46 protein-coding genes, 1 pseudogene and 1 riboswitch (2 of these 48 running past the window's edge) are annotated in these 57,671 nt (G+C 69.7%); of the genes and pseudogenes, 28 read left to right on the forward strand and 19 right to left on the reverse strand.

Annotated elements, in window-relative coordinates:
- On the reverse strand, window positions 1-1,765 hold the start of the coding sequence (locus tag ACIHCL_RS17255; RefSeq protein WP_399862491.1) for a hypothetical protein. It extends 1,796 nt beyond the left edge of the window; the window shows 1,765 of its 3,561 coding nt (coding positions 1-1,765); it begins with the start codon at window positions 1,763-1,765; its stop codon lies beyond the left edge, outside the window.
- Window positions 1,766-2,385: 620 nt separating this feature from the next.
- Here ACIHCL_RS17255 and ACIHCL_RS17260 point away from each other — a divergent pair.
- The gene (locus ACIHCL_RS17260; RefSeq protein ID WP_399862493.1) at window positions 2,386-3,309 is read left to right on the forward strand and encodes a class I SAM-dependent methyltransferase; all 924 of its coding nucleotides are present in this window, start codon (window positions 2,386-2,388) and stop codon (window positions 3,307-3,309) included.
- A gap of 12 nt (window positions 3,310-3,321) precedes the next feature.
- Window positions 3,322-3,756 (forward strand): NUDIX domain-containing protein, encoded by a 435-nt coding sequence (locus tag ACIHCL_RS17265; protein WP_399862780.1) that lies wholly within the window; start codon window positions 3,322-3,324, stop codon window positions 3,754-3,756.
- Between the two features lie 8 nt (window positions 3,757-3,764).
- Here the strand turns inward: ACIHCL_RS17265 and ACIHCL_RS17270 are convergent, their stop codons facing one another.
- On the reverse strand, window positions 3,765-4,634 hold the full coding sequence (locus tag ACIHCL_RS17270) for a recombinase family protein (RefSeq protein ID WP_399862495.1): 870 nt from the start codon (window positions 4,632-4,634) through the stop codon (window positions 3,765-3,767).
- Between the two features lie 257 nt (window positions 4,635-4,891).
- Window positions 4,892-5,890, reverse strand: coding sequence for a DUF5937 family protein (locus ACIHCL_RS17275; protein ID WP_399862497.1), 999 nt, complete (start codon window positions 5,888-5,890; stop codon window positions 4,892-4,894).
- Between the two features lie 59 nt (window positions 5,891-5,949).
- Here ACIHCL_RS17275 and ACIHCL_RS17280 point away from each other — a divergent pair, with 59 nt between their 5' ends.
- Complete coding sequence (locus tag ACIHCL_RS17280; protein ID WP_399862499.1) at window positions 5,950-7,155, forward strand: MFS transporter; 1,206 nt, start codon at window positions 5,950-5,952, stop codon at window positions 7,153-7,155.
- Window positions 7,156-7,165: 10 nt separating this feature from the next.
- Here ACIHCL_RS17280 and ACIHCL_RS17285 read toward each other — a convergent pair whose 3' ends face one another.
- The 8 genes from ACIHCL_RS17285 to ACIHCL_RS17320 all read right to left on the reverse strand — a co-directional run bounded on the left by ACIHCL_RS17285 (window position 7,166) and on the right by ACIHCL_RS17320 (window position 20,548).
- On the reverse strand, window positions 7,166-9,265 hold the full coding sequence (locus ACIHCL_RS17285; RefSeq protein ID WP_399862501.1) for a Tn3 family transposase: 2,100 nt from the start codon (window positions 9,263-9,265) through the stop codon (window positions 7,166-7,168).
- Complete coding sequence (locus ACIHCL_RS17290) at window positions 9,238-9,531, reverse strand: DUF4158 domain-containing protein (protein WP_399862502.1); 294 nt, start codon at window positions 9,529-9,531, stop codon at window positions 9,238-9,240. The genes ACIHCL_RS17285 and ACIHCL_RS17290 overlap by 28 nt, the downstream gene beginning before the upstream one ends.
- A 399-nt stretch (window positions 9,532-9,930) precedes the next feature.
- Window positions 9,931-10,473 (reverse strand): class I SAM-dependent DNA methyltransferase, encoded by a 543-nt coding sequence (locus ACIHCL_RS17295; protein ID WP_399862504.1) that lies wholly within the window; start codon window positions 10,471-10,473, stop codon window positions 9,931-9,933.
- Between the two features lie 141 nt (window positions 10,474-10,614).
- Window positions 10,615-12,366, reverse strand: a complete 1,752-nt coding sequence (locus ACIHCL_RS17300) for a hypothetical protein (protein WP_399862506.1) — start codon at window positions 12,364-12,366, stop codon at window positions 10,615-10,617.
- Window positions 12,367-12,459: 93 nt separating this feature from the next.
- The gene (locus tag ACIHCL_RS17305; protein ID WP_399862508.1) at window positions 12,460-14,427 is read right to left on the reverse strand and encodes a hypothetical protein; all 1,968 of its coding nucleotides are present in this window, start codon (window positions 14,425-14,427) and stop codon (window positions 12,460-12,462) included.
- Window positions 14,424-17,435 carry an ATP-binding protein gene (locus tag ACIHCL_RS17310; RefSeq protein WP_399862510.1) on the reverse strand — a complete coding sequence of 1,004 codons (3,012 nt, stop codon included), beginning with the start codon at window positions 17,433-17,435 and terminating at the stop codon, window positions 14,424-14,426. Before ACIHCL_RS17310 ends, ACIHCL_RS17305 begins: the two co-directional genes overlap by 4 nt.
- Entirely contained in the window at window positions 17,432-19,282 is a 1,851-nt protein-coding gene (locus tag ACIHCL_RS17315) for a hypothetical protein (protein ID WP_399862512.1), read from the reverse strand. The genes ACIHCL_RS17310 and ACIHCL_RS17315 overlap by 4 nt, the downstream gene beginning before the upstream one ends.
- A 390-nt stretch (window positions 19,283-19,672) precedes the next feature.
- Window positions 19,673-20,548, reverse strand: coding sequence for a LysR substrate-binding domain-containing protein (locus ACIHCL_RS17320; protein ID WP_399862514.1), 876 nt, complete (start codon window positions 20,546-20,548; stop codon window positions 19,673-19,675).
- A 70-nt stretch (window positions 20,549-20,618) separates the two neighbouring features.
- Here ACIHCL_RS17320 and ACIHCL_RS17325 point away from each other — a divergent pair, with 70 nt between their 5' ends.
- The 4 genes from ACIHCL_RS17325 to ACIHCL_RS17340 all read left to right on the forward strand — a co-directional run bounded on the left by ACIHCL_RS17325 (window position 20,619) and on the right by ACIHCL_RS17340 (window position 23,450).
- Complete coding sequence (locus ACIHCL_RS17325; protein ID WP_399862516.1) at window positions 20,619-21,800, forward strand: thiolase family protein; 1,182 nt, start codon at window positions 20,619-20,621, stop codon at window positions 21,798-21,800.
- Window positions 21,797-22,465, forward strand: a complete 669-nt coding sequence (locus tag ACIHCL_RS17330; RefSeq protein WP_399862518.1) for a 3-oxoacid CoA-transferase subunit A — start codon at window positions 21,797-21,799, stop codon at window positions 22,463-22,465. Before ACIHCL_RS17325 ends, ACIHCL_RS17330 begins: the two co-directional genes overlap by 4 nt.
- Window positions 22,462-23,130: a 3-oxoacid CoA-transferase subunit B gene (locus tag ACIHCL_RS17335; RefSeq protein WP_399862520.1), complete on the forward strand. Its 669-nt coding sequence runs from the start codon at window positions 22,462-22,464 to the stop codon at window positions 23,128-23,130. The genes ACIHCL_RS17330 and ACIHCL_RS17335 overlap by 4 nt, the downstream gene beginning before the upstream one ends.
- 113 nt (window positions 23,131-23,243) lie before the next feature.
- On the forward strand, window positions 23,244-23,450 hold the full coding sequence (locus tag ACIHCL_RS17340) for a hypothetical protein (RefSeq protein WP_399862522.1): 207 nt from the start codon (window positions 23,244-23,246) through the stop codon (window positions 23,448-23,450).
- 336 nt (window positions 23,451-23,786) lie between these two features.
- Here the strand turns inward: ACIHCL_RS17340 and ACIHCL_RS17345 are convergent, their stop codons facing one another.
- The 3 genes from ACIHCL_RS17345 to ACIHCL_RS17355 form a co-directional block, all read right to left on the reverse strand.
- Complete coding sequence (locus ACIHCL_RS17345) at window positions 23,787-24,101, reverse strand: hypothetical protein (RefSeq protein WP_399862523.1); 315 nt, start codon at window positions 24,099-24,101, stop codon at window positions 23,787-23,789.
- Between the two features lie 105 nt (window positions 24,102-24,206).
- Window positions 24,207-24,755 (reverse strand): HIT family protein, encoded by a 549-nt coding sequence (locus ACIHCL_RS17350; protein ID WP_399862525.1) that lies wholly within the window; start codon window positions 24,753-24,755, stop codon window positions 24,207-24,209.
- A gap of 251 nt (window positions 24,756-25,006) precedes the next feature.
- Window positions 25,007-26,413 carry an MFS transporter gene (locus ACIHCL_RS17355; protein WP_399862527.1) on the reverse strand — a complete coding sequence of 469 codons (1,407 nt, stop codon included), beginning with the start codon at window positions 26,411-26,413 and terminating at the stop codon, window positions 25,007-25,009.
- A 57-nt stretch (window positions 26,414-26,470) separates the two neighbouring features.
- Between ACIHCL_RS17355 and ACIHCL_RS17360 the strand changes: the two genes are divergently transcribed.
- The 8 genes from ACIHCL_RS17360 to ACIHCL_RS17395 all read left to right on the forward strand — a co-directional run bounded on the left by ACIHCL_RS17360 (window position 26,471) and on the right by ACIHCL_RS17395 (window position 34,286).
- Window positions 26,471-26,947 (forward strand): winged helix-turn-helix transcriptional regulator, encoded by a 477-nt coding sequence (locus ACIHCL_RS17360; protein ID WP_399862529.1) that lies wholly within the window; start codon window positions 26,471-26,473, stop codon window positions 26,945-26,947.
- Window positions 26,948-27,275: 328 nt separating this feature from the next.
- Window positions 27,276-28,967: an ABC-F family ATP-binding cassette domain-containing protein gene (locus tag ACIHCL_RS17365; RefSeq protein ID WP_399862531.1), complete on the forward strand. Its 1,692-nt coding sequence runs from the start codon at window positions 27,276-27,278 to the stop codon at window positions 28,965-28,967.
- 192 nt (window positions 28,968-29,159) lie between these two features.
- Entirely contained in the window at window positions 29,160-30,428 is a 1,269-nt protein-coding gene (locus tag ACIHCL_RS17370) for an MFS transporter (protein WP_399862533.1), read from the forward strand.
- 294 nt (window positions 30,429-30,722) lie between these two features.
- Window positions 30,723-31,115 carry a hypothetical protein gene (locus tag ACIHCL_RS17375; protein ID WP_399862535.1) on the forward strand — a complete coding sequence of 131 codons (393 nt, stop codon included), beginning with the start codon at window positions 30,723-30,725 and terminating at the stop codon, window positions 31,113-31,115.
- A gap of 57 nt (window positions 31,116-31,172) precedes the next feature.
- Window positions 31,173-31,664, forward strand: a complete 492-nt coding sequence (locus ACIHCL_RS17380; protein WP_399862537.1) for a hypothetical protein — start codon at window positions 31,173-31,175, stop codon at window positions 31,662-31,664.
- Window positions 31,665-31,708: 44 nt separating this feature from the next.
- Entirely contained in the window at window positions 31,709-32,455 is a 747-nt protein-coding gene (locus ACIHCL_RS17385; RefSeq protein ID WP_399862539.1) for a DsbA family protein, read from the forward strand.
- On the forward strand, window positions 32,452-33,312 hold the full coding sequence (locus ACIHCL_RS17390; RefSeq protein ID WP_399862541.1) for a cytochrome c biogenesis CcdA family protein: 861 nt from the start codon (window positions 32,452-32,454) through the stop codon (window positions 33,310-33,312). The genes ACIHCL_RS17385 and ACIHCL_RS17390 overlap by 4 nt, the downstream gene beginning before the upstream one ends.
- A 185-nt stretch (window positions 33,313-33,497) precedes the next feature.
- Window positions 33,498-34,286 carry an IclR family transcriptional regulator gene (locus ACIHCL_RS17395; RefSeq protein ID WP_399862542.1) on the forward strand — a complete coding sequence of 263 codons (789 nt, stop codon included), beginning with the start codon at window positions 33,498-33,500 and terminating at the stop codon, window positions 34,284-34,286.
- Window positions 34,287-34,357: 71 nt separating this feature from the next.
- On the opposite strand, the gene ACIHCL_RS17400 is transcribed toward ACIHCL_RS17395, so the two are convergent.
- Window positions 34,358-36,658 (reverse strand): FAD-dependent oxidoreductase, encoded by a 2,301-nt coding sequence (locus ACIHCL_RS17400; protein WP_399862544.1) that lies wholly within the window; start codon window positions 36,656-36,658, stop codon window positions 34,358-34,360.
- A 434-nt stretch (window positions 36,659-37,092) separates the two neighbouring features.
- Between ACIHCL_RS17400 and ACIHCL_RS17405 the strand changes: the two genes are divergently transcribed.
- The 5 genes from ACIHCL_RS17405 to ACIHCL_RS17425 all read left to right on the forward strand — a co-directional run bounded on the left by ACIHCL_RS17405 (window position 37,093) and on the right by ACIHCL_RS17425 (window position 43,051).
- Window positions 37,093-38,019: a carbohydrate ABC transporter permease gene (locus tag ACIHCL_RS17405; RefSeq protein WP_399862546.1), complete on the forward strand. Its 927-nt coding sequence runs from the start codon at window positions 37,093-37,095 to the stop codon at window positions 38,017-38,019.
- Entirely contained in the window at window positions 38,019-38,939 is a 921-nt protein-coding gene (locus ACIHCL_RS17410; RefSeq protein ID WP_399862548.1) for a carbohydrate ABC transporter permease, read from the forward strand. The genes ACIHCL_RS17405 and ACIHCL_RS17410 overlap by 1 nt, the downstream gene beginning before the upstream one ends.
- 68 nt (window positions 38,940-39,007) lie before the next feature.
- A complete protein-coding gene (locus ACIHCL_RS17415; RefSeq protein WP_399862550.1) occupies window positions 39,008-40,309 on the forward strand; it encodes an extracellular solute-binding protein in 1,302 nt (433 codons plus the stop codon).
- A gap of 222 nt (window positions 40,310-40,531) precedes the next feature.
- Complete coding sequence (locus ACIHCL_RS17420) at window positions 40,532-41,833, forward strand: BNR-4 repeat-containing protein (RefSeq protein ID WP_399862552.1); 1,302 nt, start codon at window positions 40,532-40,534, stop codon at window positions 41,831-41,833.
- A gap of 246 nt (window positions 41,834-42,079) precedes the next feature.
- Complete coding sequence (locus ACIHCL_RS17425; RefSeq protein WP_399862782.1) at window positions 42,080-43,051, forward strand: bile acid:sodium symporter; 972 nt, start codon at window positions 42,080-42,082, stop codon at window positions 43,049-43,051.
- A gap of 375 nt (window positions 43,052-43,426) precedes the next feature.
- Here the strand turns inward: ACIHCL_RS17425 and ACIHCL_RS17430 are convergent, their stop codons facing one another.
- Window positions 43,427-43,798 carry an ArsR/SmtB family transcription factor gene (locus ACIHCL_RS17430; protein WP_399862554.1) on the reverse strand — a complete coding sequence of 124 codons (372 nt, stop codon included), beginning with the start codon at window positions 43,796-43,798 and terminating at the stop codon, window positions 43,427-43,429.
- A gap of 104 nt (window positions 43,799-43,902) precedes the next feature.
- Window positions 43,903-44,077, forward strand: a riboswitch (M-box (ykoK) riboswitch).
- 302 nt (window positions 44,078-44,379) lie between these two features.
- Between ACIHCL_RS17430 and mgtA the strand changes: the two genes are divergently transcribed.
- The 6 genes from mgtA to ACIHCL_RS17460 all read left to right on the forward strand — a co-directional run bounded on the left by mgtA (window position 44,380) and on the right by ACIHCL_RS17460 (window position 50,170).
- Window positions 44,380-47,097, forward strand: a complete 2,718-nt coding sequence (mgtA, locus tag ACIHCL_RS17435) for a magnesium-translocating P-type ATPase (RefSeq protein ID WP_399862556.1) — start codon at window positions 44,380-44,382, stop codon at window positions 47,095-47,097.
- A gap of 91 nt (window positions 47,098-47,188) precedes the next feature.
- Entirely contained in the window at window positions 47,189-47,470 is a 282-nt protein-coding gene (locus ACIHCL_RS17440) for a hypothetical protein (protein WP_399862558.1), read from the forward strand.
- A gap of 29 nt (window positions 47,471-47,499) precedes the next feature.
- Window positions 47,500-47,688 carry a hypothetical protein gene (locus ACIHCL_RS17445; protein ID WP_399862559.1) on the forward strand — a complete coding sequence of 63 codons (189 nt, stop codon included), beginning with the start codon at window positions 47,500-47,502 and terminating at the stop codon, window positions 47,686-47,688.
- Window positions 47,689-47,864: 176 nt separating this feature from the next.
- Window positions 47,865-48,272, forward strand: a complete 408-nt coding sequence (locus ACIHCL_RS17450; protein WP_399862561.1) for a YciI family protein — start codon at window positions 47,865-47,867, stop codon at window positions 48,270-48,272.
- A gap of 8 nt (window positions 48,273-48,280) precedes the next feature.
- Window positions 48,281-49,456, forward strand: a complete 1,176-nt coding sequence (locus ACIHCL_RS17455; protein WP_399862784.1) for an RNA polymerase sigma factor — start codon at window positions 48,281-48,283, stop codon at window positions 49,454-49,456.
- Between the two features lie 252 nt (window positions 49,457-49,708).
- The gene (locus tag ACIHCL_RS17460; RefSeq protein ID WP_399862563.1) at window positions 49,709-50,170 is read left to right on the forward strand and encodes an SUKH-4 family immunity protein; all 462 of its coding nucleotides are present in this window, start codon (window positions 49,709-49,711) and stop codon (window positions 50,168-50,170) included.
- Window positions 50,171-50,393: 223 nt separating this feature from the next.
- On the opposite strand, the gene ACIHCL_RS17465 is transcribed toward ACIHCL_RS17460, so the two are convergent.
- Together ACIHCL_RS17465 and dnaE are read right to left on the reverse strand one after the other, a co-directional pair.
- Complete coding sequence (locus ACIHCL_RS17465) at window positions 50,394-50,753, reverse strand: DUF6300 family protein (protein WP_399862565.1); 360 nt, start codon at window positions 50,751-50,753, stop codon at window positions 50,394-50,396.
- Window positions 50,750-54,346, reverse strand: coding sequence for a DNA polymerase III subunit alpha (gene dnaE, locus ACIHCL_RS17470; protein ID WP_399862567.1), 3,597 nt, complete (start codon window positions 54,344-54,346; stop codon window positions 50,750-50,752). Before dnaE ends, ACIHCL_RS17465 begins: the two co-directional genes overlap by 4 nt.
- Before the next feature lie 394 nt (window positions 54,347-54,740).
- On the opposite strand from dnaE, the gene ACIHCL_RS17475 reads away from it, so the two are divergent.
- The gene (locus ACIHCL_RS17475; RefSeq protein ID WP_399862569.1) at window positions 54,741-55,697 is read left to right on the forward strand and encodes a LysR family transcriptional regulator; all 957 of its coding nucleotides are present in this window, start codon (window positions 54,741-54,743) and stop codon (window positions 55,695-55,697) included.
- A pseudogene (locus ACIHCL_RS17480) lies at window positions 55,667-55,963 on the forward strand (Tn3 family transposase); the annotation flags it as partial. The gene ACIHCL_RS17475 and the pseudogene ACIHCL_RS17480, both read left to right, overlap by 31 nt.
- Window positions 55,964-56,184: 221 nt before the next feature.
- Here ACIHCL_RS17480 and ACIHCL_RS17485 read toward each other — a convergent pair.
- Window positions 56,185-57,671, reverse strand: the 3' portion of a protein-coding gene (locus ACIHCL_RS17485; protein WP_399862786.1) for a transketolase family protein. It continues 523 nt past the right edge of the window; only the last 1,487 of its 2,010 coding nucleotides appear in the window; its start codon lies off the right edge, out of view; the stop codon is at window positions 56,185-56,187.

The following is a 57,671-nucleotide window of genomic DNA, read 5'->3' on the forward strand; positions in this document are numbered from 1 at the left end:
GGAGTTCGAGACCGGCCTTGACCGCAATGCCCAGCAGCCAGGACACCACACCGGTTTTGAGATGCTCGGCAACGTTGGCGACGAACAGATGCAGGCCCGCGCCGACGGCCTTGACGAGATTGCCGAGGAACCCGATCGGGTCCTTGATGATCTTCATGATCACCGAGGCGGCCTTCGTCAGGATGCCGAGGAGGAGGTTCTTCAGTTCGTTGATGGTCTTGATGACACCGACGATCGCGTCCTTCGCCTTGTCGATCAGCCCCTTGTTCGCCTCCTGGAGCTTCTTGATCTCCTCGTCGATCTTGATCAACGCCGCCGTGTACTTGGTCGCGAGATCCTGGACCAGTTGCTCCGACTTCTCGTTCACGGACGCTTCCAGGTCCTCGAACCTCCCCGCGACGTCCTTCTCCGCCTCCTGACCGAACTGCCTCAGATCGGCCGGGAGTTTGTCGACCTCCGCCCTCAGTTCGATGCGGCCCTTCGCGATCCTCGCCTTCGCCCTGCCCAGCTCCCCACCAATCAGATCCGCCACCGAGGAGATGACCGTCCGCATCCGCGCGACATACAGCTTGCGGGACTCCTGGTAGAGCTGGTTCGCCTCCTCCGGCAGGCCCGCGAATTTGTCCTTCAACCAGCGTGCCTTGCCCGTCCACCCCGAGTACCGCTTGTCCTTGTACTTCTTCATGCGGGCCTTCTGGTCCGCCATGAACGCATCCCGCGCCGACTTCTCCCCCGCCGTGAACGCGTCGTCGACTTTCTTGTCCAACCCGGACAAGATCCCTTCGGTGTCCTTCTTCGTCGCGTCGAACACCTTCCGCAGCTTCGCCGTGGCCTCAGCCCGCCGCTTCTCATCCCGCGACTTGGTCTCGCCCTTGCCGCCGTCAACCTGCTTGCCGGCCGAAGCACGAGTCGCGGTCAGCGCGTTCATCGCCTGCGCACCGGACGCCGCCGCACCCGCCTTCGCTGCCGCCAACTGCCGCGACTCCCCGGAACGGGCCGCGACCGGAGCCTTCACCGAATCCGACTCAGCGGTCTTCTTCGCCTTCAACGCCTGGTCGAACTCGGGCTCGTTGCCCTTCGCGAGCTGGTCCTCCGTGACCTCCGCAGCCGCCAACGCCTTGTCGTTCGCGGCCGGTCCCTGCGAGAAGTCCGTGACAGCAGCCGGCTGCTTGTCCGGGATCACGTCGGAGGCGTTCGGGGCCCCCGGATTGCCCGGCGGACGGTCCGGGGACATCGGCGTGACCGGCTTCTCCTTCGCCACCGACGTGTCCGGCGGAGCCTGCGTGGTGGTCTCGATGTCCTTGGCCGAGGAATCCTTACCGGCCGAGACCTTCCCGTCGACCTCACCCTTGATCTTGTCCGCTTTCCCCGACCTGGAGAACTTGTCCGCGTCATCAAGATTCTTCGGCGCCTGCGCCTCGATCGCCTTGTCCACCGCCGCGATGAACGCCGCCTTGTCGAACTCACCCGGCTTCGCCGCATTCATCTTCTCGGCATTCGCGACCTTTCCCTGCGCCTCCTTGTCGTCCGCAGGCGCCACCGCCGCATCCTGCGCAGACCTCGCCTCCGCCCCGGCCGGCACATGCGCGGCCAGACGAGACCGCTTCGCCGCCACATCAGACTTCACCCTGCGGAACCCAGGAGCCTGAGCCACGCCAGGCTTCACCGGCGCCACATAGCGCTGAGCGACAAGTCGCGCCACCGCCGCATTGCCCACCGCGCCCTGAAGCCGCTGAAGACTCCGCGCGGCGCCGGGCGCGGGCACGGGCCGGTCACCCGGAAGACGCTGCACCGCGGCGTCCGTATGCGCGGGCCTGGCACGGGAGGCACCGGGATCGCTCTCCGGACCCGCCTTCATCCGCCCTCCCCGCCTACCACTCTCCCCGGCATCGCACGCACAAGGGGCCGATACCCGGGGAGATCCGGGAGACAGCAGAAAACAAGTGCAGAGCCTGTTGCGCTTAAGGGCAACAGGCTCTGCACTCAGTGGTCGTCGGCCGACGGGCGGGGACGGCGACGACGACTACTTCCGGTCCTCCGTCAGCTGCCTGCTGATCACCAGGCACCAGGCGCTGGACCTGGTTCGTCCCCTCGAAGATCTGGCTTGATCTCAGCCTCGCGCAGGGAGTACTCCGCATCTCCTGTTCGTCCGTGCATCCCTCGGACGTGCGATGCAGCAACCTGAATCCACGAGGCAGAGACCGGTGTAGCCGAACGTCGTCGTCCACCTCGTGCACTCCATATGGTGACGGTGCCCGGCATGGCCCCGAGCTGCGAGTCCCCCTTCGGCAGTTCGAACACGACTGGAGTCGCTGTGGAACTGAAGTGCATCAGCCCCTCCGCCCGCGTGGGTGTACTGCGGAGCATCAGCCAGTCCTGGGGGCGGTGCCCACGCACGGCGACTTCCAGCCGCGCAATCTGCGCTGGGACGACACCGCCGACGCGCGGTATGCGATCGATTTTGAGCAGTCGGCAGAAGGCCCGGCAGCGCGGGGCTCCATGCGGCTGTCCGTCCTGGATGCCGTCTCCGGCATCTCCTACAGTGCCGCCCAAGGCGATCCCGAGCTGGGGGGAGCGCGGCCGGCGCACCGCGGCCGGGCTCCGCGCCGCGCAACGCCCCTGAACACCACCCCGCCACACACGAGGAGCAGCACGTTGACGTACACCGCCCGCGATCAGTGGGAGCAGCACTACGGCGACGGCAAGGGATTCCGGCAGCTCGGTGAGCGCGAGCAGGCACTGCTCGCCGAGCACACCCCCGCCCCCGACGGCGGTGGCCGGGCGCTCGATCTGGGCTGCGGTACCGGTGACCTCTCGGTCTACCTCACATCCCTCGGCTACACCGTGGACGCGTGCGACTTCGCCGACAGCGCCCTCGCCCGCGCCCAGGAGCAGTATCCGGGTGCCCTGGGAGTGCGCTGGATCTGCATGGACATCGAGCGCGACGACCCGGCGGAGCTGAACGGGGACGGCTACGACCTGGTCGTGCTCCGACTGGTGTATCCCTTCTTCTCGGACCGCATGCGGGTCCTGCACGGGCTCGGCGAGCGGCTACGACCCGGCGGCGCGCTCGTCGTCATCACCCCGGTGGTCGAGCACACGCCTGCGCAGCGGCGGGGCGTCGCGCTCGACGAGGACGAGATCGGCCTGCTGACCGGGGGCTGGGAGCGGGCGGAACGGTTCGACGCCGACCGGCTCGCGGTACTGGTCCTGCGCGGCCCTCGCCATGCCGACACGCGGTCGGTGGAGCGGCGCCGACCGCCATCGGGTCCGGCGGCGACCGCCGCCCTCGCGGTCGTCACCGACTAGGCCGGCCGGGTCCTGCTCCGGCGCTCACGCCAGGGCATGTGGGAACTTCCTGGCGGCAAGACCACCGGCCCGGAGGCGTTCGAGGCGGCGGCAGTGCGCGGACTTGCCGAGGAGACCAGCCTCCCCGCCGACTGCGGCAGAGGCTGCCGACCAGAGCGCCGCCGATGCGCCACGCCGAGCCGCGCGAGGACAGGAGTGGCCACACCCCGTCGTCACCGGCCCCACCGGCTCCCTCGCCTTCGCCTTCGCCCTTCCCTTCGCTCTTGCCTTCACCCTTGCCCTCGCCTTCACTCAAATGCCGTCGCAGGCAGTCGAGTTCGGTGGCGGGAAGGGACTCCGGCAGATCGAGGGCGAGAGGCAATTCGTAGACATCACTCATGCGGTCAGGCTATGGCGGGGCTCCGACAGGGCCCTGGAGTCCTAGCTCAGACACCAGCCGCAAACTAGCCGGATGATCACGCGCTCGCCGCCGTGGCGGCCTGTTCGTCGTACTCCCGCAGCATCCGCATGATGGTGGCGGGTGAGGGGTGCTGGCCCCTCTTCGTACCGGTGGTGATGACGAGGCGCCTGGCGATGTCGCGCAGGCTCATCTCCTGGTCGCGTAGGTGGAGTGCCATGGACAACATGTCGTCGTCGGTGACCCCGGCGCCGCCGATGGTCTTGCCGCGCTTGCGGGCGGACTCGTGGCCTTCCAGGGTGCGGTCGCTGATGTACTCGCGCTCCATGCCGGACATGGCCGCGAGCACGGTGAACACGATCCCGGACGGATCGTGCGAGCCCTTCAGCTCTCCGGTGAGAAACTCCAGGCCAACGTCGCTCGCTTTCAGTTCCTCGGCGAGCATGGCGAGTTCGATGCCGCGGCCGAGGCGCTTGTGCTCGTGCACGACGAGGGTGACGGCGACGCCGGAGGAGCGGATCTCACCGGCGAGCTTCACAGCAGCCTCCAGCTCGGGGCGCGTGGTGGCGCGGGTGGAGATCTTCTCCGAGAAGACCCGGGTGACCCCGGCCTCGCCGAGCGAGTCGAGTTGTGCGTCGAGGGACTGTCGGGCGGTCGATGCGCGGGCGTAGCCGAGGCGGACGTGTCCGACCGGTTCGGCGCTGGCGCGCACGGGCCGGGGCAGCTCGGTCCACGCCGAGCCCGGCTTGCGTACGGCGGGGGTCGGCACACTCAGGGCCTTGGTGAGTTGGGGTACCAGGCGGAAGCGGGCGGTGTGGTACTGGATCGCCACCTTGCCCTTGCCGGTCCGGCACGGGGACCCCGCGGGGGCGGCGCAGGTGGACATCGGGCAGTCGTGCGATTCCACGCGCTTGAAGTCGTCGCTCACGACCCCGGACTGTTTCATGAGGGTGTTTCAGGCGTCCCGTCATTTGCAACAACTCATGAAACATGATCGCCGCAGGTGGACGACCGTGCGGCCGGGTGTTTCACGAGCGACCACCTATGAAACACCGACCGCAGCTCTGCCCACAGTCCGCCGCGCGCTCCAACCACCAGAGCGTCACGCGCGGCTACCTGTCGATTGGATCACCATTCGTCAATGGCACCCCGCTTCGGACAGCCAGGTGGGCCAGCCGGCGGCGTTCAGCCGGCCGCCAGGGCTGCGCCCAGCGGCGTGTGCTCGTAGCGGACGGCCCGGCCGTCGCGGGTGCGGGTGACCAGGCCGGCATCGCGCAGCACCGCCAGGTGGCTGCCGACGGTGCCTAGGCTCAGGCCGAGCTGGGCGACCAGCTGCGTCGTCGTTGCAGGCACGGTCAGCGCGCGCAGCACGTCCGCACGGTGCGGGCCGACCAGTCGGCTCAGGGCCTCGCCACCCGGTGTACGTGCCACTGGGCCGAGCAGGTCCGCGATGCCCCGGGCGGGGTAGACCAAGGCGTAGGGCCATGGCGGCTCGACGTAGCTGATCAGAGTGCCGAACACCGTCGGCATCAGCAGCAGGCCCTTGCCGGCCAGCCGGTGCCGGTCCCACTCGGTACGCGAGCCCGTGCGCACCTCGATGGTCCCGGCCTGCCCCTCGGAGCGCCAGCTCACCCGCGGGTCGAGATCGGACAGCGCTGCCGCCCAGCCGTACATCGCCAGGTACCCGGCGCGGCGGACCAGGTCACGCTCCAGCACCGCCCGAAGCCGCGGCCAGTCCGGCTCGACCAGCGCCTGCCAGCTCGCCTCGAGCGCATCGGCGAGCCGGGTGACCACGTCCGGCGCGTCGAGGATGCGCTGCACGTAGCGTGGCGGCGTCCGCAGTCCCTCCAGGTTGCGGGCCAGTTCCAGGCTTGCACGGCGCAGCGGCGTGGCGCGCACGACGGCCAGCTCAGCGGCGAAGTCGCCACCGGAGCCCGACGGCGGCGGATGGATGAAGTCGGCGTTGTAGCCGCCGCGGCGGAACAGCGCCGTCAGCGCCCCGACCGCGGGCACCTGCCGACGTAGCTGCTCGTACCGGGGCGCGATGCGCTCGGCCCACGGCCGGAGCGGGCCGGCGGCCTGCACGCCGGCTGCGACGCGCAGCGCCTGCATCGCCTCACCCAGTGGCGAGATCGCGTAGCGGGTACGCGCCACGTCTACGGGTCCCACCTCGATGGCCAGCATGTTTTGCCTCCATGCGAAAGCATAGCCACCATGGCCGGGCTGCCGTGATGCTGTCGGCCATGACCACCACGCCCGTCGCAGCACGCCCGGCCACCTACCGCGAGGTGTTCGCCGTAGGCCAATTCCGCGTGCTGTTCGGCAGCTACACACTCTTCCTGATCGGTGAGACGGTGCGGATGCTCGCCCTGTCTGTGACCGTCTACGCGGCAACCGGGTCGCCGCTGATGTCGGCGCTGGCGTACGCGGCAGGTTTCCTGCCCTATGCCCTGGGCGGCACGCTGCTGCTGGCTTTCGCCGACCGCTGGCCCCCGCGCACCGTCATGATCGGCTACGAGGTGCTGCGCGCCGCGGTCAGCGCCGTGCTCGCCGCCGGTCTACTGCCGGTACCGGCCATGCTGGCACTGGTGTTCGTCACGGGTGTGCCCAGCGCCGTCGCCTCTGCTTCGCGCACCGCCCTTCTGCCCGACCTGTTGGACGGCGACCGCTACGTGCTCGGCCGTGCCGTCTTCTCCATGACAGCCGGCGGCACCCAAGTGCTCGGCTTCGCCGCCGGCGGCATGTTGATCGCCGTTGTCGGCACGTCAGGCGCGCTCTGGAGCACCGCCGCAACCTGCCTGGCTTCGGCAGGCCTGCTGCAACTGCGCCTGGCCGACCACCCACGCCGCCGCACCAGCGCCTCGGCCGGCATCAGCGAGACCTGGCAGGTGAACCGGGCGCTGCTGCGCCGGCCTACGGTCCGGGCGCTGCTGCTGGCGCAATGGCTGGCACCGGCGCTGATGGTCGGCGCCGAGGGCGTGCTGGTCCCGTACGCCGCACAGGTCGGCGCGCCTGACGCGGCCGGTCTGTTGTTCGCAGCAGTCGCCGCCGGGATGCTCGCCGGCAACCTGATCGTCGGCCGCCTGGTACGCCCTGCGAGTCGGGAGCGGCTGGCCCGCCCCCTCGCACTTGCCCTCGGATTGCCGCTGCTGGGATTCGCGCTGCACCCCGCACCGGCATACGCCGCCATCCTGCTGGCAGTGTCCGGTTTCGGCGTCGCGTACCAGCTCGCACTGGCCCGCAGGTTTGTCGACGCGGTGCCCGAGACGCAGCGCGGTCAGGCGTTCGGCCTGCTGCTGACCGGAACGATGACGCTGCAGGGCCTGGCCGCCGCGGCCGGAGGCGCGCTGGGCGAAGTCGCGGCCCCGGCGCTGGTCGTCACACTGGCTGGCGCGGCCTCGGCCATCGCTGCCCTGATGTCCTGGCGAACGCTGTCGCCCACACCCTGAAAGCCCTTCATCACGTCGTCGTGGTCGACCGGCCAGCGGCATCCGCCGGGCTGCGGGGGCGGGGCATGGCAGCGGCCGGTCCGAGGTCGAGACGCTTGCTCATGTCCAGTCGGAAGGTGCCGTACGGGTTGACGTTGGACCAGAACAGCGCGGTCAGGCCGCGCCGATCCTCGTCGCTCAGCTTCATTGCCCACGCCGGTTCTGCCAGGACCTGCTGCACCAGCAGGGTGTTGACGTGCACGAGTGCGGACTGGAGCAGGTGCAGGGCGAGCATCGAGGTCTCGGCGTGCTCCTTGTCCGGGCCGGTCAGGGCGCCGTCCTTGCCGTAGTGCAGCACGGTGTTCGCGCTGTTCCAGTTCGCGACGACCTGGAGGCCTCCGTGGATCTCTCGACGCAGGCCGGGGCTGGCCAGGTAGTCGCAGGCGAAGATGGTGCGGACCGCGCGGCCGAGTTCTTCGAGGGCTTGGTAGGTGGGGTGTTTGGGGCCGCCGCGGGTAAAGCGCCGCAGGACCTGCTCCGCCTCGGCGGTGCCGAGGCGGAGCGCGGTGGCGTACTTGACCACCTGGTCGTACTGCTGCTCGATCAGTTCCCAGCGGATTGGCCGGGTCAGCGAGGCGCCGAGCGTGGGCCAGCCGGGCGGGGTGTCGTCCGGGCGGTACAGGCGGATGCTGCCGATGTTCTTCAGCCTCGGCAGCAGGCGGAAGTTGAGCAGTTCGGTGAAGGCGAACCCGACGACGCTCGCGCCGTGCGTGTCGACGTAGTTCGACTCGATCTCGGCGTACGTGCAGTGCCGCAGCAGGCCCTCGATCATCGCCGCGACCTCGGAGGAGGAACAGCTCTTGAGCTGAGAGTAGATGCAGACGTTCTTCCGCTCGACGTGCCAGTAGATCATCACGCCATTACCGCCGTAGCGGGCGTGGTACTCGGTCATGAAGTTCGAGGACCAGGACCCGAACTTCTTCGAGTCCGACGCGCAGGCGGTACCGTGGCCCCACCATGCGGTGTCGCGGGCGGCGAAGGTGGCGTTCACCAGCCTGGTGACGGCGGCCCGCAGGTTGTCGACGGTGATGAAGTGCCGGCGCACGTGCCGCAGCGCCGCCTCGCTCTCGCCGTGCTCGCCGGTCGCGACGATCGCCCGGATGCTTATGTTCGTGCCCAATGCGAACAGCGCGAGCAGCAGGCGGCGCTGGAGGACGTCACGCTCGATGCGCTTGTAGGCGGCCACCGAGGAGAACTCGTCGGTGAAGCCGGTGAGGAAGTCGGCGTTCTTCAGCACGTCCAGGAGGTCGAGGATGCCCCAGCGGCGTGCAACCTCGTCCTTGAGGGCCGCCAGGCCGGTGGGCTCGGCCAGCGGCTCCAGCTTCGGCACAGTGATCCAGGGCTCGCCCTTGCGAGTGGTGACCTTCACCCCGCCCGCCGAGCCGTCCGCGAGTGAGGCGGAGAGCCGGTCCAGGCCCGCGGTCATGCGCTTCTTCAGGTCTGCGATGAACGCCCTCGGGTTCAGCGGCTGGCGGATCGCGGCGTAGTGCACGGCGCGGGTAGCCTCGAAGTCGCCGGGCAGGTCGTCTTCCGGGTTTCGCCAGCGGGCGGCGCCCTCGACGTAGATCTCGCGGCGCCGTACGGCGTCTCGCAGGGCGACCAGGACGCACAGTTCGTAGGGGATGCGCTCGACCTTGCCCTTGTCGTCGACGACCGCCTCGCGCCAGTCCTTGCGCACCACGCCGTCCATCGGCACTTCGTCGCCAGCGTCGTAGAAGCGGGTCTTGCCGTCGATGTCGGCGTACTTCTTCAGCAGCTTCATCGCGTCCATCACCGGCCGGTAGGCGGTGTTGTTGCACTTGAAGCCCAACGTGTTCAGCAGCGGAGGCAGCATCTGCCGGTAGTACGAGCTGTACGACGACCGTAGCGTGGTGCGGACCTTGGCCTTGAAGACCTTCTCGTTCGCATTCGCCTCGGCCACCAGTTCGCGCAGCGTCTTCTCCCCGCCCACTGGGAACAGGGCCCGGCGTACGACCTCGTCGGGTTTGTCGACGGCGGCCGTCGCCAGCTTGAAGAGGATGCCCTCCTTGCCGCCGACCTTCTTTAACTCGGCGGTGAGCTGCTTCTCCACCCGCCGCTCGGCGCGGGCGCAAAGTCCGTTGCCGGGACCTTCACCAGATCGGCGACGTACTCCACCGCGGCCAGCGGGACCTCTTCCAGCACATCAGGGAACCGGCCTTCCAGCTCGAAGAACTTCAGCAACAGGCTGAAGCCGAGCCGGGTCGTCCTGCTCTTGTTCGCCACCAAGTCCCAGTCGCCGTCTACCAGCGTCCAGTTCGCCAACAGCTCTTCTGGCGACCGCTCTTGCCGCACGCCCGCCCCTTTGGCCTCGATCACTCGATCAGACCAACGACGACGCCCAGGACGGGGAAACGGGGCTCGTCCGGCTACCCGCGACCTACTTTGCGGCTGGTGTCTGAGCTAGGACTCCAGGGCCGACAGGAACGGTTCGGCGTGGGGGCGCCGCCAAGCGCGGGCGCGTCCGGAAGCGGACGTGCTGCCGCGCGCCGGTCCAGCACGTCCAGTCGGTCCTCCGCCATCCAGTACCCGTTGGGGCGCGGGCCCCTGGTACTCCTCAGGGGTGCAGGCCGGCACCGGCACGTTGGTGCGCCCGTTCGCGCTGTCCAGTGCCAGGCCGCCTCGACTCCCTGGGGCGGCGCGGAGTGCGCACCCATCGACCCCTGGTTCCGGGACGACGCGTCCGCGGCGCGAGGGGCGAGTTCCGGACGCGGACGGTCAGGGCTTGCGGTGCACGGAAACGGCATACTCCCCGCCGGTGTAAGGGTCGCGGGACCAAGTCGCGTATCTGGCTTCAAGGATGAGCCCCGCCGCACGACAGTGAGCGTCGTAGTCGTCCAGCGTGTATCCGCGGTCCAGGGAGAACCCCGCAACAAGGCGGCCGGACGGACGCACGTGGCCCGCCACGCCGGCCACCAGGGCCGGTTCCGTTCCCGGCGGAGTGAACAGCGGGACGTTGCCCGCCATCACCACGACATCGAACGACGTCCCCAGGTCGAGGCCGACCAGGTCGTGCTGGTGCCAGCGGATCTCCGGCGCCAGGCGCCGGGCGGTGGCGATCATCGACTCGTCGATGTCCACGCCGACCACGGCGATCCCGTGGCGGGCCAACTCAATGGCCACCCGGCCAGTGCCGCAGCCCGCGTCGAGGACGGTGGCAGGCTCGAAGGAGCGGACCAGCGCGGCTTCGCCGTGAACGTCTTCGCCTTCGGCGGCGATGCGGTCGAACCGGGCCTGGTACTCGTCACCGTTCCACTTCATGTGTACACCGTGGCACACGCGCTGCCCCGACCGCAGCTCATGCTGACCGGGCGGCCGTGGAGCCCACTGTGGAAGCCGGTGTCTCCGCAGGTGACGGCAACATCTGCGGAGGCGCTCGGAGCCGTCAAGGACGTTCGGGCCTCACTCCCCGACCCGGTGGATGAATATCGGCGTGGTCAATTCAATGGATTTGTTATCCGGATCATCGGCTCGTCTCAGCAGCTCCGCGGCCCTATGGTTTCCTTGCCCTATCACGCCCGGCCGGTCAACGTGTGTCGCGATGTACTGACCGTCACGAGGAGCAAAAACGGAATTGATCAGGTCGACGTCCGACCTGATCTTCGCGTTGACATCCTTGTATCCGATTGTGGGGTTTCCGCGTACCAGGTCACGCAGGTCGTCGACTGTTGCATTTGGTTCGGGGTGTGCTCCTTTCTGGCTCCGATACAAGTCGCGATTGCTTGACCAGGGCTCCATGAGCCTTCCTGCCAACCGGCGTCCGAGATACGTGTCGTTCGCCCAGTTCCTCATGGCTCCGATCGCCTGACGTGCTCTGTCTCGGATGCTCAGAGGTGGACGTCCGGGATCGTTCTCAGGTTTCGCGTCTCCTTGCCCAACGGCGAGGCCGTCTCGGCCGACCGATTCCGGTACGGCGGCGCTTTCGGCTTCTTGGTCGTGCTTGACGTCTTCCGTTGTGTCGTTCGCCCCCTCGAAGTCGGATCCGCTGTAACGCGCGTCAGCGGTTTCGGCCTCCGGCGACGCGTCTTCGGTGCCTTCGGCGGTGCGCGCTTCCGCCCGTTCCGCCCGTTCCGCCGCATTCGCCCGTTCCGCAGCTTCCGCCTGTTCCACGGCTTCCGCTTGTTCCGCCGATTCCGCCTGCTCCCCGACGAGATCCTTCGTATCCCCGTCGCCGGGCGCAGCATCGGCCTGACCGTCCCGTTCGGATGGTTCGGGCTTTGCGGGCGGAGCGTCTGTCGTCGGGCCGTGGCCTTCGGCGAGGTCCTGGTCGAGGGGATCGGCACGGGAGTCGAAGGATGCGCCGTGGGCACCCTCGCCCATGACGTCCGCGGCTTGCTCGCCCCCGTCCGAGGCGGCCTCGACCTCGCCGGATTCGTCGGTCGGAAGCGCCTGGTCGCCCGTTCTCCCGGCCTCGGATCCGCCGTCGGTTTCCGCCAACGCCGGACGGTATGGATCCGTGTCCGTGCTCGTCGCTCTGTCCGGGTCGGCCGTAGCTGTATCCGGAAGGTCGGCCTGTTCGAGGGGGCTTGGCTTCGCTTTGGGCCCGCCCGGCTGCTCGGGCCGAGCAGACTCGGCGGACGCGTGGCCCGAACCGTCCCCCGCCTCGTCCGCCGCTCCGACCTCCGCCTCGTTCGCCGCCCCGACCTGTTCCGGGCGCTCCGTCGCGTGCGGCCCCTGGGACGGGCCCTCCACCGGGGCGACCGGCTGAATGCTGTCCGGCAAGGGCTCTGGGGCCGGGTTCCGCTCCGGGGCCGGGCTCGGTTCTGGAGCCGGGCTCGGGGAGTCCAGTGCCGTCAGCCGGTCCTGGATCAACACCTGGCCGGACGGCTCGGGGGAGCCCAGGGAGGCACGGCCCTCCGACACCGAGGCGTCCGCGGGCTGTTCCACCTGCGCGTCATGCGCGTCATGCGCGTCATGCATGTCGAGGTCGCCGTCCGTCAGCTCCTCGGGGGCAGACCTGGACCGCTCGCCTGCTTCAGCCGGGACGTCACCGTCGTTGTCGTGCTCCTCGGCTGCCGCCCCCATCTGGCTGACGTCCTGCACACGCGTGTTCTCCTCGCCCTCCTCCGGCACGTCTCCGTCCCAGGGCGTCTCCGCATCGACCGGAGGTGGCGGAGACGGAGGCGCGTCGGACCTGCCGCCGAGTTCGCTCATGGGCACATCTCCTTTTCCCACGCGCGCACCTGTACCACCCGCATCACCGTCGTCCCGAACCGCACGCCTCCGCCGTTCATGTGTGCCCCTCCCCTAACTCGGACCCAGGTCCTTCCGGAGGCCCAGCCCTTGGCGTTGTTCCAAGCTCTTTCGCAGGGCTTGTGTGGTCGCGGGGGTCATGTCGGGCACATTCCCTACGTGGTTCACAGCGGCCCGACCCACGTCGCGGACACTCGAAAGTCCCAGTGCGGCACTCTTCAACGCAGACGCTGCTTCGGCACCTCGCACGCGCGGTTCCCGCCGCTCGTCGCGCTCCTGACTCTGCCTCTCCTGGTCCTGCCGCTGCCGGTCTTGAGCCTCCTGGCCTTGAGCCTCCTGCGGGGCCTCGTACGCCTGTTGGGCCTCAACGGCTCTGGCCATGTCGGCTTCGCGCATGCGCTCGGCATCGGGTTCGAGCTTGAGCTCCTTCTTGAGTTCTCTTGCGTGACTGTCGGGCCGGTCCTCGTCCTTCCTGTCACTGTCGTCCCTCGGTGGGGCACCGGGGTCGGAAGGGGTGTCGGCCGTGTCGGCGTCGGCCGTGTCGGCGTCGGCCGTGTCGGCGTCGGCGGGCCGGGGATGGAAGAACCGGCGCCACGGGTTCTCACCGGGTTCCCCTCCATCGTCGGGGTCATCCGCACCCGGGTCCTCGGGATCACCAGGGTCATCCGCGGCAGCACCCGGTCCCGCGGGATCGTCCGGGCCGTCCGGCGGCACCCCGGCACCCGCGCTGACCGTTTCCCCGTCCGCCGACTGCTTTCCGAGGTTGAGCCACGGATTGGCGGGCCGGCCCTCGACCGTCCCCGTCCGCCCGCGTTCCGCGTACTCCGCCGGAGGGTCACCTTCCTCCCACTGCGCCTCGTTGGGAGACGGTGGGGGATCCGACCGCCCATCCGGGATCCGGTCTCCGACTGCTCCGGTACGAACGGCATTGGCGCCGGCGTCGAAGGATGTGTCGGCGGCCGCGTCCATGTCATTCACGGCTTCCTCAATGACGCCTGAAGCGGATTCGGCCACGTCGATGGCGGTCTCTGCCATGCTTTCGCCCATCGCGACCATCGCTTCGCCGACTTGGTCGAGTTCGGCGGCTGCGGCGGGCTCGGCGGCTCCGGCGCCCGGGGGCATGTGGTCGCCTGTTCCCTCGCGTCCAGGTCCGTCGTCGGCTTCCGCCGGCGTCGGCCGGTCCGGGGCCGTGTCCGGATCCGGGCTCGGTGTTCCCGCGTCCGGTGTACCGCGTTCGGCCACGGAGGCGGGGACCGTCCCGTCGCTCGGGGCACCGGGTTCCGACTGCTGCGCGTCGGCCTGTTCGGAGGGCCTCGGTTCCTCTTCGGACATGCCCGGCCGCTCGGGCGGACCAGGCTCGACGGACGCGCGGTCCGAACCCTCCTGTGCCTCGTCCGCAGCCCCGGCCTGCCCCGGACGCTCGGCCGTGTCCGACGCCGCGGACGGGCCGTCCGCAGGGTCGAGCGGCTGGGCGCCGTCCGGCCCGCCTTTCGCTGCCGCCTGGCCCTCAGATTCAAGTTCCTGCTCAGGATCCTTCTCAGCCTGCGGTTCGGGGTCGGGTTCCGGCTCGGGCTCGGGCTCGGGGGAGTCGGGCTCTGCCGGTGGGTCTTCGATCACATCCGGCTCCGGTTCCGGCTCCCGTTCCGGTTCCGGCTCCGGTTCCGGTTCCGGCTCCGGTTCCGGTTCCGACTCCTGCTCCTGCTCCTGCTCCTGCTCCGGGGAGTCCGGCTCCATCGGCGGGTCCTCGTTCGCAGGCTGCTCCGCCTTCGTCTCCTGCATGCCGATGTCGTCGTCCGACGTTTCCTCGGAGGCAGGCGTGAGCTGATCGTCCGTTCCGTCCTCAGGCTCGGGGACGTCGCCGTCGGCCCGGTCGTCCGCCCCCTCCTGGCCGCCGTCCGCCGTCCCGGAGTCCTCGTCGGTCTCCTCGGGTACGTCTCCGTCCCCGGGTTCCTTCGCGTCGACCGGAGGGGGCGGGGGTGGCGGAGGGGGTGGTGCGTCGGACATGCCGCCGAGTTCGCTCATGAGCGGATCTCCTTCCTTCGGGCGCACTGCTGCGCTGTCCGCGCCGCCGTCTCCGCCACCACCGCGCGCAGTCGCGGCCCCTCCGCACAGGCCAGCGCGAAGGCCCGCCTGACGTGCTCTTCTGTCGTGCCGCCCGTGAGCGCCGTCACCGCGTCGCGCAGGCCGCTGCGGTCCACGTCGCCGAGCCGGGCATGGGCCTTCTCCGGCCCGTACCCCGGCAGGGCGCGGACCTGAAGGCGGTGGTCGGCTCCGGAGGTCCCGGTCAGGACCAGGCCGCGGGACGCCCATTGGGCCGTCTCGTGGTCCGGGTAGCCGTGGGGCCCGTCCGGATCGGCCTTCCGGGCCCGCTGGATGGCTTCCAGTACGTCCCGGAAGCGGTAGTTGGCGTACGTGTAGCGACGCCGGTCCCCGGCCGGCGGGTCCCCTCCGCGCAGCGCGGAGGACAGGACGGTGTACAGGCGTTCCGCGAAGTCCGCCGGGTCGATCTCGTCCCGCATCAGGGCGTCGCGCGCGGAGACGGCGCGTTCCACCGCGTACACGAGCGTGCACTCCAGGTCCCGTTCGGGGAGGGCCCGCAGCGCGGCGCGGACCACCTCGGCGGGGCCGGGGGCGACCATGCCCATCGCCTGGGCCGAAGCGGTCGCTTCCACCCAGATCAGGTGGAGCGGCTCGACAGAACGGTGGTGGGAGTCGTTCATCGTACGGAGGGTGCACGGTTCACTCCGGCAGTTCGTCCCGCAGAGCGGGCTGCGGCTGGCGCGCAGTGGGGGTTCCCCGGACGCGTCCTTGGCACTCTCGTCGTGCTCACCGTGCGGGATCGCCGTCAGGAGGGGCCGGTCCATGCCGTCGGCGGCCACGGCGGCGCGTCCCGGGGGCAGGGCGACGGCGTTCTCGCTCTGTTCCTGCTGGAGGTTCATTGTGGCGCCCACCGACCGGCGGTCGTCCTCTGCCGGAAGCCTGTGCATGATCTTCAGCGCGCTGTTCTTGATCACGTCGGGCAGGATCTTGCTGGGGATCTGCTCCACGATGACGACGCCTTCGCCGTACGCCCGGATCTCGGCAAGGAGCGAGGCGAAGAGTTCGACGGCCGCTGCCGCGGGGCCGTCCTCGACGTTCTTGAGCAGCCGGTGCGCCTCCTCCACCACCAGCACGTGGCGCAGTGGCACACCTCCCGCACTGTGGTGGACCCGCAGGTGTTCGACGAGCCGAATGAGCACGGCCCCGATGAGGAAGGCCTTGTCCTGGTCGTTGGTGATCGTTTCCAGTTCGAGGACCACGTTCCCGGCCAGCAGGCCGGCGATGTCCAGAGGATGCCCGCCCTCGAAGAACCGGCCCGGCGTGCCCTCCCGCAGTGAGCCCATGCGGACATCGACGAAGCCCCGCACGTCCGCGGTGACTTCCTTCCCGTAACCGATCATCTCCACGACCTGCCGCGCGGTCGCCTGGAGTTCGCCGAGGGTGGGATAGACCGCCGTTCGGGGCACGTCCGGCTCGGTCAGCAGGTACTTCGGTTTGTGGGCCGGTCGCGGCTCGCCGGTGACCAGGTCCCACCCGGCGGCCGTGTAGCACTGGGAGAGTGCCCGGGCCAGCACCTGCGGGAAGGGCTCGTTCCCCTCGAACGCCGCCAGGAACAGGGCCCGTACGAGGTCCACGTGGCTCTGCAGGGGGAATCCGGGCTCCGGCTCCAGCGGGTTGAGCGACGCGGGCGGGACGTCCACGTCCCCGGGCCGGATCACGGTGACCCCTCGCACGCTCTCCGGTCCGCCCGCCGAGGCGAGGCGCCCGGCCATGCGCGCGTACTCGGCCTTCGCCGGCTCGACCGCCAGCCAGGGGATCGGCCGTTCGTGCGTGGACAGGGCTGTGAGCAGGCTCCGCACCGTCTGGGACTTGCCCGACCCGGTGGCCCCGCAGACGAAGGCGTGTCGGTTGAGGGTCGAGCGCGACACATGGAGCCGGCCCGCGGCGGACAGCGACTCGTCCAGGATGTCGCCGATCAGGAAACCGTCGTCGGCCGCATCCTCCCCCGTGTCGTCGGCGGTGACGTCGAAGCGGTTCGGGGCCACCGTACGAATACCGGGCAGTTCCCGCTCCGGCGGCCGGGCCAGCGCCGCGACCAGTTCCGCGGGGGCGATGAAGGGAGTGGTTCCCGGCGGTCCGGACCCGGCGGTGGCCGGTTGCGGGGTGACCGCGGTCAGTGCCTCGGCCAGGGGCAGGGGACGCCGCGCCGGTACGAGCACGTACGGCAGGTCGTCCAGGTCGCCCGAGCCGCACAGCAGCGCCGCCGAGGCGAGCGCCGACTGGGGCCGCTCTGCCCCGACGAGCACGCGTACGCTCCACACCCCGGTGGCGAGCGCCCTGGTCAGCTCTCGGTAGCGGGCCTCGGCCCGTTCCGCCGCCATCCGGTCGGCCGCGGAGTTCTCCCGCTGGCGCAGCCGGGGCAGTTGGACGGCGAGCGCCGCGCGCTCCCGCTCCAGCCGCTCGTACGGGACGGGCTCGGCCAGGACCAGCCAGGCGAAGGCGTCCGGCAGGTGGGCGACGGCGTCGTCGAACGAGCCGCGCCGCTCAGCCGGCAGGGCACGCTCGTCGTCGCCCATCCGCAGCGCTTCGTGGAATCCGGCGCAGGGCAGCCAGAAGGGCATCCGCTGGAGCAGCTCGGCGGCCACGCCGGGCGGGACGTCCCGTCCCGTGGCGCCGGGCGGGTAGCGCAGCGGGCGTTCCGTCTCCCCGTGCGGCTCTTCCCCGGCCGGGGGGAAGAAGGGGGCACCGCCTGCGAGGAAGTGCAGGGGCTGGTGTCGGCCCGGGCGTATCCACGCCGCGGCGAGCCCCGCCGGGCCCCCTTGGCCGCTGTGGGTGAGTACGGCGTGGGCGGCCGTCACCGCCGCGGCCAGCTGCGCGGCCGTACGGTCCTCGTCGCGAGGGTCCGCCGGTCGCCGGGGCACGGTGAGCAGGCGGTGGAAGCGGTAGTCGGCGAGCCCGGGGGGCGGCACCGGGCCGGGGCCCCCGCTCACGTCAGGCTCGCGCGCGGTCGCGAGGACAGCCGGGGCAGGAAGGTGATGCCGGGATTGCAGTCGCCGAACACGACGCGACGGCCGCCCGGGCCCGCCTCGACGAGTACCAGTCCGGTCACCGGCAGGGCCTGCAGCTGGGTGGGCTCGACCGTGAACTCGTAGACGCGGCTCAGGTTCTCGCCGGTCGTGGTGGAACGGGCGGTCGAGGTGTTGGTCGATTCCTGCCAGCTGCGGGAGAGCGAGGTCGAGAAGGAACGCGAACCGCCCCAGTTGCCGCCCGAAGAACCACCGCCGCGATGGGAGCCGCTCGTGTCCGACACTCCGCGCTGCACGCTGTAGCTGTCGCCGCGCCCCTCGGTGAGGGTTTCGCCGACCTGCCGGGTCAGCTGGTTGACGAGGAACGTGTGCTCCTGCCCGATGAACTGCGCGGCGGCCTTGGCTTCCTCGCCGTTGCCCATGCGCATGAACACGGTCGCGCTGTCGGATCCGCCCGCGACCTGCACAGCGGCCTCCCGCAGGTGTTCCAGAAGGAGGACGAGCCGGACGCCCGCCGTCCGTGCCTGGCGTGCCATCGCTTCCAGGGCCTCGCGGCCGAGGTGGTCGGCTCCTGCCACGACGAGCGTCCCGGCGCCCGGGGCGACGCTCCGCTTGCGCAGGGTGTGGAGCAGCCAGAAGAAGACGAAGCGGTCCGTCAGGTCCTTGCGCCGGTGGACCACGTCCCCGGTCGTGACGACGGTCAGGCCGCCCGGCCGCCACCAGTCCCCCGCCCGGGTGGCGGGGACGGCGGCCGTCTCCGACCGGGTGAGGCGTTCGGTCTGGGCCCGCACGTAGCGCAGCTCGTTCTGGACGCGTTCGCCGGAGCCCACGAGGTCGATGGCCCGGGTGATCGACTCGATCTCGGAGGCGCTGAGCGCGCCGGGTCCGTGCTGATCGGCGTCGTGGATGCGGAGCAGGACGCACAGACCGGCAGCGAGGCGGGCGAAGGTCAGGGGCCCTTCGAGCAGTTCCAGAACGGTCTGGACCACATCCACGTCGATCGTGTGCAGGTCGATGTCGACGCCGGGCGGACGCATGGACCCGAGCGCCTCCGCCAGGGCCTCGGCCAGTTCCTCGGGGGTGAACTCCTCCCTCAGATCGGTCCCGAGCAGGGCACCCGGCATGGGTATGTGGTCCACGGCGACGCCGCGCCGCGCGGCGAGCCCGGCCAGTTCCAGGGCCACCGCCTGCTGGGTGAGGTCGAGGATCACCACGGACTGGCCGCTGCTGAGGAGCGGTCCGCCGACGGTGGCGAGCAGGCTGGCCCAGCCGTTGCCGGTGCCGCCGAAGACGTCGATGCGGCTGGGCCTGGAGGGGAGGGCCAACGGGAACCAGGTGTCCAGCGTCTCGTTGTGCCGCAGGTGCTCCTCGCGGTGGGCATCGATCCGGCGCTGCCACGCCTGCCGCCGGTTCTCGTGGTCGCGCCGCGCCCGGGCCCGCTCGGACTCCAGTCGGCGTCGAGCCGCCGCGAGCCTGTTGCTCGGTGAGGTCGAGATCACCACGGCGATGATGACGAGAACAACGATCACCGCGGCCGCCACTCCGCCGGCCATGAGCGCCGCGACGCCCGCGATCACGGTCAGGCAGCCGAGGCCGGAGGTATTCCGGCCGCTCATGGCCCGTTCCTCCATGGCGCGCACCTCGGCGACGGAAGGCTCCCTGTACACCGGAGGGTGTTGGGCGTCGGGGTGCGCCGGCGGATCGGGCGGCTGAACGAACTCCCAGCCCCAGCGTTCGTCACCGGTGAATACGCGCAGCGCCAGCTCCGCCCCTGCCTCGGCTTCGCTTTCGGCCATTTCGGCAGCGCTCATCAGGCCCCCCATTCGATGTCGAGGCATCGTGGCCCCTCCCGGCGGTTTCTGTCAGCTCCCGCGGCACACGAGGAAACTATTTTTTACCTGAAGTTGCCTTATTCTGAGGTGAGTTGGCCCTGCGCTCGTCCGCACCGGCGGGTGGCTGAGCTTCGCGGCGGGGCCGCCTGGATGCTCGGCGGGGCCACGGCGGAGAAGCGCTACCCCGCTGGAACCCTTGATCACCAGGTGGCGTTCGAGGACCGGGGCAGGGGCCACGCAGCCGGTTGCACCAGCCGTCCCGGCCGAAGCCACTCCGTTGAACCACCGGGCTGACCCGACCCTGGCACCGGGGCCAGGGCCGGCGCGGCACCCCGGCCCCCTCGGCTCGCATGGCCCACGACGTACGAGTCAGACGAGCGAGGCGATGATGCGTGCCACCGCCTCCGAATCCGGTCGTCGCTCGCCGAGGTGCCCCAGCACCAGGTCGAGCTGCGGTGCGTTGACCAGTTCCACATATCGGACGCCTTCGAGATTCAGCGCCTTCACCGGATGCGGAACGACCGCGACACCGATCCCTGCTGCGACAAAGTTGACCAGCGTCGCCGTCTCGGCCACCTCGATGACGTCCAACGGAACGAACCCCGCGGACCGGCAGGCCCCGATGACCGCCGCGTGTATGACCGAGCGTCGGCCGGACGGGTGCAGAACGAACACGTCGTCACGCAGGTCGGCCATCTCCATCCTTCCGACGTCCGCGAGTCGGTGTTCAGCGGGCAGGACCGCCACCAGGCGCTCCGTCCGCAGCCTCGACACATGAAGGCCGCTCTCCGGGCCTGGATCGCGCATGACGGCGAGGTCCAGGTCCGACGTGAGGAGACCGTCCGACAGGTCCGGGTTCAGTCGCTCGCCCCGGAGATCGAGTTCGATGCCGGGCAGCTGACTGCGTACCCGGCGCGACAGGGTCGGCAGCAGGTCGTAGGTGGCCGTCCCGACGAATCCCACCGAGACCTTGCCGATGTCACCGGCCTGAACGCGCCTCACCTCGTCAGCCGCCCGGTCGATCTCCGCGAGGATGAATCTGGCCCGTTCCAACAGCCGTTCACCGGCGGGGGTGAGCTCCACGCTGCGCGTCGTGCGGTGGAACAGAGGAGCGCCGAGTTCGCGCTCCAGCCGCTTCACCTGCTGCGAGACCGCCGGCTGCGCGAGATGGAGCTGATCTGCCGCCTTCCCGAACCCACCAGCGGCTGCGACGGCGACGAAGGAGCGAAGCTCGCGTAGTTCCATGCTTCAGCATTATAAATCAAGTCGGATTCAATCTTGGACGTAATGAGTGTGCTCTCCTAGCCTCGGTGGTGTGACTTCCAGCTTTCTCTTTGCCGCCAACCGGACTCCGTTCGGTCGCTTCGGAGGCGCCCTCAGCGAGGTGCGACCCGACGACCTGGCCGCGTCCGCGCTCACGTCCGTACTCGCGAAGACCCCCGACCTCGATCCCCTCGCCATCGGAGACGTGGTGTGGGGATGCGCGAACCAGGCGGGAGAGGACAACCGCAATGTCGGCCGCATGGCCGCACTCCTCGCCGGGCTTCCGACCTCAGTGCCCGCAGTAACCGTGAACCGTCTGTGCGGCTCGTCCCTCGACGCGGCGATCGCTGCTTCTCGGACCATCGAGAGCGGCGACGCGGATGTCGTCATCGCCGGCGGGGTGGAGTCGATGACGCGTGCGCCGTGGGTGCTGCCCAAACAAGAGCGTGCCTTCCCGGCCGGAAACGCAACCGCGTACTCCACGACCCTCGGATGGCGCCTGATCAACGACCGGATGCCGAAGGAATGGACCGTTTCGCTCGGTGAGGCGAACGAAGCTCTCGGTCAGAGGTTCGCGATCAGCCGTGAGCGGCAGGACGCTTTCGCCGTCAGATCGCACCGACTCGCCCACCAGGCGTGGGAGGACGGCTTCTACGACGACCTGGTCACCCCGATAGCAGGTGCATCCCTCGACCGGGACGAGTGCATCCGCCCCGATTCCACCCTGGAGAGCCTCGCGGGGCTTCGTACCCCGTTCCGCCCGACCGGAACGATCACCGCAGGGAACTCGTCCCCACTCAACGACGGTGCCTCCGCTCTTGTTCTCGGCAGCGAGAAGGCCGCAGACATCATCGGAACGGCGCCCGTTGCCAGGATCGCGGCCCGCGCGGTCCACGCACTCGATCCCCAGGACTTCGGGATCGCTCCCGTCGAAGCGGCCAACAAGGCCCTTGAGCGCGCCGGCATCAGCTGGAGCGATGTCGGTGCGGTCGAACTCAACGAGGCGTTCGCGGTGCAGGCGATCGCTTGTATCGACGCATGGGACGTCGATCCGGAACTGGTGAACGCCCGCGGTGGCGCGATCGCTCTGGGACACCCCCTCGGGGCCTCGGGCGGCCGTATCCTCGCCACCCTCGCCAAGCGGCTGCGCACCACGAACCAGCGGTGGGGGGTCGCCGCGATCTGTATCGGTGTAGGCCAGGGTCTGGCCGTGATCCTGGAGAACGTCACATGACCACCATCTGCGCAAACGCCCGGGAAGCGCTCACAGGCGTCGAGGACGGCGCAACCATTCTCGTGAGTGGATTCGGCATGGCCGGGATGCCGGTCCCTCTCATCGAGGCGCTCATCGACGCGGGTCCGAGCGACCTGACCATCGTGTCCAACAACGCCGGCAACGGGGACACGGGCCTGGCGGCTCTTCTCGCGAAAGGCAGGGTCCGCAAGGTCGTCTGCTCGTTCCCCCGGCAGAGCGACTCGTGGGTCTTCGACGATCTCTACCGCCGCGGCCAGGTGGAGCTCGAGGTCGTTCCCCAGGGAACCCTCGCCGAGAGGATCCGCGCCGCGGGCGCCGGAATCGGCGCCTTCTACTGCCCCACCGGTGCCGGCACCGTACTGGCCGAGGGGAAGGAGACCCGTGAACTCGATGGCCGAACCCATGTCCTGGAATACCCGCTCCGCGGAGACGTTGCGCTGATCGGCGCTCACATCGCAGACCGGATGGGCAACCTCGTCTACCGGAAGACCGCGCGCAACTTCGGCCCGGTGATGGCGACCGCCGCCTCGACGACCATCGTCCAGGTGCACCACATCGTCGAGACCGGCGAACTCGACCCCGAAACGATCATCACCCCGTCGATCTTCGTCGACCGGGTCGTCGCCGTCGGAGGACATTCGTGAACACCACCACGCACGCCCTGAGTACGGATCACCCGCTCACCAAGGACCAGATCGCCGCAGCCATCGCGCGCGACATCCCCGCCGGCTCGTACGCCAACCTCGGCATCGGACAACCGACGCTCGTCGCCGACCACCTCCGCGCCGACGCCGGTGTCATCCTGCACACCGAGAACGGCATGCTGAACATGGGCCGGGCCGCGGTCGGAGACGAGATCGACCCCGATCTCATCAACGCGGGCAAGGTTCCCGTCGTCGAACCTGCGGGAGCAGCCTATTTCCACCATGCGGACTCCTTCGCCATGATGCGGGGAGGCCACATCGACATCTGCGTTCTCGGTGCGTTCCAGGTCTCGGCCCGGGGCGACCTGGCCAACTGGCACACCGGCGCCCCCAATGCCATCCCCGCTGTCGGCGGCGCCATGGATCTGGCGACCGGAGCCAAGGAGGTGTTCGTCATGATGACGCTCCTGACGAAGCAAGGCGCGCCCAAGCTGGTACCGGCCTGCACATACCCCCTCACGGGGCTCGCGTGCGTGAACCGCGTCTACACGGACCTGGCGACCTTCGGGATCTCCCGGGACGGGGTCGAGGTCCTCTCCGTGCACGGGACGACGTTCGGCGAGCTCGAATCGCTTCTCGACGTGCCCCTGATCGACACACTCTGACGTCTCCCGGCGCCCTGCCGCGGTCGGTTCGGACGGCCCGGAGAACAGGGCCGTCGCGGTCGGGGCCGCCGATCGCCGCCGCCGGAGTGAGCCGGAGAACGTATCGTGATGCCGTGAAGAGGCGGCGCTGGTGGTCTGTGATCGGCTTGTGGGCCATGTGGTGGGTGGCCATCACCACTGTTTTCTGGCTCCTGGGCAAGCTGCTCGGTCAGTCGGCGAGTCTTGTGGGGTGCGCGGCGAGCGCTGTGCTGGTGATCGTCGTGGGTGAGATCGGCGACCGGATACGGCGCCGCTTCTCGCCCCGCCGCGAGGTGGGCTGATCGGACGGCCTGTGCCGGTTGGTCGGTTCGGGGGCCCGGCGGTTGCTGATGATCTTTGCCTGCTGCCGCGCCATGGCTCGCGATCGCGCGGTTCGAGCGGACGCGGTCTGCGGTGTCACGCGTGGAGTCTCAGTGGACCTGGCGGGTTGGCCTGCGGGTGCGGCGGCGCATCATCAGGGTGATGTCCGCCCCGGTGACGAGGGGCTCCGCGTGCCGGACGGGTCGCCCTTGCGGAAGGTTCACTCCCCCGCCCTTGCGAAGGTTCACTCTCCGCCCGTGCGGAGGGTTCAGTCGCCGCCCTTGCGGAGGGTTCAGTCGCCGCCCTTGCGGAGAATGTCATCGATCCTCCGCCTCGGTCATGCCTCCGTCGCCCGGGGGAACACCCAACGCGTCCGCCAGAAGGCGGTGATGGACGTCGACAACCCCCTCGACGAGGGTCGCGAACTCCTCCGGGCCGGAGCGGGCGCGGCGCCATGATGCGAGCAGGACACAGGCCGCGGTCACGAGGGCGGGCCACCAGAAGAGCCCGGCGCTCCCGTACAGGCAGCCCCAGCCGGCGAGGGTGGCGGCCTCGGCGAAGCCGATCCGCGCCTCGACGACAGGGCGCCGCACCTCGTCCTCCAGGAGCAGCCACAGGCGGGGCCAGGCCACGCGGCATCGAACCAGTACTGTGCAATGCGCCGAGGGGCCGCGGCGGGCGACACGGATCGCGGCCTCGCCCTGCTCCGCGAGGCGGCACGGACGCCCACCTCCCCGTCACACGGTGAGGCTCGACGCGGAGGCCACCTGCGAGATGACGCTGTCCCTGCCGGCCTCGCACTCCTGTCGGTCCGTCGAGCGCAGACGGTCCAACTCGTCCCCGATCGCCTTGCGCAGCGGGTCGTGCTGCGGGCCGAGTGCGAACTGCTTGTCGGTCCATCTGTCGCGGGGATAAAGCCACACCGGCATACCCACCAAGTCGGCCGGCTCCCACTCGAACCGTGGCCATACGTGCGCGTGCAGGAACCCGTCGGTGTTGCCCAGGATCTCCAGATTGACCCGCCGGAAAGCCGCATCCATGTGCCGGGATGCTCGCTCGACTGCCTCTCCGAGCCGGTCCATGTCGGACAGGAAGGCCAACCGCTTGTCCCTGGGCAGGTCCGACAGTCTCTCCACCCTGGGATCGTCCACCAGGAGCACCGAGTAGCCCGGCAGGAACTGCACATCGCCGATCGCTGCGAACCCCGCGTTCAAGCGCCTCAGCACAGCGGGGTTTTCGCCTCGCAGAGCACTGCCGATCCGGTCCATCCGCCAGTCATCAACCATGGCCAGAACCTACCCGGCCGCGATCACCCCCCTTGGAAAGGAGACTGGGGCATCACAGCCGACCGGCGTCTCCTTGCCCGTACCCGCACCGCCCGAGCCGCCCGTCGCGCCGGTCCGCCTCCTGGAGCGACGCGACGGGCGTGCCGGCCCGCTTCGTGCGCCCCGTGCGGGACGGCCGCTCGGGCCGGGGCGGGACCGCCGGGCGGTGCGGCATCGCCGCCCCCCGAGCCACTGAGGTTTTCCGAAGAAGATCAGCTTCGGACGGGGCGTGCCGACCGCGCACGCCAGCAGACCGCCCGCCTCCTCGCCGACGTCGGCCGCCCCACCGCCGACTGGTGGGAGGGCTCCCTGCGCAGCGTGGCGATGAAGAGTGCGGAGGCGAGCAGCACCCCGTACGCTCCGGGCCGGCCGAGGAGCGTGCCCGCGAGGGCGGTGAGCGCGACGGTGACGGCTCCGCCGATGGTGGTGAGCATGTTGGTGAACCCGGACGCGGACCCGGCCTGTGAGCTCTCCACCTGGGCGTAGGCCGTCCGGTTGAGGATGACGAAGCAGGCCGGCAGGCCCGCTCCGATGAGCGCGCCTCCGACGATCAGCCATCCCCAGGCCGCCTCGGTGAGGCTGACCCAGAGCAGTACTCCGGCGCCGGCGATGAGCACCACGCCCGCGAGACGGAACGTGACGGTCTCGGTGAAGCAGCCGATGAGCAGATCGGCGAGGAACGCGACCACGAGCGCAGCCAGGGCCACCGGCAGTATCGCAAGGGAAGCCGCGGCGGCCGAGAGCCCGTATTCGCCTTGGAGGTGGCTGGAGCACGCGAACATGGACGCGATCATCAACCCGTTGCCCGCGAACAGTCCCGTCGTGGCGGCCCGGTAGCTCGGCAGGCGGAACAAGCCCACCGGCAGGATCGGCGCCGCCGAGCGACGCTGAGCGAGAACCGTGCCGACGACGACCGCGATCCCGAGCAGCGCCACCGCCGTACCCGGTGCCACGGTGCGCTCCGCGATGCTCAGACCCGCGAGAATACCGGCCGTTCCGGTCGCGGCGACGAAGGCCGGCCACACCCGCGGCGACACCGCGGCACCCCTTCGGGATTCGATCACGCGCCATGCGACGGGAAGCAGGATCGCGACGGCGGCGACGTTGATCCAGAACACACCCGGCCAGCCCAGCCACATGATCAGGGGACCGGCGCAGAGGCTGCCGGCCACTGCGCCGATCACCCCGAGCGCGCTCCACACCGTCATCGCGACGGCCCGCTCCCGAGAGCCGACGTAACGGGTGAGTACGACGCCCAACGCACTCGCGGCGAGCACGCCCGCCGACGCACCCTGCAGCATCCGGGTCGCCACCAGCACCTCGATCCCCGGCGACAGCGCGCACAGCACGCTCGACACGGCGAACGACACCAGCCCTGTGAAGAACACGGGGCGCTGCCCGCGGCGGTCGGCCCAAATCCCGCCGGGGAGCAGCAACGCGCCGAAGGCCAGCAGGTAGCCGCTGAGCACCCAGGCCAACCAGCCGCCGTCGCCGAGGTCGGCGCCCATGGACGGGATCGCGACGGTGATGATCGTGGATTCCAGCAGGACGAGGAACTGTGCTGTGCCGGCCACCAGCAGCGTCGTCCAGGGCCCCAGGCGTGATGACTTTAGAAGCATAAAGCCAGATGCTAGCCACCTGGCTTGAAGGTTCTCAAGTCAGGGTAGGATTGGGCCATGTCATTCACGACCGAACCGACCCGGTCGCCGTCACCCGGCCCCGGATGCCCGGTGAACTGCACTGTGGAGGCGGTGGGATCCCGCACCTCGATCCTGCTGCTGCGGCAGGCGTTCTACGGCGATCGCCGCTTCGAGGCGTTCGTCCAGCACACCGGCATCTCCGAGGCCACCGTCGCCAAGCGTCTCCAAGAGCTCGTGGACCTCGATGTGCTGCGCAAGGTGCCCTACCAGGAGCCGGGCTCACGAGCGCGGCACGAGTACGAACTGACCCCCGCGGGCGAGGAACTGCTCCCGGTGATCCTGGCCCTGTTCACCTGGGGACAGAAGCACCTGGACCGCGTGGAAACCGGCCTCCGCCTGACCGGACCCGATGGCGAGCCCGTGCAGGTGACCATCCAGTCAGCGAGTGGCCGCACGCTCGGCCCCGACGACATCCGCATCGCAGAAGTCGAGCCGGGTGACGAAGGGCGGTAGCCGGATACAGGCCGGCGACCACAGCGCCGGGCAGACGCGGGCGCTCCCGCCCCCTCAACTCCGCTCCCCGCACAGGAGCGCGTCAGCGGCTTGTTCAAACGACCGGTCGCAGAGCGTCGATCCGCGGCCCGGCCCGAACCGTGCAGCCGCATGGGCTCGTTGGCCGCAGACGCACGTCGTCCCGAAAGTGTCTGCTACGGTAGCCGCATGAGCCTTTGAGTACCCTTTCCATCCTGCGTCCGAGGCTGTGCCCGGCAGGTGTCACCACCATGACGGGGTATTCGTGCTCACTGCTCATTCTTCGTTTTTTTCTGATTCTTCCGCCCATGTGCGCGTCGATGGTGTGTCGAAGTCGTTCGCGGCCCGGCGCGTGCTCACCGATATTTCCTTCGTGGTCTCGGCTGGTGATCGGGTCGGCTTGATCGGTGAGAACGGATCGGGAAAGTCGACGCTGCTGCATATCGTGGCCGGACGGATGTCGACAGATGCCGGTACCGTGCAGGCCGTCGCACCGGGTGGCGGGATGCCCCGGATCGGACTGCTGCACCAGGAACCGCCCTTCGCTTCGTCCGAGTCGATCGGTGAGGCGCTGGAGTCGGCGATCGCGCCGGCGCTCGCGGCCTCGGATGCCGTCGACCGGCAGGCGCGTGCCCTGGCTGAGGTGCCGGAGGATCCGGCGGTCGCGGACGCCTACGCCCGGGCGCTGGACGCGGCCGAGCGGTTGGGGGCGTGGGAGATCGACGCACGGGTGGATGCGATGCTGTCCGGGCTCGGACTGGGCGGGGTGTCGCGTGACCGGGCGACGGGCGGGCTGTCCGGCGGGCAGCGGGCGCGGTTGTCGCTGGCGTGGGTGCTGCTGAACGCCCCGGACGTGCTGTTGTTGGACGAGCCGACGAATCACCTCGACGATCAGGCGACCGAGCACCTGCACCGGGTACTCCGCGAGTGGCGGGGGCCGGTGCTGTTCGCCAGCCACGATCGGGACTTCCTCGATGAGACCGTCACCTCGCTGATCGACCTCGACCCCGCCCCGCAGCCGCACGCCAGGACGGGGGCGCTCGTCCAGGACGGCACGGGCACCGGGATCGGGGTGACCCGGTTCACCGGCACCTACACGAGCTACCTCGAATCGCGGGCCGAGGCGCGGCGCCGGTGGGAGCAGCAGTTCCGTGACGAACAGGCGGAGCTGTCCCGGCTGCGCGCCGCCGTCCGCGGCAACCAAAGTGTCGGACACACCGATTGGAAGCCGCGCTCCGAGGTGCGGATGGCGCAGAAGTTCTACGCCGACCGCAACGCGAGGGTCGTCTCCCGTCGCGTGAACGACGCCCGCTCCCGTCTGGAGGACCTGGAAGAACGGCAGATTCGCAAACCCCCGGCTGAGCTCCACTTCGCGGGACTCACCACGTCGACGACGGGCACGGCACCGGAGCACGAGCCCGGGCCCGTGCTCACCGCGACCGGACTGGGCGTCACCGAACGGCTGTCGCCGGTGGACGTGGCGGTGAGCCATGGTGAGAAGTGGCTCGTCACCGGCCCCAACGGGGCAGGCAAGTCCACGCTCCTGCACCTGCTCGCCGGTCAGTCGGAGCCGACCCACGGGCAGGTGCACACCCGGGCGGGGATGCGTGTCGGTCTGCTGGATCAGAAGATCGTGCTGCCCGATCCCCACGGGCGCGGGCCGGATCGCACCGCACGCCAGGTCTACACCGACAACATCGGCATCACCCTGGCCGAGGCCGTGCCGCTGTCAGCTTTCGGGCTGCTCGCCGGGCGTGACGAGAGCCGCCCCGTCACCCAGCTCAGTGTCGGTCAGCAACGCCGCCTCGCGCTGGCGATCCTGCTCGCGGACCCGCCCGAGGTTCTGCTGCTGGACGAACCGACCAACCACCTCTCCCTGGTCTTGGTGAACGCCCTCGAAGACGCGATCGCGGACTATCCCGGAACGGTCGTCATCGCCTCCCACGACCGCTGGCTGCGCCGCAGCTGGCAAGGGCAGCATCTCGCCCTCGTTCCTCGCTGAGGTGAGGGCTCGTGCTGGAGCTGTGAGTTCGCGCGGACAGGCGGGAGGCGAAGTTCGCCAAGATCTTTCCCCCCGAACCATTCACCTGATCATCTCCCGTCCCCTGAGCGCTGATCCGAGCGATCGGGCGACCACCAGGGATGCCTCCGAACGCGGATCGGTTGCGCGGGTGACGAGCGAGGGGCGTCGGGCATGAGGAGCAGGCAGCGGCTGGAACATCTGCTCGGGCATCGGCTGGGGCGGCGGTTCGGGTGGCTCTGGGCGGCATACGGAACCAGCGCGCTCGGCACCTGGCTCGCGTTCGGCGCGTTCCCACTGATCGCCATCGGGGTGCTGCACGCCGGACCGGCCGAGGTCGCCGCGCTCTCCTCCGTGGGGTCCGCAGTGGGCGCGGCCGCGGCGGTACCGCTCGGCCCGTGGGTGGAGTTCCGCCGCAAACGACAGGTGCTGATCGCGATGGACCTGGTCCGGTTCGCGGCGCTGCTGACGATCCCCACCGCGTTCGCGCTCGGCATGCTCACCTTCCTTCAGCTCCTGTTGGTCTCGGTTGTCGTCGCGGCGTCCGACATCACCTTCCGCGCCGCCTCCGGCGCGTACCTGAAGACGCTGCTGCCGGCCGAGGACCTGCTCGCCGCCAACGCCCGATTCGAGTCCACGACCTGGACGGTCACGCTCATCGGACCCCCACTGGGCGGCGCGGCGATCGGGCTCCTCGGCCCGGTGGCGACAGTGGTGGCCGACGCGGTCAGCTACCTGCTCTCGGCCCTGGGCATCCGCGCGACGCGCGGGCACGAGCCGCGGCCCGAGCGCCGGGAGGCCGCGCGCATGCGGGCCGGGGACCTGCTCGACGGCTGGCGGTACATCCTCGCCGACGCGACGCTGCGTCCGCTGTTCTTCAACACCGCCTTGTTCAACGGTCTGGTGATGGCCACTCAGCCGCTGCTGGCTGTCCTGATGCTCGGCCGGCTCGGGTTCGCACCGTGGCAGTACGGACTCGCCTTCGCCGCGCCCGCGATCGGCGGGCTGCTCGGTTCGCGGCTGGCCCGACCGCTCGTCACTCGATACGGGCAGCACCAGGTCCTGGTCGTGGCCGGGGCGCTGCGCGCGATCTGGCCCATCGGCCTGGCCTTCCTCGGGCCGGGCACCGGAGGGCTGCTGCTGGTGATGGGCGTCGAACTCGGGCTCATCTTCTGCTGCGGGGTCTTCAACCCCGTCCACACCACTTACCGCCTTGAGCGCACCTCGAACGACCGGGTCACCCGCACACTGACCGCCTGGGCGGTCACGACCAAAGCCTCGACCGCGCTCCTGACGGCCGTCTGGGGCGTGCTGGGCGGCCTGCTCGGCCCACGTACGGCCATCGGCCTGGCCGGCGTGCTCCTGCTGGCGACCCCGCTGCTGCTCCCCCGCCGTGCGGTGGCGCTTCCCGACGAGCCGGAGCCGGCACCGAGCCGCACCTGACGGACGTCACAACCCGTACCACGACCGGGTTGCGTCGCCCTCGGGCCGGTCGGCGACCGCTGGGACCGGTCGGCGCCCGTGCGGATGTCCGCGGGGAGTGTCGACATTCGCTGCTCGTCGAGATGAACGAAACCGGTGTGCCGTGCCGCTGAGGCCGACCTTCGGTCGGCGACAGCGGCAGGCGGCAGAACGGGCCGGATCGGGGGATCGGTCCCCCGGATGATCGCCCCGACGTCGATACGCCCGGGGGTACCTGGGCTATGGTGTCGGGACCGAGGGAATGGAGGGACGGCGATGCATCGCAAGCGGCACGGTGCCATGGGCGCCGCCCTCGCGCTGCTGACCCTGCTGGCCGCACTGTTCTGCGCCACGACCGTCTCCCCGCCCGCATTCCAGGCAGCAGCACCTTCCTCGGCCGCGGCCGAGGAGCACATGGCCCCGGGTCACGAGATGCTGGACGACACCGGTCTCGATGCGTCTTTCTCCGCCGGAAAGGCGTCGTGCCTGAAGAAGGTTCAGCCGGAACAACAGCACCTGCGGTCCGGTGCGATGCTCGAACGTGCTCTTCCGGCGCAGGCCGATGACATGACGCCCGCCGTGCTGGGATCCGGGTCCGCGGGTGTCTGGTGCTTCGGGCCGAAACCGTCTCCTCCCGACCTCACCGAACTCTCCGTACGGCGGGTGTAGGGCCGCGCGTCGTTTCCGCGCGTCCCTGTCATCCCGCACGACCGGAAGAGTCATTCGTTGTCTGTCTCCCGCTCCCCCCGCGCGGCGTGGGCCGCCCTGCGCTGCTGGCCCCGTCGCCGATGGGCCGCTTCGGCGGCGGCCACGCCAGTGGCGATCCTCGCCCTGGGTGTGCCCACCGCTCTCATCCCGACCCCGCTGTTCTCCCGCTCGGTGCCGCCGGTGTGGTGGAACTACCCCGTGCTCGTCCTCACCGGCGTGCTGTCGGCCGTGGTGCTCGCCACCTATGTGCGGACCGGGCCCGTCTCGCGCCGTGACGACGCGACCGGGCGTTCGCTCGGATCGGCCGGCGCGGTGCTGTCCTTCCTCGCCGTCGGCTGCCCTGTCTGCAACAAGGTGGTCCTGCTCCTGCTGGGGGCCTCGGGCGCGCTGAGTTACTGGGCCCCCTTGCAGCCCGCGGTCGCGGTGCTCTCCCTCGTTCTGCTGGTCGAAGCCGCCCTGCGGCGCCTGGCCGCCGAGACGGCCTGCCGCGTGCAGCCCGCTGCTGCCTGACCACTGCTTTCCCTCTCCTTCGCGCACCTCACCTCGGAGGTACCATGCCTTCTTCCCTTCGCGTCCGCCGTCGCCGCCTGTTCTGGATCGCCGTGGGTGGCGGTACGGCAGCCGTGATCGCTGCGGTAGCCGCCCTCGGCGGCGGCTCCGGGGACCCCGTCTCCCGGGACCGGCCGGCGGCCACCGGCTCGCCGTCCACCGGCGAAGCCGCCCCCGACGAACAACGGAAGTCGCTGCTCGCCCTGGCCCGCAGGGACGTCAAGGACCCGCTGGCCCTGGGCCGCGCCGACGCGCCTGTCGTACTGATCGCCTACGAGGACTTCCAGTGCCCCTTCTGCGGCAAGTTCGCACGGGAGACCAAGCCGGAACTCATTCGCTCGTACGTGGACAAGGGAGTACTGCGCATCGAGTGGCGCAACTTCCCCGTGTTCGGCGCCGAATCGGAACGGGCCGCCCGAGCCGCCTGGGCCGCTGGTCAGCAGGGTCGGTTCTGGCAGTTCCACGATGTCGTCTACGCCAAGGACCGCCCGCGCAACCAGGGCGAATTCTCCGTCTCCCGGCTTCGTGAGATGGCCCGCGAGGCGGGCGTCGCCGATCTCGGCCGCTTCGAGGCCGACATGGAGTCCGAGGCCGCTGGGGTGTCGGTGAGCAAGGACCAGGAGGAGGGGTACGTGCTGGGGGTTTCCAGCACTCCCGCCTTCCTCGTCAACACCACCCCCGTCCTGGGTGCGCAGCCGCTGAGCGCGTTCACCGACGCCGTGGAGAAGGCCATGAAGGAAGACCGGCGATGAGCGGGATCACCGTCGCGACCGCCTTCCTCGGCGGACTGCTGGCGCTGCTCAGCCCGTGCAGTGCGCTGCTGCTGCCGGGATTCTTCGCCTATTCCTTCACCAGCCGCACCCGCCTGTCGCTGCGTACCGCCGTCTTCTACGCGGGGTTGTGCACGACGCTGGTGCCGCTCGGTGTGGCGGGCTCCTTCGCCAGCCGCCTGTTCTACGGGCACCGCGACCTGCTGATCACGCTGGGTGGCTGGACGATGATCGGGCTGGGACTGGCGCAGATCCTGGGCCTCGGGTTCGGTTCCCGCCGTCTGCAGCAGACGGCGGGCGCCCGCAGGACCGGGTCCGCCGTGTCCGTCTTCGCCCTGGGCGCCGTCTACGGTTTGGCGGGCTTCTGCGCGGGCCCCATCCTCGGCGGCATCCTCACCGTGGCGGCGCTCGACGGCAGCCCGGCGCACGGCGGTCTCCTGCTGGCCGTCTACGCGCTGGGCATGGCCGTGCCGCTGTTCGTCCTGGCGCTGCTGTGGGACCGCTACGACCTCGGCCGTCGGAGCTGGCTGAGGGGGCGGGCGCTGCGGCTGGGCCCGCTGACCGTGCACACCACCTCGCTCGTCGGCGGGCTCCTCTTCGTTCTGCTGGGGGTCGTCTTCCTGCTCTTCGACGGCACCTCGGCGCTGCCGTCCCTCCTCGACATCGACACCGAGGCTGCCTGGGAGAGCGGCGCCGCGCGGCTCGGGGAGGCCGTCTCGGACCGTGCTCTTCTGCTGGTGCTGGCCTTGGCCGGCGCCGGCGCGGCAGTCGCGGCCGCGCTCCGGCTTCGTCGGCTCCCGGACCGGGAGGGCGGAGAAGGCGCTGACCCCTCCGCCTGATCGGACGCGGATCCCTGCGCTGCGCCTTCCTTCGCGCGGATGGCGTTCGTGCAGGGGCGCCCGGGTAGCCAGTGGATGCCCCGTATGTGTTCCGGCCGCGAGCTTGCGGATTTCAGGAACGTTCCTCAGACCGACGCGATATGCTGATGCAGATTGTGCATGCGGTTTGCAGAATGAGGAGGGTCATGGCTACTCGGGCGACCGACGCCGGGACGAACCAGAGTGTCGAACGAGCGGTCTCGGTGCTGCGCGCACTCGACTCCGGCCGCGCCGAACTACGCGTCTCCGACGTCGCCGAACTCACCGGACTGGGCTCCTCCACCACTTCCCGCCTCCTGTCCACCCTTGAGCGCCTCGACATGGTCGAGCGCGATCCCGTCAGCAACCTCTACCGACTCAGCCTCGGCATCCTCCCGCTCGCCGCCACCGCCACCAATCGCCATCCCGTCCACCGCGCCGCCCGCATGGTCCTCCAAGACCTCGCCACCCGCACCGGACTCGGGGCCAACGTCGCCGTCCGCCGCGGCACCGAGCTGATGTTCCTGTGCAATTTCGAGGGAAACCGCGCCCCCAAGTCCTACACGCAGGCCGGACACACCGCCCCGCTGCACGCCACCAGCATCGGCAAATGCCTCCTCACCGGCCTCACGCCCAAGGAGCGCCGCACGCTGCTTCCCGAACCGCTCGCGGCACACACCGACTACACGACCACCAGCCACGACCTCCTCGACAGCGAGATCGACACCGTTCGCCGCACCGGCTACGCCGTCGAGGCCGAAGAGCGCGCTCTGGGCCGCGCTTCCCTCGCCGCGCCCGTCCGCGACGCCTCGGGTGACATCGTTGCCGCCATCTCCCTGTGGGGCCCCGCCTCCCTCCTCGGCAACCACACCGAGGCCGAAGGGCAGCGCCTCGCCCTCACCCGCGAGGTGATCGAAGCCGCCGACGCCATCAGCCAAGCACTCGGCGCCCTCTGAATCAGGTGACGAGGACGAGGGGGGCCCGGTGAAGGTCGTTCGACCTTCACCGGGCCCCCCTCGCTGCGTGGCTATGCGCCGTACGCCTTGAACGCGATCACGTGCGCGTGCCGCGCCCCGTGCGTCGCGTCCACCACGAGCCGCAGCGCGTCGGTGCGCACGGGCCCGCCGTCGGCACCCTTCAGCTCGTGCACGCGGTGGCGGCGGCGGTTGCCCGTCACCGTCAGCAGCGTGCGCCAGGCGCCGTCGGGTTCACGGCTCTGGATGCGGTAGTCGCGGACCAGTTCCGGCATGACCTCGAACGGGGTGCGGTGGCGGTGCAGGTTGTTGAGGTACTCGTCGACGTCGTCGTCGAACACCACGCGCGTCTCGGTGAGTCGCTGCTCCTCGTCCCAGTCGAGGCGCAGCCACTCCGCGGCCCGGTCCGGGTCGGGCAGCAACGCGGAGGACCACATCTGCGGGCCCCCGTAGGCGCGCTGGAATCCGCCGACGGCACGCTCGGGAAGGAACGCGGCGGTGTCCGGGGTCGCGCGGAAGGCGAAGGTCCGGCGGCGCAGGCCGCGGGCCTGCCACTCCAGGACCAGTTGGTCGTCCTCCTCCGGGATGTCGTGGTCGACGGCCGCGTCTCCCTCGACCCTGCTGCGCAGCGCGAGGACCCCGTCCGTGCGCTCGGGGACGAGGACCAGCGCCGCGCCCGGACAGGCGCGCACGATCAGGACGACGTTCTCCGGGCTGTCCGGGCGGTGGTCGAGACGGGCCGTGACCCAGTGGGGGCCGTCGGCCGGCACGGTCACCGTGGTGGTGAGCAGGTGGTCGACGGGGACCGCGTTCTCGGGACGTCCGGTGCTCCACAGTTCCACGGTGAGTTCGCTCGGCCGCTCGCCCGGGGCACCGTGGACGAGCAGGTCGACCGTGTCGAGTGCGGGGTCCACCGGCAGCAGCAGCGCGAGGTCGCGGGTGAGCGGGTACGGCTCGCCGGGCGCGGTCGGTGCGGGCTCGGCGGCCAGGCGGCTCAGGTGCGAGGAGGCACTGACGCGGGCCGTGCGCGCCAGGTTGTCGGGGTCGTCGTCGTGGAGGCCGATGACCGAGGCGTCCTGCCGCAACAGGGTGCGGCGCACCAGCTCGGGGCGTTCGGCGGCGAGTTCGCGCGGGCTGAGGCCCTCGGCGACGCACAGCGCGGCGGCCGTGCCCGCGGCCTCGCCGAGCGTGGCGCAGGTGGCCATGACGCGGGTGGCGCCGAAGGCGACGTGGGTGGCGGAGATGTTGCGCCCGGCGAACAGGAGGTTCGTGACGTTCGCCGAGTACAGGGAACGCAGCGGGATGTGGAAGACGCCGTCCGCGTAGCGCTGGCGGGCGCCGGGTTCGTCGGCGTACATGCCCTGCACCGGGTGGAGGTCGACGGACCAGCCGCCGAAGGCGACGCGGTCGGCGAACTGCCGCTGTTCGAGGATGTCCTGCTGGGTCAGCATGTGGTCGCCGAGGAAGCGGCGGTACTCGCGCTTGCCGGGGACGCTGCCGACCCACTCCAGCGTCAGGTTCTCGGCGTCCGGGAACTCGCCGGAGTTCTTGATGTGGTCCCAGATGCCCATGATCACGGCCTGGAGTTCGTCGCGGATGCGCTCGTTGTCGTGGACGGTGTCGAGCTCGCCGCCCCACTCGATCCACCAGTAGTCGCAGCCGTTGTCGCCGGTGCGCAGCACGCGGTTGCGCAGGATGGGCGTGGTGGAGAGGTCGCGGGCGTGGGCGGGCCGCACGAACTTCACCGGCCGGCCCGTGTCCTTGGTGTGGAACAGGATGGTCGACCCGAGCAGCGCCTTGTCCGCCTCTTCGGGCGCCCAGGGCTCGCCGAACTCCGAGCGTGCCTCGCGGCCGATGCGGTAGTGGGCGCCGGCGAGGTGGCCGAGCAGGCCGTCGCCGGTGCAGTCGAGGAACTGCCGCGCATGGAAGGTGATGCGCCGCTCGGAGCCCATCATCCAGCCGGTGCAGGAGCGCACCTCGCGTGCGTCGTCCGGGCCGCTCGCGTCGACCTCCCGTACGTCGGTGTTGAGGTACAGGTCGATGCCCGGTTCGGCCCGGACGGCATCGAGGACCACCTGGTCCCAGTAGTACGGGTTCCCCTCGGGGTTGCGGTACTGGTTCTCGGTGTACAGCTCGCCCATGATGCCGGTCTCGCGGGCCCAGCGGTGCACGCCGTGGGCGGTGGCGCCGCAGACCCAGACACGGACCTCGCTACTGGCGTTGCCGCCCAGGACGGGCCGGTTGTTGACCAGGGCGACGCGTCGGCCGAGCCGGGCTGCGGCGATGGCCGCGCAGGTCCCCGCCAAGCCACCGCCGATGACGGCGATGTCGTAATGGACCTCTTCTTCCCGCACGGTGCGGCCTCCTTGGTGTGAAGCTCGGATACTCTCCGCCGCGGCGGAGCTGCCTCGAACGTACATCACATGCATATTATGCAACCACTATTCAGCTAGTGGGATCTGCTGTAGGTTCCGGCGCAGTCGACGACACCGTCGCCGTGGGCCGACAGCCAAGTTCGCGGCAGGTGCGGCGACATCACCGGTCTATACGGAACCGGCGATTCACCGACCAAAAGGGTTGACGTCGTCGCACCATATGGAGAACGATCCCGCATGCTGCAACTTGCGTTCAATGGAGCATGCATGGCATTCACACAGGGCCTCGGTCGAAACAGAGGACGGGGCGGCTCGCCGCTCACGCCCGGCCGCGTCGTATCCGCCTGCCGACGCACGGCCTCCCGTGCCGCGCCCTGCACCACCGCTCCCGCCCCGTTTGAGAGGACACACCCATGAGTACGGCCGCACCTCCCCAGAAGGCCGCTCCAGACCCAGAGCGGACCGGCGGACGGCTCTCCAACGGCGCGTTCGCACTGCTGCTGACCGCACCCGGGCTCGCCCTGTTCGCGACGGTCATCATCTATCCGCTGCTGTCGGCGCTGTTCACCGGCTTCTTCAAGCAGGACCTGCGGCTGCCGGGCCGGGAGTTCGTCGGCCTGGAGAACTTCGCCCACTGGCTGGACGGCGAGTTCCTCACGATCCTCAAGCAGACGCTGGTCTTCACCGTCGGTGCGACGCTCGCCCCCTTCGTGATCGGCTTCGCGCTCGCGCTCGCGCTGAACTCGGGCCTGAAGGGCAGCGGCTTCCTGCGCGGCCTGTTCCTGTTCCCGTGGGTGATCCCGGGCGTGGTGGTCTCCTTCCTGTGGATGTGGATCTTCAACGCGAACTACGGCGTGCTGAACGGCATCCTCATGAAGGCCGGGATCATCGAGGAGTCCGTCTCCTGGCTCGGCCAGCCCGGCACCGCCATGCTCGCCGTCATCATCACCAAGACCTGGGCGAGCTTCCCCTGGATGATGGTGATGCTCCTGGCCGGTCTGCAGACCGTGCCCAAGGAACTGCACGAGGCGGCCTCGATGGACGGGGCGGGCTCGATCCGGCGCTTCTTCTCCGTCACCTGGCCGCAGGTCCGCGGTGTCGCCTCGATCGTGCTGCTTCTGGAGCTCATCTGGAACTTCCAGCACTTCGACACCATCTACGTGCTCACCGGCGGCGGCCCGGCCGGCGCCACCGAGACCTTCGCGACCGCCGTGTACCAGACCGCCTTCAAGGGCTTCGACATCGGCCGGGCGACCGCGCTGGGCGGCCTGTGGATGCTGCTCCTGCTCATCCTGGTCGTCGTCTACCTCAGGATCACCGAGCGGAAGGGCGACGCCTGATGACCTCCACGACCTCCACCCCGCTGTCCGGCACCGACCGGCTGAGCCCGCCCGCCACGTCCGCCGGACGCACCCCGCGGCGCCGGATACGCAAAGACCTGCTGCGCTCGCGCATCGCCGCCTGGACCGCGGTCCTGGTGATCGGCTCCTTCGGCATCCTGCCGGTCTACTGGCTGCTGGCCACCGCCCTGAGCAGCCCCGAGCAGACCTTCCAGTTCCCGCCGAAGCTCGTACCCACCCACATCACCTTCAGCAACTTCGCGGCCCTCGCCGAGAACGACCAGCTGATCAATTACCTGGTCAACTCCCTCATCGTGGCCTCGATCACCGCCGTGCTGAGCGTGGTCGTCGCCACGTACATGGGCTACTCGTTCTCCAAGTTCCGCTATCGCGGACGTCGTTCGCTGATGCACCTGGTACTGGCCTCCCAGATGTTCCCCCAGGCGCTCCTGCTGGTGACGCTGTACGCCGTGTTCTCCAGCTTCGGCCTGCTCAACACGTACACCGCCCTGGTGCTGTCCTTCACCACGTTCACGATGCCGCTGTGCGTCTGGATGCTGAAGGGCATCTTCGACACCATCCCGGACGCCCTGCTGGAGGCGGCCTCCATCGACGGCGCGTCCCGGTGGCGGACGCTGCACTCCATCGTGGCACCGCTGGCCGCGCCCGGAATGATCGCCGCCGGCCTGTTCGCCTTCGTCCGCGGCTGGAACGACTTCATCTTCGCGGTGACGCTCGCCGACAAGGAGAAGCAGACCCTGCCGCCCGGCCTCGTCTCCACCTACATCGGCGAGTTCCAGGCCGCCTGGCCCGAGCTGATGGCAGCCTCGCTCATCGTGTCCATCCCGGTGGTCGTCGCCTTCATGTTCCTGCAGCGCTACCTCGTCGGCGGCATGACCGCCGGCTCGGTCAAGAGCTGAGCCCGCGGGCTCCGCCCGCACCCTCGCCCACGCATTCCCCCTTCCGCCCACTCCCCCATGGAGACACCATGACCACCTCTGGCATCAGCCGGCGCGGCGCGCTGCGCATGTTCGGCATCGGCGCGCTCGGTGTGGCCGGCGCCGGTGTACTGAGCGCCTGCGCACCGTCCGGCGCCGACACCTCCTCCAACGGAGGCGACACGAAGTCCAAGAACTTCGACTTCACCTCCTGGTCGCTCAACGAGGAGGCCGCCAAGCCCGCGATCGAGAAGATCATCGCGGCGTGGGAGAAGGCCGAGAACTCCAAGATCCGCGCGGTCTCGTACCCGTACAACGAGTACCTGAGCCAGCTCACCCTCAAGCTCGGCGGCGGGGAGACGACCGGCGCGGTGCACCTCGACATCGCCTGGCTCGCCGCGGTGGCGCAGATGGGCAAGCTCGCCGACCTCGGTTCCGTGGCCCTGAAGGGCGGCTACACGAACGTGGCGCTGAACAGCGGCATGTACGACGGCAAGCAGTACGGCCTGCCGTGGAACACCGGCTCGATCGGCGTGATCGCCAACTCCAAGCTCCTGGAGAAGGCCGGCATCAAGAAGCACCCCACCACCGTCGAGGAGTTCGAGGACGCGCTGCGGGAGCTCAAGGGGCTCGGCGGCGGTGTCGTGCCCTACGCCGCGGCCACCAAGGTCGCGCAGCTCAAGGACATCTTCCCGTGGATGCAGACCTTCGGCTGCACGCTTCTGGAGGGCGACAGGGTGACCATCGGCGACGACGCCTCCGTCGACGCGGTCACCTGGTACAAGAAGCTGCACGACGCGAAGCTGATCGCCGCGGACGTGGACCGCTTCGACGCGCGCGCCCTGTTCGGGCAGGGCAAGGCCGCTTTCTACGACGACGCCATCATCGGCAAGGGCGTGACCGCGGCCCAGTCCAAGGACAAGACGCTGGCCGCCGCGATGCAGCCGATGCAGCGTCCGGTGCTGCGTTCCGGTGACACGCCGCAGGCGCTGCTGTGGGGCGGCGTGATCGCGATCGTCAAGGGCAAGGGGCAGGACGCGGCGACACAGTTCGCGCTGCACACCACCTCCGACCGCGCGACCACCACCGAGTACTTCGAGTCCCGCGCCCTGCCGCCGTCCACCACCGCGGGCCTGACCGACCCGAAGGTCGCGAAGGACACCTTCACCACCGAGTGGACCGACAAGATCACCAAGACGGCGACCGGCAGCCCGTTCTGGCAGTTCGCGCAGAACGCCCAGATCGAGGAGGCCGTGGCCAAGCAGGTCCAGGCCGTCCTGGTCGGCAGGTCGAAGCCGAAGGACGCGATGAAGAAGGCCGGCGAGGAGGTCGCCGCCCTCATCAAGCGCTGAACCGGCACGCGGCGGTCCGGGGCCCGGTGAAGGCCGAACGACCTTCACCGGGCCCCTTGTCATGCCGCACACGCTTTCCCTAAGACGTATCTCTAATCCGCATTGTGCAACCCCTATTCACGATCCGGGATCTGCTGTAAGTTCCCGGCGCAGTGGAGTGGGTGGACCGACCCGCGGGGCCGCCCCGTCCACCTCACCATCACGCCCGCGAAGGAGCTCACCTTGCGACGTCCCACGGCACGCGCGTACGCCGCCTCGGCCGCGGCCCTGGCCGCCCTGCTCACCACCGTCCCGGCCGCCCAGGCCGACAGCACGTACCGCACGGCAGCCGCGCCGACGGTGATCGAGAAGGTCCCGTACGCGATGGACTCGTCGAACCAGGCCGCATGGTGGACACCGGTCGCCACGTACAAGGGCCGCGGCCAGTACACGTACTTCGCCTTCAACGAGCCCGGTTCGACGGCCGCCACGCACCGCCCGGCCATCGCGCGGCGCGACCCGGACGGGGTCTGGAGCCGTCTGCCGCTGCTCGACAAGAGCGGACAGCAGGCCGAGTTCCCCGACGACAACGGTCACAACCAGCCGTCCGTCGCGCGCGACGGCAACGGCCGCCTGCACGTGTTCGCCTCCATGCACGCCAACGCCTGGCGCTACTTCCGCACCGAGGCCCCCGGCGGGAACGTCACGGACCACGCGACCGAACTGCCCGACCAGGGCGTGGGCATCACCTACCCGATCGTGACCACCGCGCCCAACGGCGATCTGTACCTGGCCGCTCGCGTCGGCGCCGGCGCCGACCAGCGTCCCGGCAAGCTGTACCGCTGGGACAACGCCGCCGCGCGCTGGAGCGTGGTCGCCACCTTCGCCGGCGCGCTGAACCGCTCCGTGTACCCCGACGACCTGATGGTGGACGCCGCCGGGCGCGTGCACCTCCTGTACGAGTGGGCCAAGGCCCCGGCGACCGGATTCCGGCACCAGCTCTCCTACCTGCGCTACGACCCGTCGACCGGCGCCTTCGCCAACAGCGCGGGCGCGGCTCTCACCACCCCGGTGACACCCGGCACGTCCGACGTGATCCAGGACCTCACCGCGGGCGAGGAGTGGAGCATCGACAACGCCTACACGGGGCCGGCGGTGCAGAGCGCCAAGCTCACCCTCGACGGTTCCACCCCGAAGGTCGCCTACCGCTACCGTTCGGCCGACAGCGGCGGCAACTTCCGCGTGTACTACGCGTATCCGAGCGGCGGCGGCTGGGCCCGCCAGACCGTGTACGCCGGCGGCCAGACCGCCGCGGCCCTCGGCATCACCTGGGACGAGAAGGAAGCCAAGCGGGTCTACTACGTCACCGGCTCCGGCACCGACCGCGTCTTCGCCGCGACCGAGTCGGGCGGCACATGGACCGCGCAGTCCGCCGCGCCGGGCGTGAGTGCGGACCGGCTCGCGGTGCGGCGGGACTCGGACGGGAACGATGTGCTGTACCTGCCGGACACCGCGCACAACTCCCTCTACTACGGGCGTCGTTGAAGCCGAGCCGTCGGAACTCCCGACAGCGGGGTGACGGGACACACACGGTGCCGGTGACCGTGTCGCAGAGCCCCGGGTCCGACACTCCCGTAACCAGACGGCCGAGCCGACGCACGACCGGCGGCGGGTCGGGAGGCATGACCTGTGAGGATGGGCGTACCGGCCGCCACGACGGCAGCCGGTACGAGAGGGAACGAGGAGCGATCAGAAGTGCCGGAGCGAGGACCGCAGGGCCTGGTCGAGCGGATGGAACACCACCAGGTCGCGATCTACCTCGCGGCGATGGCCACCGGAGGGCTGCTGGGCGGGCTGGCCCCGGAGGCGGGCCCCGGGCTGGAGCACGCCATCAACCCCGTCCTGGGCGCTCTGCTGTTCGTCACCTTCCTCCAGGTTCCGGCCGCCGAGCTGTTCCGCTCTCTGCGCGACGGCCGATTCCTCACGGCCGCGCTGGTGGTGAACTTCGTGGTCGTGCCGCTGGTGGTCGCAGCGATGTTCACCTTCCTGCCCGCCGACCAGGGCGTCCGGGTCGGGGTTCTGCTGGTGCTGCTGTGCCCGTGCGTCGACTACGTGATCGTCTTCTCCGGGCTGGCCGGCGGTTCCAGCCGCCGTCTGCTGGCCGCCACTCCGCTGCTGCTGGTGGCACAGATGCTGCTCCTGCCGGGGTTCTTGTACCTGTTCATGGGCTCGGAGCTGGCCGACATCGTGGACGTCGGCCCGTTCGTAGAAGCGTTCGTGGTCCTGATCGTCATCCCGCTCGCGCTCGCCTGGGCCCTGCAGGCGTGGGCCGCGCGCCGCCCGGTCGGGCAACGGGCTGCCGACGCCGCGACCACGACGATGGTGCCGCTGATGGCCGCCACCCTGCTGACCGTGGTCGCCTCCCAGGTCCCCAAGCTCGGCGGCAGCCTCACCGACGTCGCCGCCGTCATCCCCTTCTACGCGGCGTTCCTCGTGGTCATGGCCTTCGCCGGAAAGGGCGTGGCCCGCCTGTTCCGTCTCGGTGCCCCGGCCGGGCGAGCGATCGTGTTCACCGGCGCGACCCGCAACTCCCTCGTCGTGCTGCCTCTGGCCCTTGCCCTGCCCGGCACCCTCGCGGTCGCCGCGGTCGTCGTGGTCACCCAGACCCTCGTCGAAGTCCTCGGCATGGTCGCCTACGTCCGCCTCATCCCGCGTCTGCTGCCGTCCGGGGAGCCGGCCGCGGCCGAGCCGACCGCGCGCTGACCACCGCACGGTGGACAGCCTCCTGGAGAAATCCCGACCGCTCGCCAGGGAAGACGCGGAAGCATGAGAGGCCGGCGTCGTGCGGGGAATTCATCCCGCACGACGCCGGCCTCTCCCGTGACATCACCGCTTCACCGGCGCCGCGTTCGGCAGAGGAACACCAGCCGGGGCTGCGACCGCAATGAAGGCGAAGGCCGTCAAGGACGGTCAACGTGAAGGCACGCCCCGCCGCGTGCACCATGTCAGCCGAGCCCGCACCGTTGAGTGCGAGGCCCGTGAGACCGTGGGAGCGGTCGTGGCACCGGACACCCGGCTGAAGCGGATGCGGCGCGGGGCGGGGCCGCCGCCGCGCTCGCGGTCTCACTGAGGCGGAGGTCAGGTGTCTCTGCGGCCGGAGACGAGGGCACCCAACGAGGTGCTTCGTTCGTCGAGTGCGCGGTGATGGGCGACGACCTGGTCGACCAGGATGGCGATATGGGGATCGTCGAGCACGTAGATCTGGCGTCGGCCCTCGCGACGGGCGCTGACCATTTTGGCCTTCTTGAGCTTCGCCAGGTGCTGGCTGACCGTGGCGACCGTGCCGCCGACCTTCGCGGCGATGGTGCCGACATCGCTCTCACCCTGCGAGAGCAGCCACATGATCTGCAGCCGGTTGGTCGCGGCGAGCATCCCGAACGTACCTGCGGCCTGCTGGAGTTGGCGGGGGCTCAGGGGCTGGGGGGATTCGTCGTGCGGGATATCGGTCACGGGCTGCGTGTCTCCGGGAGGGGCGGGAGCGGGGCGGGCTACCGCCCCAGAATACTTGCGCGCCCGCTTGACTATCAAGGGTGAAGGGGTGTTCACTCATGGCTGTAGCACCTCGTTCGGTGAGGCTTCTACGCGGACACAGGCCACTGACCTCCCCCGTCGAGAGACGCTCCGGGTCAGGACAGGTCTCCCCGGCTTAAGGGGTGACCCCAAGTGGCTTCTGGACCCGCTGGGTTCGATACGCCGTGTAGTGCCAAAGCTCTGACGAGGAGGTGTACGACCCTGCTGCGCCGTGTCCGGCGCGGAGTGTGGTGTGCCTTCTGCTGCGTGTGATCGGTCCGGCAGCAAGGAGGTGAGAGCAGTGAGTCCCAGCGGCAGTAGATACGCGGATTCGCCTCTCCCGTGCCGGCCGTGTCACATGACGCGATAGCGCACTGAGCGGGACCGCTCCCGTCGACATCCTTTTGATTTCTCGGATTTCACCTTTCCTGCCCGGGGCTCTCCGGGTTCGCGGGACGGCTTGCCACGCCCGCGAACACCTTCGGCATGCCCCGAAATGTACAGAGACGAGTCAATCTGTCATGAGCAAGACCGTAGAAGAGCTGGAGCGTGCCCGGTCGGGGCCGCGCCGTTCTGTCCGCAAGGGACGCAAGACCGATGCCCTCGGGGCAGCCACCGCGAAGATCGGCTCGGAGCTGATGGCGGCAGGCTCGGCCTCCCCGACCGACATCCTCCGCGACCTCGGGGCGAGCCCGCGCGGCTTGACCGAACACGATGCGTCCGGGCGGCTCGACCGGTACGGCCACAACACCGTCGACCACGACCGCCCGCCGCACCCGCTGCTCCAACTGGCGGCGACGTTCAAGAACCCGTTCATCCTCATTCTGATCTGCCTCGACGCCGTGTTCTTCCTGACGGACGACACCCAAGGCATGATCACCCTGACGGCGATGGTGCTGATCAGCGTCTTCCTGCGCTTCTGGCAGGAGTTCCGCTCCACCAAGGCGGCCGAGGCGCTGAAGGCGATGGTGACCACCACGGCCACCGTCGTCCGACGGGCGGACGCGGACGCCGACCCCGTGGAGCGGGAGGTTCCGACCGAGGACCTGGTCCCCGGCGACCTGGTGCGTCTCGCGGCCGGCGACATGATCCCGGCCGACTGCCGACTGCTGAGCTCCAAGGACCTGCACGTGTCCCAGGCCGTGCTCTCCGGCGAGTCGCTGCCCGTTGAGAAGTACGACACCCTCGGCGCGGTCGCCCACAAGGCGGCCGGCGGCCGACCCGAGGCCGGCGCCGACCCGCTGGAGTCCGCCACGCTGTGCCTGATGGGCACCTCGGTCGTATCCGGCTCCGCCACGGCCGTGGTGGCAACGACCGGTTCCCGCACGTACTTCGGCTCGATGGCCAAGAACCTCGTCGGCACCCGCCCCGAGACCAGCTTCGACCGCGGAGTGCGGTCGGTCAGCTGGGTACTGATCCGCTTCATGCTGATCATGGTCCCCGTGGTCCTCGCCATCAACGGACTGACCAAGGGCGACTGGTTCGAGGCGTTCCTCTTCTCCGTCTCGGTGGCCGTCGGCCTGACCCCGGAGATGCTGCCGGTCATCGTGACGGCCAACCTGGCACGCGGCGCGGTCGTGATGTCCAAGCGCAAGGTCATCGTCAAACGGCTCAACTCCATCCAGAACTTCGGCGCCATGGACGTACTGTGCACGGACAAGACCGGCACCCTCACCGAGGACCGCATCGTCCTGGAACGCCACCTCGACCCGCTCGGCCGCCCCGACGACGAGGTCCTGGAATACGCCTATCTCAACAGCTCCTTCCAGACCGGTCTGAAGAACCTCCTGGACCGGGCGGTCATCGACCACGTCAGTGAAGGCGACCAGTTGCTGGCCGCCGCCCGCTTCACCAAGGTCGACGAGATCCCCTTCGACTTCGCCCGCCGCCGCATGTCGGTCATCCTGCAGCGCGAACAGGACACCCACGTGCTCATCACCAAGGGCGCCGTGGACGAGGTGCTCCACGCCTGCGTCCACGTACGCGAAGGCGGCCGGGACATCGTGCTGACCGACGCGGCACGGGAACGGGCGCGCCGGGTGGCCGAGGACCAGAACCGCCAAGGACTGCGGGTACTCGCCGTCGCCACGCGTACCCTCCCCGCACAGCGCACCGAATACTCGGTCGCCGACGAGTCCGACCTCTCACTGGTGGGCTTCGTCGCCTTCCTCGACCCGCCCAAGGCGACTGCCGCGTCCGCGATAGCCGCGCTCGGCGAGAACGGGGTCACGGTCAAGGTCATCACCGGGGACAGCGAACTGGTCGCCCGCAAGGTGGCGACCGAGGTCGGCCTCCACGCCGGAGAGATTCCCCTTGGCCATTCCCTGGACGCCCTCGACGACGACGAACTGCGCGAACTGGCCGAGAAGACAACCGTGTTCGCCAAGGTGAACCCGGTCCAGAAGGCCCGGATCATACGCGCCCTGCAGTCCGGTGACCACACCGTCGGCTACCTCGGCGACGGAATCAACGACGCCGCCGCCCTGCGCGACGCGGACGTCGGCATCTCGGTCGACACCGCGGCGGACATCTCCAAGGAGTCCGCCGACATCATCCTGCTCGAAAAGGACCTCACCGTCCTGGAACAGGGCGTCATCGAGGGCCGGCGCACCTTCGGCAACATCACGAAGTACATCAAGATGACGGCCTCGTCCAACTTCGGAAACGTCTTCTCCGTACTCGTCGCCTCCGTGTTCCTGCCCTTCCTGCCGATGCTCGCGGTCCACCTGCTCGTACAGAACCTCTGCTACGACATCTCCCAACTGTCCATCCCCTGGGACAAGATGGACAAGGAATATCTGAAGAAGCCCCGCAAATGGGACGCCAGCGACCTGTCCCGCTTCATGCTGTACATCGGTCCGATCAGCTCGATCTTCGACATCACCACCTTCTGCGCCATGTGGTGGCTGTTCTCCGCGAACACCATCGGTGAACAGTCCTTGTTCCAGTCCGGCTGGTTCATCGAGGGCCTTCTTTCCCAGACCCTCATCGTCCACATGATCCGCACCCGCAAGATCCCGTTCATCCAGTCCCGAGCAGCCACCCCCGTACTGCTGCTCACCGGCGCGATCATGGCGATCGGCATCTATCTGCCGTTCTCGCCCCTGGCGGCCACCCTGCGACTGCAGTCACTGCCCTGGACGTACTTCCCCCTGCTCATCGTCACTCTGCTCGGCTACTGCGCGCTGACCCAGTTCCTCAAGACCCGCTACATCAAGCGGTTCGGCACCTGGCTGTAGTCCGCCCGCATTCCGTGTCCGGGGCCCGCACCCGTGGGCCCCGGACACGGAACCCGTCCCATCCGTCCGTTCGTTCCGGGAGGTGACCGCAATGGCCACCCCGTTCGCCGCCCGCATCCGCACCGCCGCCCGCATCGGCACCACCGCCCGCATGGGCGCCACCGCTCGGGACCACACCGCCCGCCTGCCGGCCACCGCGTGCGCGAGACTCATCGGCGTCCTGCGCCGCCTCGCCGACTCCTCGTTGGACAACCCGGTCCTGCACGTCTCGCCCGGACCGACTCCGATCGCACGCCCCCGCGCCCACCGGCACACCGTGCGTACGCCCGACCGCACGGTACGACTCGAAGCCACCTGGCATCCCGAACCGTGACTGCCGTTCCCCTTTGCAGAGGCTCACTCATGACCACGTTCCGCACCGCACTGGCGATGCTCGCCCTCGCCTCCGTCCCGCTCGTCGCCATCCTGGTGTCCCCCGCACCCACCCGTCCTCTGGTCTGCGGGCTCCTGCTCGGAATCTCCGTCACCGTGCTCGCCGGAGCCTGCGCCGTCGGCCGAGTCCTGCGGGGCAGGGGAACACGGGTGGGATGACTGCGGACCGCCGGCACGCGGGCGAACGACGCATCCCTCGGTCAGGTCCCGCAGCCAGGTCTCTCTTCCGAAGGTGACCTGATGAATTCCGACGGCGATGTCGAAAACCCGTGGCCTGCTCCGTCCCCGCGGTGAACGCGACCAGAATGGGCCGCACAAGACCGAGGAGAAACACCATGGCCAAGTACTTGCTGCTCAAGCACTACCGCGGCGCCCCGGCTCCGGTCAACGACGTCCCGATGGACCAGTGGACGCCGGAGGAGATCTCGGCGCACGTGCGGTACATGCAGGACTTCGCGAATCGGCTGGAGGAGACCGGCGAGTTCGTCGACGGCCAGGCACTCGCACCCGAGGGGACGTTCGTCCGGTACGACGGTGAGGGGCGCCCGCCGGTCACCGACGGCCCGTTCGCCGAGACCAAGGACCTCATCGCCGGCTGGATGGTGATCGACGTCGACAGCTACGAGCGCGCGATCGAGCTGGCCGGGGAACTGTCCGCCGCTCCCGGGGCGGGCGGGAAGCCGATCCACGAGTGGCTCGAGGTGCGCCCGCTCCTGGCCTCGCCGCCCACCATCACGGAGTGAGCTCACCGATGAACGAGGCCCTGCTCAGGAGCCTCACGCCGAGCGTGCTCGGAATCCTCGTCCGCCGCGGAGCCGACTTCGCGGCGGCCGAGGACGCCGTGCAGGAAGCGCTGGTCGAGGCGGTCCGCGTCTGGCCGGCGCGCCCCTCCCCAAGCGCTTCGAACGGGAAATCCCCCGTCCGGGACCCGAAGGGCTGGCTGGTCACCGTGGCCTGGCGCCGTTTCCTCGACGCGACCCGGGCGGACGCCGCCCGCCGCCGACGCGAGGAACTCGTCCACGACGAACCGGAACCCGGGCCGGTGACCTCGGCGGACGACACACTCCAGCTCTACTTCCTGTGCGCCCACCCGTCGCTGACGCCGTCGTCCGCGGTCGCGCTCACACTGCGCGCGGTCGGCGGGCTGACCACCCGCCAGATCGCCCGGGCGTACCTCGTGCCCGAGGCAACCATGGCGCAGCGCATCAGCCGTGCCAAGCGCACCGTCTCCGGTGTGCGGTTCGACGAGCCCGGCGACGTCGCCACCGTGCTGCGCGTCCTCTACCTGGTGTTCAACGAGGGCTACTCCGGCGATATCGACCTCGCCGCCGAGGCCATCCGGCTCGCCCGGCAGCTCGCGGCCGCGATCGACCACCCCGAGGTGTCCGGGCTGCTCGCCCTCATGCTGCTCCACCACGCCCGGCGTGCCAGCCGGACCGCGCCCGACGGCAGCCTGGTGCCGCTGGCCGAGCAGGACCGCAGCCGGTGGGACACCAAGTCGATCGCCGAGGGCATCGGGATGCTGCAGGCAGCTCTCGCCCGCGACCGACTGGGCGAGTTCCAGGCCCAGGCGGCCATCGCGGCACTCCACGCCGACGCACCCACCGCCGAGGAGACCGACTGGGTACAGATCGTCGAGTGGTACGACGAGCTCGCGCGCCTGACCGACAGCCCGGTCGTCCGACTGAACCGCGCAGTGGCCGTCGGTGAGGCCGACGGACCGCGCGCCGGGCTGGCGGCGCTCGCGCCACTGAGCGACTCACTGCCCCGCTACGCCGCGGTGGCGGCATACCTCCATGAGCGCGACGGCGGCCTGGCGACGGCGGCACGGCTGTACGCCGAGGCGGCCCGCAAGGCGTCCAACCTCGCCGAGCGCGACCACCTGACGCTCCAGGCCGCCAGGCTCAACGCCCGCCTGCGCCGCTGACGGCACCGGGGTCCGCCCCGGCGTGCGGCGCGGCGGCCCGGTGGGTGGCGCGGACTCAGCAGCATTTCAGGCGACGGACGACGAGGCGGCGCATGGCGAGCCGGATGCGGGGGCGAGAGCGCTTGCGGAGATCGATGACGAGAGGGGCGTCGAGTGCGGGGGCTGACGGCCGGCTTCGTCGGCTTCCGGTGTCGCGACCGCACATGTTCACCCGGCTGGTGAAGTGTCGGCGGCGCGGGCTAGGTTCTCAGCATGAACGACGCCGAGCTTGCCTCGCTCCTGGCCGGATGTGTTCGCTGCCCCTACCCCGGGGCGTGGCTGGACTCCCCTTTCACGGAACGCACGGTCGACGGTACGCGGTATGCCCTGGTCGCGGCCGACCCAGGGCTGAGCGCGCTCGGCGTACGGCGTGCTGACGGCTCCCTGTGGGGCTTGCCGGAGGACGGCGGTCCTCACCTGGTGAACTCCAGTGTCGAGGCGTTCGTCGCCTTCAACCGTGCTTATGAAGAGGCCGCTGCTGACGCCGCCGCATACGAGGGGCCCGGCGACGGTCTCGACGACGCCGAGGCCGTGGACCTGGCCGAGGAGGCCGCCGACGCGCTCACCGAGGCGTTGGTGGAACGATTCGGGGCCCTTGATGCCGAGGCCGTTGCCGACGAGAACTCCTTCTGGTGCGTCGCCGCCGAGGAACTGGGCTACGGCATGAGTGTGTGACCACGCGGAACGTCGAGCGGAGTTGGGCGCGATGTGAGCCCTCGGGTCCGTCGGAGGTGGTGCGTCGCAAGACGGAGGGGCACCCGCATACCGAATGCATGCGGGCGTTCCGGTAGCGCGGCAAGGTGCCACAGCCCGGTGTCGACCCCATCGACGTGACCGCCTGCGGTAGTACCGAGTGCGGGCGAGGGTCGGCCGACGTGCCCTTTCGGCCGTGCGGATTTCACAGTTCTCCGGCCTTCCACCGGGCCAGTTCGCGGTCCAGGTCCGTCAGGTCGGGTGTGCGGTGTCGGATGGTCTTGATCCATTCGTGGGCGAGCGGGCCGAGGGTCGCGAGGTGTACAGCGTCATGGCCGCTCATTCGCCCGAGCAGGGCGAGAAGTCCGGCCGCTGCCGGATCGTTTGCGTCGCAGGTGGGGCAGAGGATGTTCTCCTTGAAACCGATGACCTGGTCTCCGGCGCGGTTGCGCCAGGAGTGCCGGTAGCGGGCGGTCAGGAGGGCCGGGGATCCGCAGTTTCGGCAGGGCGGGAGGGCGGCGGTCCGTACCTTGATGTTGTGCACGTGGTCGCTCAGGGAGGTCATACGGGGCCTGCCCAGGCTTCGGCACCGAATGTTCCCTTGATGTCGGAGGCGATGGCAGAGGCGTTCACGGTGGCGCGCAGGGCGTAGACGGTGGTCTTCCGGGAGGAACGGACGCTGAGATGGACCGGGGTGTCACCGGGGTGGGCGGTGAGGATCCGTTTGAGCTCGGCGATCGACCGTGTGGTGATGCGGTGGGCGGGAAGGGCGAGGCGGACGGGTGGCCTGCCGGTGTGTTCGGTCGCGGACAAGTCGAGCGGGCTGAGTTCTCTGCCGTGGATGTTCAGGGTGCCGTCGCGGTCTTCGATCCGGCCCCGGACGGTGATCACATCGTCCTCGTTCAGCGCGTGCTGGACGAGAGGGTAGACAGTGGGGAAGAAGAGGATCTCCAGACTGGCGTCGCGGTCGGCCAGGGTGATGAGGGCCCAGGGGTTGCCCTTCTTGGTGACCTTGTGCTGGAGGTTGGTGATCAGCCCGCTCAGCCGCACGTCGCCGGTGGTGCGGCCGGAGGTCAGGAGGTCGGCGATGGAGCAGTCCCGGGCGGCGTCGAGGACGTGTTCCGCGCCGTCCAAGGGGTGGGCGGAGACATAGAGGCCCAGCATCTCGCGTTCGGTGGAGAGCAGTTGGCGGCGTGGCCATTCGGTGTCGTCGATGGGGATGTCGAGGCCGAAGGCGGGTGGGGCGTCGTCCGCTTCGGTGAGGTCGGCGAAGAGGTCGTGCTGGCCGAAGCCGGCGGCCTTCTTGACCGGGATGATCACATCGATGGCGGTCTCGTGGGCGGCGGCGAGGCCCTTGCGGGTGTGGCCCAGGGAGTCGAAGGCGCCCGCCTTGATCAGGGAGTCGACGGCCCGTTTGTTCAGGGCGGGCAGTTCGACCTTGTGCAGGAAGTCGGCGAAGGACGTGAAGCGTCCCTTGTGACGACGGGCGTCGATGACGGCCTCGATAACGCTGTCGCCGACGTTGCGCACGGAGCGCAGGCCGAACCTGACGTCGTCGCCGACGGCGGTGAACTCGGCAACCGATTCGTTGACATCGGGTGGCAGGACACGGACCTTGTTGCGGCGCGCATCGGCCAGGTAGAGCGCGGCCTTGTCCTTGTCGTCGCCGACCGAGGTGAGCAGGGCGGCCATGAATTCGGCCGGATGGTTCGCCTTGAGGTAGGCGGTCCAGTACGAGACGAGGCCGTAGCCGGCGGTATGGGATTTGTTGAAGGCGTAGCCGGAGAACGGCAGCATCACGTCCCACAGGGCTTTGATCGCCTCGTCGGAGTAGCCTCCCGCCGCCATTCCGGCGTGGAACTTCTCCCACTCGGCGGCCAGCACCTCCGGTTTCTTCTTGCCCATCGCCCGGCGCAGCATGTCGGCGCCGCCCAGCGTGTAGCCGGCCAGCTGCCGGGCGATGGCCATGATCTGTTCCTGGTAGACGAGCAGGTGGTGGGTGGGGCCGAGGATCGGTTCCAGGACCTGCTCGAGTTCCGGGTGGATCGGGGTGGGCTCCTGTTTGCCGTTCTGGCGCAGCGCGTAGTTGGTGTGGGCGTTGGCGGCCATGGGGCCGGGCCGGTAGAGGGCGTTGGCCGCGGCGATGTCCTCGAAGCGGGTGGGTTCCATGAGTTTGAGCAGCGCGCGCATGCCGCCGCCGTCGAGTTGGAAGACGCCGAGTGTGTTGGCGTCGGCCAGCAACCGGTACGTCCTGGCGTCGTCGAGCGGGATGGCGAGAGCGGTGGTGTCGTTCGTGGCAGGTGCCACGGTGGCCAGGTGGATGCCGCGGTTGGCGCGGATGTTCTCGATGGCCTGATCGATGACGCCCAGGTTGCGCAGGCCGAGGAAGTCCATCTTGATCAGGCCCATCGACTCGCACGAGGGGTAGTCGAATCCGGTGATCTTCGCCCCGTCGGCGGCCCGCATGTGCAGAGGGATGCGGTCGGTGAGCTTCTTCTTGGACAGGATGACGGCGGCGGCGTGCACGCCGGTGCCGCGGGTGAGACCCTCCACACCGCGGGCGGTGTCGATCACCCGCCGCACGTCCGGCTCGCTCTCGTACATCTGCCGGATCTCGCCGGCCTCCGCATACCGGGGGTGCGTCGGATCGAAGATCGCGGCGAGCGCGGCGGACGTGCCGTTCTGGTCGGGCGGCAGGGCCTTGGTGATCCGCTCACCGTGCGCGTACGGGTAGCCCAGGATGCGGGAGGAGTCCTTGATGGCGTTCTTGGCCTTGATCTTGCCGAAGGTGTTCACCAGGGCCGTGTACTCGTCACCGTACTTGTCGATGACGTAGCGGACCATGCGCTCGCGCTGCCGGTCGTCGAAGTCGAGGTCGACGTCCGGAGGGTTGATGCGTTCGGGGTTGAGGAACCGTTCGAACAGCAGGCCGTGCTCCAGCGGGCACAGCTCGGTGATGCGCGTGGCGTAGGCGACGATGGACCCGGTGGCCGAGCCGCGTCCCGGGCCGAGTGGGATCCTGTTGTCGCGGGCGAAACGGCAGATGTCGGCCACGACCAGGAAGTAGGAGCTGAAACCCATCGGGCCGATGACCGCCATCTCGGTCTCGAAGCGCTCCAGGACGTGCGGGGGAACCGGGTCGCCGTAGCGGGCCGCCAACCCCTTCAGGACCTCCTTGCGCAACCAGGACTCCTGGTTCTCCCCGTCGGGGACGTCCGGGTACCGCGGCATCTCGTCCACGTAGTCGAAGACTTCACCGTACGGCTCGATCCGCTCGGCGATGAGCAGCGTGTTGTCGCACGCCTGGGGGAGTTCGGCGAAGAGGCTGCGCATCTCCGCAGGTGTCTTCAGGTAGTAGCCGGATCCATTGAAACGGAAGCGGCCCGGAGCGTCCTTGTTCTTGCCGACGCCGATGCACAGCAGGTTGTCGTGGGCGTCGGCCTGGTCCTCGGTGGTGTAGTGCGCGTCATTGGTCGCCAGCAGCGGGATGTCCAGCTCCCGGGCCAGGCGCAGCAGCCCGTCGCGGACGTTCCGCTCGATGGCGAGGCCGTGATCCATCAGCTCCAGGAAGTAGTTCTCCCGGCCGAAGATCTCCTGGTAGGCCGCGGCGGCGGCCTTCGCCTCGTCGTACTGGTCCAGCCGCAGCCGGGTCTGGATCTCCCCGGAGGGGCAGCCGGTCGTGGCGATGATGCCGTCCGGCCGCTCGGCGATCAGCTGACGGTCCATGCGTGGCTTGCCCGCCGGGAACTGGCCCTCATAGCTGGCCCGTGTGCTGAGCCAGAACAGATTCCGCAGGCCCTGCGCGGTCCTCGCCCACATGGTCATGTGCGTGAAACGACCACCGCCGGACACGTCCTTGGAGCCCTCGCCGTCGTCGCCCACGGCGCGGCGCCCGCCCTGTCCCCAGAACTCCCGCTTCCGCGCGAACCGGGACGAGGGCGCCACATACGCTTCGATCCCGATGATCGGCTTGACGGTCTCGAAGTCCCTCGCGACCTGGGCGAACTCATAGGCCCCGAACATGTTCCCGTGGTCGCTCATCGCGATCGCCGGCATGTGCTGCCGCGCCACTTCGCTGAACATCGGCCGCAGTTTCTGGGCTCCGTCCAGCATCGAGTACTCGGTGTGGTTGTGCAGGTGGACGAAGGAATCGGGCATGCGTGTTTCACCTCCGATGATGGATGAGAGGCCCCATCCGGTCGTACGACGCCGTGAGGGCGGCTTTGCTGAAGGCCGGCCCGTGAACTCGGAACGGACAGGGTGGGCCGCACCGGACCGTCGCCCGGAGCGAAGCCGTCGCACGCGAGCGTCCCGGCGCCCGAGGAAGCCCTCGGCGCACCGAGCAGACGTGCCTGCCCTGCGCCACCGAGGTCGGGGCGGAGACCAAGCACACCGGGAGACAGTCGGCCCCTGGGGCGTGGCACATCGCTCGCCTCCCGGCGGGGACAACCGTCCGTTGCCCTGGATCATCTAAGCGAGGCCGAACTCCCGGATCAAACAACCGAATTACCAACGAGCCACAACCATTGCTTGTACCAGTAGGCTTCCCGGCGTGGATCTCAACGCTGTGCGTACGTTCGTCGCGGTCGCTGACACCGGCCAGTTCCAGAAGGCCGCGGCCGACCTCTCACTCACCCAGCAGGCGGTCTCCAGACGCATCGCCACGCTTGAGCGAGATCTCGGGGTACGGCTGTTCGACCGCACGGGGCGCGGCGTCGGCCTCACCATCGACGGCCAGGCGTTCCTTCCCCACGCCCGCACCCTCCTGCAGGCCGAAGAACGCGCGGCCGCGTCCGTGCGCCCGGGAACCCGCGCCCTGCGCATCGATGTGGTCGGCCGCCGGGTCGGCCCGGCCGGCCTGCTGCGGGACTTCCACACCGCCCACCCGGAGACGCAACTCGATGTCGTGACCCTCTTCGACGCCGATCAGGCCGTCTCCGCGCTCCGGAGCGGCTCCATCGACGCCGCCTTCCGTGCCGTCCCCCTGCCCGGAAGCCGGCTTCCCGAAGGCATCGAGAGCGTCCCGGTCTACGACGAGGCCCTTCATCTGTGCGTCGGCCCCGCACATGCCTTGGCCGACGCCAGTGCGGTCAACCCGGCCCAGCTCGCCGGGCAGCGCATCTGGATGCCCGGCAACGCCCCCGGAACCGAGTGGGCCGCCTACTACGACGCATTCGCCGACGCTTTCGGCGTCACCATCGACACCATCGGTCCCGACTTCGGCATCGAGGCACTCCTCGACGCCATCGCCGGCTCGGACTCACTGGCCACCTTCTTCGGCGAGCGGACGCCGCTTGTCTGGCCTGCCGGCCACGACTTGCGGCGCATTCCCCTGCGCGGGCCCACCCCGGTCTATCCCCACTCCCTGCTCTGGCGCGCGGGCAACCCTCACCCCGCCCTCGCCGCCCTCCGTGACTACCTCGCTGCCATACGGCTGCCCCGCGCCGACACGGTGACCTGGGTACCGGCATGGCCTGCTTCGGGCGCCGGGGCGGCGCCACCGGGCTGAACGTGATCAACCAGGCAGCGGGCCTGGTGGGTGGTGTCCGGCACCCCGTACGACTCGCTGCACGTGCTGGACCTCCTCTACGACCGCGACGGCGGCACACGTCCCGAGGTGATCGTCAGTGGCACTTCCTCGTACTCGGCATCGCCCTTGGCCTGCTCACCCCGGCCGGGTTCGTGTCTGCGCCGCAACTGGCGGCTCTGCCCGATCAGAAGATGTGGCGCATCGACCGGACGACCGGCCGAGAGGCTCCACATCAACATGCTCGGCCGGGTGCCCGTTCCGGCTCCCGATCTGCCCGGCGGCCTGCGGTCCCTGGGTGATCCGGCCCCGGACACGACGGCCGGCTCCGGCCCCGCACCGGGACGCGGCCCGCACCCCGCGTATCCGCGTGGTTCGGCTACGCCCCGCTTGACCCGGCCCACCTGGCGGACAGCGACGGCACGGACGGACCCCGGCGCATCGCGTCGGCGGATGGTGTGTCACATCATCACAGGAGAGCGCGTGCGGCGTCCGCCACGGCTTCGGCGGTGATGCCGAAGTGCGCGAAGAGGTCGCCGGCCGAGGCGGACGCCCCGAACTCCTCCACACAGACCGCGCGCCCGTCGAGTCCCAGCAGGTCGTGCCAGCCCTGGCTCACCCCCGCTTCCACGACGATCCGCCGCCGTACCGTGGGCGGGATGACGGAGTCCCGGTACGAGGCGGGTTGCTCGTCGAACCATTCCCGGCACGGCATGGAGACCACGTGCGCCCGGACGGCGTCCCGCGTCAGTGCGCGGGCGGCCTCGATGGCGACCGGTACTTCGGAACCGGTGGCGATGATGACGACATCCGGGTCGCCCGGGTCTCCCTGTGCGGGGGGCGCGTATCGTACATAGCCGCCGAGCGCGGCACCTTCTGTCGATCGCAGACCGTTCCCGCTGTCCGGCAGCACCGGCAGATCCTGCCTGCTGAGGCTGAAACCCACGGGACGGCCCCGGCTCTGGAGCACCTTCCACAAGGTGACGGCAGTCTCGTTGGCGTCGGCGGGACGTACCACGTCCAGCCCCGGCATGGCCCGCAGCGAGGCAAGGTGCTCCACGGGCTGGTGGGTGGGGCCGTCCTCGCCGAGGCCGATCGAATCGTGTGTCCAGACGTAGAGAGCCGGCAGCCGCATGAGTGCCGCGAGGCGTACGGCCGGTCGCATGTAGTCACTGAAGACGAGGAAGGTGCCTCCGTACGGACGGCTGAGTCCGGAGAGCGCGATGCCGTTCATGGCCGCGGCCATGAAGTGTTCCCGGATGCCCCAGTGGATTGTCCTGCCCGCCGGATCGGCGCCGGGCAGGGTGCTGGAGGCGGGGAGGAAGGAGGATTTGGGGTCGACAGTGGTGTGGTTGGAGTCGCCGAGGTCCGCGGATCCGCCCCACAGCTCCGGCAGTTGAGCCGAGGCGGCACGCAGCGCCTGGCCGAACGCCTTTCGTGTGGCGACGGGGGAACCGGGTCCGAACACCGGGCGCGCGCCGTGGAAGCTCGTGGGCGGCTGCCCGCTCCTGATGCGGGTCAGCAGTTCGTCGCGGTCGGGATGGGCCTTCGCCCAGCGGTCGAAGGCCCGCTGCCACCCGTCCCGTGCCGCCCGGCCCCTGGCCCAGGCCGTCCGGGAGGTCCACTCGACCACATCCGCCGGCGGGGCAAAGGCAGTTTCTGGACCGACACCCAGAAGGGACTTCGCCTCGCGGACCGCCTTCGCACCGAGAGCGGAGCCATGGGAAGCCGCGGTGCCCTTCGCTCCAGGGACGGGCCAGGCGATGGTGCTGCGCATCACGATGATCGAGGGCCGAGACGTTTCCGCCGTGGCCGCTTCCAGAGCCTCCGACAGTCCGGAGACATCGATGTCGCCATCGGCTGCCAGCGCCACACTCTGGACGTGCCAGCCCTGGGCGGCGTAACGAGCGGCCACGTCTTCACTCATCGCAAGTTCGGTGCTGCCCTCGATCGAGA

Origin of the sequence: Streptomyces sp. NPDC052042, from assembly GCF_044548345.1 — a bacterium.
GTDB lineage: Bacteria > Actinomycetota > Actinomycetes > Streptomycetales > Streptomycetaceae > Streptomyces.

Coding starts and splice junctions, on each gene's coding strand:
- ACIHCL_RS17300 (WP_399862506.1), bottom strand. CDS start 12,366: ATGAGCGAACTCGGCGGCAGGTCCGACGCGCCTCCGTCTCCGCCACCT.
- mgtA (WP_399862556.1), top strand. CDS start 44,380: ATGAGCAAGACCGTAGAAGAGCTGGAGCGTGCCCGGTCGGGGCCGCGC.
- ACIHCL_RS17390 (WP_399862541.1), top strand. CDS start 32,452: ATGAGCGGGATCACCGTCGCGACCGCCTTCCTCGGCGGACTGCTGGCG.
- ACIHCL_RS17405 (WP_399862546.1), top strand. CDS start 37,093: ATGAGTACGGCCGCACCTCCCCAGAAGGCCGCTCCAGACCCAGAGCGG.
- ACIHCL_RS17330 (WP_399862518.1), top strand. CDS start 21,797: ATGACCACCATCTGCGCAAACGCCCGGGAAGCGCTCACAGGCGTCGAG.
- ACIHCL_RS17360 (WP_399862529.1), top strand. CDS start 26,471: ATGTCATTCACGACCGAACCGACCCGGTCGCCGTCACCCGGCCCCGGA.
- ACIHCL_RS17395 (WP_399862542.1), top strand. CDS start 33,498: ATGGCTACTCGGGCGACCGACGCCGGGACGAACCAGAGTGTCGAACGA.
- ACIHCL_RS17275 (WP_399862497.1), bottom strand. CDS start 5,890: ATGCTGGCCATCGAGGTGGGACCCGTAGACGTGGCGCGTACCCGCTAC.
- ACIHCL_RS17315 (WP_399862512.1), bottom strand. CDS start 19,282: ATGAGCGCTGCCGAAATGGCCGAAAGCGAAGCCGAGGCAGGGGCGGAG.
- ACIHCL_RS17350 (WP_399862525.1), bottom strand. CDS start 24,755: ATGGTTGATGACTGGCGGATGGACCGGATCGGCAGTGCTCTGCGAGGC.
- ACIHCL_RS17410 (WP_399862548.1), top strand. CDS start 38,019: ATGACCTCCACGACCTCCACCCCGCTGTCCGGCACCGACCGGCTGAGC.
- ACIHCL_RS17295 (WP_399862504.1), bottom strand. CDS start 10,473: ATGAAGTGGAACGGTGACGAGTACCAGGCCCGGTTCGACCGCATCGCC.
- ACIHCL_RS17375 (WP_399862535.1), top strand. CDS start 30,723: ATGCATCGCAAGCGGCACGGTGCCATGGGCGCCGCCCTCGCGCTGCTG.
- ACIHCL_RS17385 (WP_399862539.1), top strand. CDS start 31,709: ATGCCTTCTTCCCTTCGCGTCCGCCGTCGCCGCCTGTTCTGGATCGCC.
- dnaE (WP_399862567.1), bottom strand. CDS start 54,346: ATGCCCGATTCCTTCGTCCACCTGCACAACCACACCGAGTACTCGATG.
- ACIHCL_RS17415 (WP_399862550.1), top strand. CDS start 39,008: ATGACCACCTCTGGCATCAGCCGGCGCGGCGCGCTGCGCATGTTCGGC.
- ACIHCL_RS17455 (WP_399862784.1), top strand. CDS start 48,281: ATGAACGAGGCCCTGCTCAGGAGCCTCACGCCGAGCGTGCTCGGAATC.
- ACIHCL_RS17280 (WP_399862499.1), top strand. CDS start 5,950: ATGACCACCACGCCCGTCGCAGCACGCCCGGCCACCTACCGCGAGGTG.
- ACIHCL_RS17440 (WP_399862558.1), top strand. CDS start 47,189: ATGGCCACCCCGTTCGCCGCCCGCATCCGCACCGCCGCCCGCATCGGC.
- ACIHCL_RS17445 (WP_399862559.1), top strand. CDS start 47,500: ATGACCACGTTCCGCACCGCACTGGCGATGCTCGCCCTCGCCTCCGTC.
- ACIHCL_RS17320 (WP_399862514.1), bottom strand. CDS start 20,548: ATGGAACTACGCGAGCTTCGCTCCTTCGTCGCCGTCGCAGCCGCTGGT.
- ACIHCL_RS17460 (WP_399862563.1), top strand. CDS start 49,709: ATGAACGACGCCGAGCTTGCCTCGCTCCTGGCCGGATGTGTTCGCTGC.
- ACIHCL_RS17425 (WP_399862782.1), top strand. CDS start 42,080: ATGGAACACCACCAGGTCGCGATCTACCTCGCGGCGATGGCCACCGGA.
- ACIHCL_RS17355 (WP_399862527.1), bottom strand. CDS start 26,413: ATGCTTCTAAAGTCATCACGCCTGGGGCCCTGGACGACGCTGCTGGTG.
- ACIHCL_RS17305 (WP_399862508.1), bottom strand. CDS start 14,427: ATGAGCGAACTCGGCGGCATGTCCGACGCACCACCCCCTCCGCCACCC.
- ACIHCL_RS17450 (WP_399862561.1), top strand. CDS start 47,865: ATGGCCAAGTACTTGCTGCTCAAGCACTACCGCGGCGCCCCGGCTCCG.
- ACIHCL_RS17370 (WP_399862533.1), top strand. CDS start 29,160: ATGAGGAGCAGGCAGCGGCTGGAACATCTGCTCGGGCATCGGCTGGGG.
- ACIHCL_RS17465 (WP_399862565.1), bottom strand. CDS start 50,753: ATGACCTCCCTGAGCGACCACGTGCACAACATCAAGGTACGGACCGCC.